Annotated in this window: 62 protein-coding genes and 2 pseudogenes (2 of these 64 running past the window's edge); 12 read left to right on the plus strand and 52 right to left on the minus strand. The window is 44.4% G+C overall.

The window, feature by feature from the left end; genetic code table 11:
* The 5 genes from H8705_RS09400 to H8705_RS09420 form a co-directional block, all read right to left on the minus strand.
* A protein-coding gene (locus H8705_RS09400) for a lysylphosphatidylglycerol synthase transmembrane domain-containing protein (RefSeq protein WP_262395519.1) crosses the window boundary here: on the minus strand, positions 1-291 show its beginning. The gene continues 771 nt to the left of window position 1, outside the view; the window shows 291 of its 1,062 coding nt (coding positions 1-291); its start codon is at positions 289-291; the stop codon falls past the left edge of the window.
* The gene (locus H8705_RS09405; protein ID WP_262395520.1) at positions 288-1,394 is read right to left on the minus strand and encodes a glycosyltransferase family 4 protein; all 1,107 of its coding nucleotides are present in this window, start codon (positions 1,392-1,394) and stop codon (positions 288-290) included. The genes H8705_RS09400 and H8705_RS09405 overlap by 4 nt, the downstream gene beginning before the upstream one ends.
* A 142-nt stretch (positions 1,395-1,536) precedes the next feature.
* Positions 1,537-2,229, minus strand: coding sequence for a response regulator transcription factor (locus tag H8705_RS09410; RefSeq protein ID WP_262395521.1), 693 nt, complete (start codon positions 2,227-2,229; stop codon positions 1,537-1,539).
* Positions 2,201-3,691, minus strand: a complete 1,491-nt coding sequence (locus H8705_RS09415; RefSeq protein ID WP_262395522.1) for a sensor histidine kinase — start codon at positions 3,689-3,691, stop codon at positions 2,201-2,203. The genes H8705_RS09410 and H8705_RS09415 overlap by 29 nt, the downstream gene beginning before the upstream one ends.
* Positions 3,692-3,818: 127 nt before the next feature.
* Positions 3,819-4,235, minus strand: a complete 417-nt coding sequence (locus H8705_RS09420) for a substrate-binding domain-containing protein (RefSeq protein WP_262395523.1) — start codon at positions 4,233-4,235, stop codon at positions 3,819-3,821.
* Positions 4,236-4,245: 10 nt separating this feature from the next.
* Between H8705_RS09420 and H8705_RS09425 the strand changes: the two genes are divergently transcribed.
* A complete protein-coding gene (locus tag H8705_RS09425; RefSeq protein ID WP_262395524.1) occupies positions 4,246-5,229 on the plus strand; it encodes a sugar ABC transporter substrate-binding protein in 984 nt (327 codons plus the stop codon).
* Here H8705_RS09425 and H8705_RS09430 read toward each other — a convergent pair.
* The 5 genes from H8705_RS09430 to H8705_RS09450 all read right to left on the minus strand — a co-directional run bounded on the left by H8705_RS09430 (position 5,153) and on the right by H8705_RS09450 (position 12,242).
* Positions 5,153-8,149, minus strand: a complete 2,997-nt coding sequence (locus H8705_RS09430) for a hypothetical protein (protein ID WP_262395525.1) — start codon at positions 8,147-8,149, stop codon at positions 5,153-5,155. The genes H8705_RS09425 and H8705_RS09430 overlap by 77 nt on opposite strands.
* Before the next feature lie 41 nt (positions 8,150-8,190).
* Positions 8,191-8,580 (minus strand): hypothetical protein, encoded by a 390-nt coding sequence (locus H8705_RS09435; protein ID WP_262395526.1) that lies wholly within the window; start codon positions 8,578-8,580, stop codon positions 8,191-8,193.
* Positions 8,581-8,755: 175 nt separating this feature from the next.
* Positions 8,756-9,385: a response regulator transcription factor gene (locus H8705_RS09440; protein WP_262395527.1), complete on the minus strand. Its 630-nt coding sequence runs from the start codon at positions 9,383-9,385 to the stop codon at positions 8,756-8,758.
* Complete coding sequence (locus tag H8705_RS09445; protein WP_262395528.1) at positions 9,382-10,632, minus strand: PAS domain-containing sensor histidine kinase; 1,251 nt, start codon at positions 10,630-10,632, stop codon at positions 9,382-9,384. Before H8705_RS09445 ends, H8705_RS09440 begins: the two co-directional genes overlap by 4 nt.
* Positions 10,629-12,242 (minus strand): hypothetical protein, encoded by a 1,614-nt coding sequence (locus H8705_RS09450; protein WP_262395529.1) that lies wholly within the window; start codon positions 12,240-12,242, stop codon positions 10,629-10,631. The genes H8705_RS09445 and H8705_RS09450 overlap by 4 nt, the downstream gene beginning before the upstream one ends.
* 348 nt (positions 12,243-12,590) lie before the next feature.
* Between H8705_RS09450 and H8705_RS09455 the strand changes: the two genes are divergently transcribed.
* Together H8705_RS09455 and H8705_RS09460 are read left to right on the plus strand one after the other, a co-directional pair.
* Positions 12,591-12,773 (plus strand): hypothetical protein, encoded by a 183-nt coding sequence (locus tag H8705_RS09455; protein ID WP_262395530.1) that lies wholly within the window; start codon positions 12,591-12,593, stop codon positions 12,771-12,773.
* A 328-nt stretch (positions 12,774-13,101) separates the two neighbouring features.
* A complete protein-coding gene (locus H8705_RS09460) occupies positions 13,102-13,554 on the plus strand; it encodes an RNA polymerase sigma factor (protein ID WP_262395531.1) in 453 nt (150 codons plus the stop codon).
* Between the two features lie 343 nt (positions 13,555-13,897).
* Here the strand turns inward: H8705_RS09460 and H8705_RS09465 are convergent, their stop codons facing one another.
* The 15 genes from H8705_RS09465 to H8705_RS09535 form a co-directional block, all read right to left on the minus strand.
* Complete coding sequence (locus tag H8705_RS09465; protein WP_262395532.1) at positions 13,898-14,077, minus strand: hypothetical protein; 180 nt, start codon at positions 14,075-14,077, stop codon at positions 13,898-13,900.
* Positions 14,052-14,204 carry a hypothetical protein gene (locus tag H8705_RS09470; protein ID WP_262395533.1) on the minus strand — a complete coding sequence of 51 codons (153 nt, stop codon included), beginning with the start codon at positions 14,202-14,204 and terminating at the stop codon, positions 14,052-14,054. The genes H8705_RS09465 and H8705_RS09470 overlap by 26 nt, the downstream gene beginning before the upstream one ends.
* A gap of 132 nt (positions 14,205-14,336) precedes the next feature.
* The gene (locus H8705_RS09475; protein WP_262395596.1) at positions 14,337-15,359 is read right to left on the minus strand and encodes a carbohydrate ABC transporter permease; all 1,023 of its coding nucleotides are present in this window, start codon (positions 15,357-15,359) and stop codon (positions 14,337-14,339) included.
* Positions 15,360-15,424: 65 nt separating this feature from the next.
* A complete protein-coding gene (locus tag H8705_RS09480; protein WP_262395534.1) occupies positions 15,425-16,516 on the minus strand; it encodes a carbohydrate ABC transporter permease in 1,092 nt (363 codons plus the stop codon).
* A gap of 89 nt (positions 16,517-16,605) precedes the next feature.
* Positions 16,606-18,036: an ABC transporter substrate-binding protein gene (locus H8705_RS09485; protein ID WP_262395535.1), complete on the minus strand. Its 1,431-nt coding sequence runs from the start codon at positions 18,034-18,036 to the stop codon at positions 16,606-16,608.
* A gap of 210 nt (positions 18,037-18,246) precedes the next feature.
* Positions 18,247-19,143, minus strand: a complete 897-nt coding sequence (locus tag H8705_RS09490) for an amidohydrolase family protein (protein WP_262395536.1) — start codon at positions 19,141-19,143, stop codon at positions 18,247-18,249.
* 214 nt (positions 19,144-19,357) lie between these two features.
* The gene (locus H8705_RS09495) at positions 19,358-20,152 is read right to left on the minus strand and encodes an SDR family NAD(P)-dependent oxidoreductase (protein ID WP_262395537.1); all 795 of its coding nucleotides are present in this window, start codon (positions 20,150-20,152) and stop codon (positions 19,358-19,360) included.
* A gap of 247 nt (positions 20,153-20,399) precedes the next feature.
* Complete coding sequence (locus H8705_RS09500; protein ID WP_262395538.1) at positions 20,400-21,425, minus strand: PdxA family dehydrogenase; 1,026 nt, start codon at positions 21,423-21,425, stop codon at positions 20,400-20,402.
* 19 nt (positions 21,426-21,444) lie between these two features.
* Positions 21,445-22,482, minus strand: coding sequence for a zinc-dependent alcohol dehydrogenase (locus H8705_RS09505; protein ID WP_262395539.1), 1,038 nt, complete (start codon positions 22,480-22,482; stop codon positions 21,445-21,447).
* 41 nt (positions 22,483-22,523) lie between these two features.
* The gene (locus tag H8705_RS09510; RefSeq protein ID WP_262395540.1) at positions 22,524-23,564 is read right to left on the minus strand and encodes a zinc-dependent alcohol dehydrogenase; all 1,041 of its coding nucleotides are present in this window, start codon (positions 23,562-23,564) and stop codon (positions 22,524-22,526) included.
* A 281-nt stretch (positions 23,565-23,845) separates the two neighbouring features.
* Positions 23,846-25,495: an FAD-binding protein gene (locus H8705_RS09515; RefSeq protein WP_262395541.1), complete on the minus strand. Its 1,650-nt coding sequence runs from the start codon at positions 25,493-25,495 to the stop codon at positions 23,846-23,848.
* Between the two features lie 41 nt (positions 25,496-25,536).
* Positions 25,537-26,361, minus strand: coding sequence for an enoyl-CoA hydratase/isomerase family protein (locus tag H8705_RS09520; RefSeq protein ID WP_262395542.1), 825 nt, complete (start codon positions 26,359-26,361; stop codon positions 25,537-25,539).
* Positions 26,334-27,527: a CaiB/BaiF CoA transferase family protein gene (locus H8705_RS09525; RefSeq protein WP_262395543.1), complete on the minus strand. Its 1,194-nt coding sequence runs from the start codon at positions 27,525-27,527 to the stop codon at positions 26,334-26,336. Before H8705_RS09525 ends, H8705_RS09520 begins: the two co-directional genes overlap by 28 nt.
* A 34-nt stretch (positions 27,528-27,561) precedes the next feature.
* A complete protein-coding gene (locus tag H8705_RS09530; protein WP_262395544.1) occupies positions 27,562-29,028 on the minus strand; it encodes an aldehyde dehydrogenase family protein in 1,467 nt (488 codons plus the stop codon).
* 93 nt (positions 29,029-29,121) lie between these two features.
* Complete coding sequence (locus H8705_RS09535) at positions 29,122-30,123, minus strand: LacI family DNA-binding transcriptional regulator (RefSeq protein WP_262395545.1); 1,002 nt, start codon at positions 30,121-30,123, stop codon at positions 29,122-29,124.
* Between the two features lie 389 nt (positions 30,124-30,512).
* Between H8705_RS09535 and H8705_RS09540 the strand changes: the two genes are divergently transcribed.
* Complete coding sequence (locus tag H8705_RS09540; RefSeq protein WP_262395546.1) at positions 30,513-30,884, plus strand: hypothetical protein; 372 nt, start codon at positions 30,513-30,515, stop codon at positions 30,882-30,884.
* Between the two features lie 81 nt (positions 30,885-30,965).
* Positions 30,966-31,136, plus strand: coding sequence for a hypothetical protein (locus H8705_RS09545; protein WP_262395547.1), 171 nt, complete (start codon positions 30,966-30,968; stop codon positions 31,134-31,136).
* Between the two features lie 4 nt (positions 31,137-31,140).
* Here H8705_RS09545 and H8705_RS09550 read toward each other — a convergent pair whose 3' ends face one another.
* Both H8705_RS09550 and H8705_RS09555 read right to left on the minus strand, forming a co-directional pair.
* Positions 31,141-31,803 carry a Fic family protein gene (locus H8705_RS09550; protein ID WP_262395548.1) on the minus strand — a complete coding sequence of 221 codons (663 nt, stop codon included), beginning with the start codon at positions 31,801-31,803 and terminating at the stop codon, positions 31,141-31,143.
* Positions 31,804-31,854: 51 nt separating this feature from the next.
* On the minus strand, positions 31,855-32,067 hold the full coding sequence (locus H8705_RS09555; protein WP_262395549.1) for a helix-turn-helix domain-containing protein: 213 nt from the start codon (positions 32,065-32,067) through the stop codon (positions 31,855-31,857).
* 183 nt (positions 32,068-32,250) lie between these two features.
* Between H8705_RS09555 and H8705_RS09560 the strand changes: the two genes are divergently transcribed.
* From H8705_RS09560 to H8705_RS09580, 5 genes are all read left to right on the plus strand, one after another.
* Entirely contained in the window at positions 32,251-32,577 is a 327-nt protein-coding gene (locus H8705_RS09560) for a hypothetical protein (protein ID WP_262395550.1), read from the plus strand.
* Between the two features lie 19 nt (positions 32,578-32,596).
* Positions 32,597-32,863 (plus strand): hypothetical protein, encoded by a 267-nt coding sequence (locus H8705_RS09565; protein WP_262395551.1) that lies wholly within the window; start codon positions 32,597-32,599, stop codon positions 32,861-32,863.
* A 14-nt stretch (positions 32,864-32,877) separates the two neighbouring features.
* On the plus strand, positions 32,878-33,069 hold the full coding sequence (locus H8705_RS09570; protein WP_262395552.1) for a hypothetical protein: 192 nt from the start codon (positions 32,878-32,880) through the stop codon (positions 33,067-33,069).
* Positions 33,070-33,148: 79 nt separating this feature from the next.
* Complete coding sequence (locus H8705_RS09575; RefSeq protein WP_262395553.1) at positions 33,149-34,417, plus strand: tyrosine-type recombinase/integrase; 1,269 nt, start codon at positions 33,149-33,151, stop codon at positions 34,415-34,417.
* 21 nt (positions 34,418-34,438) lie between these two features.
* Entirely contained in the window at positions 34,439-34,627 is a 189-nt protein-coding gene (locus tag H8705_RS09580; RefSeq protein WP_262395554.1) for a hypothetical protein, read from the plus strand.
* Between the two features lie 606 nt (positions 34,628-35,233).
* On the opposite strand, the gene H8705_RS09585 is transcribed toward H8705_RS09580, so the two are convergent.
* The 9 genes from H8705_RS09585 to H8705_RS13670 all read right to left on the minus strand — a co-directional run bounded on the left by H8705_RS09585 (position 35,234) and on the right by H8705_RS13670 (position 42,700).
* Positions 35,234-36,445 (minus strand): tyrosine-type recombinase/integrase, encoded by a 1,212-nt coding sequence (locus tag H8705_RS09585; protein WP_002576318.1) that lies wholly within the window; start codon positions 36,443-36,445, stop codon positions 35,234-35,236.
* A 145-nt stretch (positions 36,446-36,590) separates the two neighbouring features.
* Positions 36,591-37,802, minus strand: a complete 1,212-nt coding sequence (locus H8705_RS09590) for a tyrosine-type recombinase/integrase (RefSeq protein WP_002576319.1) — start codon at positions 37,800-37,802, stop codon at positions 36,591-36,593.
* A gap of 84 nt (positions 37,803-37,886) precedes the next feature.
* Positions 37,887-38,117, minus strand: a complete 231-nt coding sequence (locus tag H8705_RS09595; RefSeq protein ID WP_002576320.1) for a hypothetical protein — start codon at positions 38,115-38,117, stop codon at positions 37,887-37,889.
* A gap of 476 nt (positions 38,118-38,593) precedes the next feature.
* Positions 38,594-39,064, minus strand: coding sequence for an RNA polymerase subunit sigma-73 (locus tag H8705_RS09600; protein ID WP_002576321.1), 471 nt, complete (start codon positions 39,062-39,064; stop codon positions 38,594-38,596).
* Between the two features lie 167 nt (positions 39,065-39,231).
* The gene (bcrD, locus tag H8705_RS09605; protein ID WP_002576322.1) at positions 39,232-40,059 is read right to left on the minus strand and encodes a bacitracin resistance undecaprenyl-diphosphatase BcrD; all 828 of its coding nucleotides are present in this window, start codon (positions 40,057-40,059) and stop codon (positions 39,232-39,234) included.
* Positions 40,059-40,808 carry an ABC transporter permease gene (locus H8705_RS09610; RefSeq protein WP_002576323.1) on the minus strand — a complete coding sequence of 250 codons (750 nt, stop codon included), beginning with the start codon at positions 40,806-40,808 and terminating at the stop codon, positions 40,059-40,061. Before H8705_RS09610 ends, bcrD begins: the two co-directional genes overlap by 1 nt.
* Positions 40,801-41,718, minus strand: a complete 918-nt coding sequence (gene bcrA / locus H8705_RS09615; RefSeq protein ID WP_002576324.1) for a bacitracin ABC transporter ATP-binding protein BcrA — start codon at positions 41,716-41,718, stop codon at positions 40,801-40,803. The genes H8705_RS09610 and bcrA overlap by 8 nt, the downstream gene beginning before the upstream one ends.
* 180 nt (positions 41,719-41,898) lie before the next feature.
* Complete coding sequence (gene bcrR / locus H8705_RS09620) at positions 41,899-42,513, minus strand: bacitracin resistance transcriptional activator BcrR (protein ID WP_083578802.1); 615 nt, start codon at positions 42,511-42,513, stop codon at positions 41,899-41,901.
* Positions 42,503-42,700 (minus strand): helix-turn-helix domain-containing protein, encoded by a 198-nt coding sequence (locus H8705_RS13670; protein ID WP_009246557.1) that lies wholly within the window; start codon positions 42,698-42,700, stop codon positions 42,503-42,505. The genes bcrR and H8705_RS13670 overlap by 11 nt, the downstream gene beginning before the upstream one ends.
* A gap of 159 nt (positions 42,701-42,859) precedes the next feature.
* On the opposite strand from H8705_RS13670, the gene H8705_RS09630 reads away from it, so the two are divergent.
* The gene (locus H8705_RS09630) at positions 42,860-43,219 is read left to right on the plus strand and encodes a helix-turn-helix domain-containing protein (RefSeq protein ID WP_425330774.1); all 360 of its coding nucleotides are present in this window, start codon (positions 42,860-42,862) and stop codon (positions 43,217-43,219) included.
* Between the two features lie 80 nt (positions 43,220-43,299).
* Here the strand turns inward: H8705_RS09630 and H8705_RS09635 are convergent, their stop codons facing one another.
* The 9 genes from H8705_RS09635 to H8705_RS09675 all read right to left on the minus strand — a co-directional run bounded on the left by H8705_RS09635 (position 43,300) and on the right by H8705_RS09675 (position 49,137).
* The gene (locus H8705_RS09635) at positions 43,300-43,596 is read right to left on the minus strand and encodes a hypothetical protein (RefSeq protein ID WP_002576327.1); all 297 of its coding nucleotides are present in this window, start codon (positions 43,594-43,596) and stop codon (positions 43,300-43,302) included.
* 284 nt (positions 43,597-43,880) lie between these two features.
* Positions 43,881-45,293: a relaxase/mobilization nuclease domain-containing protein gene (locus H8705_RS09640; RefSeq protein ID WP_062807338.1), complete on the minus strand. Its 1,413-nt coding sequence runs from the start codon at positions 45,291-45,293 to the stop codon at positions 43,881-43,883.
* A 59-nt stretch (positions 45,294-45,352) separates the two neighbouring features.
* Positions 45,353-45,673 carry a hypothetical protein gene (locus tag H8705_RS09645; RefSeq protein WP_054355235.1) on the minus strand — a complete coding sequence of 107 codons (321 nt, stop codon included), beginning with the start codon at positions 45,671-45,673 and terminating at the stop codon, positions 45,353-45,355.
* Positions 45,670-46,524, minus strand: a complete 855-nt coding sequence (locus H8705_RS09650; protein WP_062807339.1) for a nucleotidyl transferase AbiEii/AbiGii toxin family protein — start codon at positions 46,522-46,524, stop codon at positions 45,670-45,672. Before H8705_RS09650 ends, H8705_RS09645 begins: the two co-directional genes overlap by 4 nt.
* Entirely contained in the window at positions 46,521-47,129 is a 609-nt protein-coding gene (locus H8705_RS09655) for a type IV toxin-antitoxin system AbiEi family antitoxin domain-containing protein (RefSeq protein WP_062807469.1), read from the minus strand. The genes H8705_RS09650 and H8705_RS09655 overlap by 4 nt, the downstream gene beginning before the upstream one ends.
* 98 nt (positions 47,130-47,227) lie before the next feature.
* Positions 47,228-47,527, minus strand: a complete 300-nt coding sequence (locus tag H8705_RS09660) for a CD1845 family protein (protein WP_062807340.1) — start codon at positions 47,525-47,527, stop codon at positions 47,228-47,230.
* Entirely contained in the window at positions 47,524-47,826 is a 303-nt protein-coding gene (locus tag H8705_RS09665; RefSeq protein WP_062807341.1) for a hypothetical protein, read from the minus strand. Before H8705_RS09665 ends, H8705_RS09660 begins: the two co-directional genes overlap by 4 nt.
* A gap of 151 nt (positions 47,827-47,977) precedes the next feature.
* Positions 47,978-48,322, minus strand: a complete 345-nt coding sequence (locus tag H8705_RS09670; RefSeq protein WP_441464426.1) for a plasmid mobilization protein — start codon at positions 48,320-48,322, stop codon at positions 47,978-47,980.
* Positions 48,319-49,137 (minus strand): DUF3849 domain-containing protein, encoded by an 819-nt coding sequence (locus H8705_RS09675; protein WP_262395555.1) that lies wholly within the window; start codon positions 49,135-49,137, stop codon positions 48,319-48,321. The genes H8705_RS09670 and H8705_RS09675 overlap by 4 nt, the downstream gene beginning before the upstream one ends.
* A 284-nt stretch (positions 49,138-49,421) precedes the next feature.
* Here H8705_RS09675 and H8705_RS09680 point away from each other — a divergent pair, with 284 nt between their 5' ends.
* Positions 49,422-50,645 (plus strand): IS110 family transposase, encoded by a 1,224-nt coding sequence (locus H8705_RS09680; RefSeq protein ID WP_262395556.1) that lies wholly within the window; start codon positions 49,422-49,424, stop codon positions 50,643-50,645.
* Between the two features lie 117 nt (positions 50,646-50,762).
* On the opposite strand, the pseudogene H8705_RS09685 reads toward H8705_RS09680, so the two are convergent.
* The 7 genes and pseudogenes from H8705_RS09685 to aac(6')-I form a co-directional block, all read right to left on the minus strand.
* A pseudogene (locus H8705_RS09685) lies at positions 50,763-52,520 on the minus strand (helicase-related protein); the annotation flags it as partial.
* Between the two features lies 1 nt (position 52,521).
* Entirely contained in the window at positions 52,522-52,710 is a 189-nt protein-coding gene (locus H8705_RS09690) for a transposon-encoded TnpW family protein (RefSeq protein ID WP_004452856.1), read from the minus strand.
* A gap of 123 nt (positions 52,711-52,833) precedes the next feature.
* Positions 52,834-54,099: a plasmid recombination protein gene (locus tag H8705_RS09695; RefSeq protein ID WP_021391154.1), complete on the minus strand. Its 1,266-nt coding sequence runs from the start codon at positions 54,097-54,099 to the stop codon at positions 52,834-52,836.
* 180 nt (positions 54,100-54,279) lie between these two features.
* Positions 54,280-55,302 (minus strand): AAA family ATPase, encoded by a 1,023-nt coding sequence (locus tag H8705_RS09700; protein ID WP_004452858.1) that lies wholly within the window; start codon positions 55,300-55,302, stop codon positions 54,280-54,282.
* Positions 55,283-55,474, minus strand: a complete 192-nt coding sequence (locus H8705_RS09705; RefSeq protein ID WP_044906491.1) for a hypothetical protein — start codon at positions 55,472-55,474, stop codon at positions 55,283-55,285. Before H8705_RS09705 ends, H8705_RS09700 begins: the two co-directional genes overlap by 20 nt.
* A 436-nt stretch (positions 55,475-55,910) precedes the next feature.
* Positions 55,911-56,801 (minus strand): APH(2'')-Ia/If/Ih family aminoglycoside O-phosphotransferase, encoded by an 891-nt coding sequence (gene aph(2'')-I / locus H8705_RS09710; protein WP_231299036.1) that lies wholly within the window; start codon positions 56,799-56,801, stop codon positions 55,911-55,913.
* Positions 56,802-56,840: 39 nt separating this feature from the next.
* Positions 56,841-57,055 (minus strand): annotated as a pseudogene (aac(6')-I, locus tag H8705_RS09715) (AAC(6')-Ie family aminoglycoside N-acetyltransferase) (its annotated part continues 310 nt past the right edge of the window); the annotation flags it as partial.

A 57,055-nucleotide genomic window follows, 5' to 3' on the forward strand; every position in this document is an offset into this window, starting at 1 on the left:
ACCGCCGCTTGCAAAGGGGGTAACACAGTTAAAAAACTGCCCGATCATGGAAGTTTTAAAAGAAGTGCTGTACCTCTGCCGGGGATAAAACCTTTTTACCGCCACATGCAGACTAAGTCCTTCCAGCAGCCAGTAGACCACCATCAGCCCTACCGCCGCCGCCAGCCATACCGGGTTTGCGGACAAAGCCGCCTGCAGGAGATTTCCCAGTCCATCGGTCTTTGCAGTATACACGATAAGCCCTACAAAAACCGCGGCGATAAAAAGTACGTTCCACTTTCCTATTTTCATGCGGATATCCCCTTTTCCCGAACAGCTTTGCAGTGGGCTGGAAGCGATTTTTCAGAATGCCTTGTCTCCTGAATAAGGCAGGTGTAAAACTCCTCCCACATGGAAAGCACATGAGATGCGTTATAGAACATATGCCCCCGGTGGGCAGCTTCTTTTGCCGCTTTGTAATAGTCCGGATCGTCTTTCATCCGGCGCAGGCAGTTCTCAAATCCCTGGTTGTCGCTGGCTTTCAAATAAAAATCCATCAAAATTTTCGGATACACATCAATGTCCCGGAGCAAAATCGGAGTGTTGCAGCTCATGGCCTCCAAAATCGTCATTGGAAACAGCTCCCCATAGGACGGCAGAAACATAACGTCTCCTATATTATAAATTTCATTCATCTTCTCCCTGGGAACCATCCCTGGAAATACCAGATTCGGCGGAGGGCTTTTCAGCAGCCGAGAAATTTCCTCATATCCATCGGTCATTTTTCCGAAGGAAAATCCGCCGGCCCACAAAAACTGCATCTCCGGCAGCCGGTTGGCTATCTGTGCGAAATCCAGCACTCCTTTTCGGGTTTGGAGCTGACCGGTACAGATGACGGTAAATTTGTCCGGACAAAGTCCCCATTCCTGGCGGAGTTCCTTTTTGCGCTGCTGGGACAGAGGATAAAACTCCTTTTCTGAGACGTAGTTGGGAATATACGAAATTTTTTCTTTTGGAATCCCGTAAGCGGCCAGTTTATCAATAAAAATCGGATTTACCGTCACCAGCCGATCCATACTTTTATAAAATGTGATTAGATACTGGTAGAACACCTTTTTGGCAATAGGGGACAGTTTTAGGCTGTCCTCAATGGTTTCCGGCAAAAAATGAACATACCCTACGGTTTTCCCCCTCATTTTCGCCAAAGGGAGCGTAAGAAAATATCCAAAATTCACCGTATGATAATGGGTAATGTCCCCTCCGCCTTTGTGATTTTCCGTTACAGTAAACTGTTTGGACAGACCTTCTTTCACCAAGCGCACCTGCTCTTTGTAGGCGGAAAGCACCCCATGCCCTTCTACCATATCTGCATGAGACTTCATATTAATGGTATATTTCTTCATACAATCGCTCATAATTTTCCGCTCCTTTTCTCATCTGCCCCAAGTATAGCAGGGACAGGTAAAGTTCCTCTAAAATATAGATAAACAAATCCTAAACAGCAGGTAAAAAAATCAGGTCCTCGTTTATATAAACGAGGACCTGTCCCAGTTGTCTTCAAATTTTAAAACGATATCCCGCGCCCCATACAGTTTCAATATAGCGGGGCGTACTGCTGTCTTCCTCTATTTTATCCCGGATCCGGTTGATATGTACCGTTACTGTAGAGGTATCCCCCAAGCAGTCTACCCCCCAAATCCGATCCAACAAAGTATCTTTAGAAAACACAATGTCCGGGTTGGATGCCAAAAATAAAAGCAGCTCAAATTCTTTGTTTGCAAGGAAAACTTCTTTGTTTCCCACATAAACCCGCCGGGAGGCGGGCAAAATTTTCAAGTCGCCAATACTTACGGCGTCCCGTTCCGTTTTTCCTCCCAGGGCTGTCAGCCTTTCATACCGGGCAAGATGAGCGCCTACTCTTGCCACCAGTTCGCTTGGACTGAACGGTTTTACAATATAATCGTCCGCTCCCAGCCCCAATCCCCGGATTTTATCAATCTCTTCCTTTTTTGCTGTGACCATGAGAATGGGAATTTCCAGCTGGCGGCGAAGATTTCGGCATACCTCAAATCCGTCTATTCCCGGCAGCATCAGATCTAAAAGAATTAAATCGAACTTTCCGGAAAGCCCTTCCTTAAGGCCCTCGTCCCCGGAGAATGCTATCTTAGTTTCATACCCGCTGATCTCCAGGTAATCCCTTTGCAGTTCTGCGATACTTGGATCATCCTCGATAATCAGAATCCGTTTCATTGTCCCCCTCCTTTTCCAGCGGCAGCCAGATCAAAATGGTCAAGCCGGCCTGGCTGCGGGCGCAAATCGTTCCTTTGTGAGCCTGGACAATCCGTTTGGCAATGGCCAGCCCCAGTCCGCTCCCACTGCTGGGATTGGTACGGGATTTATCACACCGATAAAAAATATCAAACAGCCTGTCAACCGCTTCCTGGGCTACTCCTGGCCCGTCGTCCGCCAAAGAAATGGCGGCGCCGAATTTATCTGTCCACAACGTAATCTTTACTGTTGCGGTTTGCTTATTTGTATATTTTGCGCTGTTTTCCAAAAGATTAAGCAGTACCCAGCGCATTTGTTCTCCGTCCAGCTGTACAAATACATTTTCCTGGGCGCGCACATCCAGCTCGATACGCAGGCCTTTTCTCAAAAATTCTTCCTTTACCCCCAGACAAAACCACTCCAAGTATTTGCGCAGCTCCACCTTTGTAAAATGGAAGGGAAACTGCCCTGTATCCAATTTGGAAAGCAAAAATAACCGATCCACCAGCACATCCATATCACAGGTTTTTTGATAGATGGTATCCAGATATTTTTTCTGTCTTTCCGGAGTGTTGGCCACCCCGTCCCGCAGGCCCTCTACATACCCCTTTATAGCGGTCAGAGGGGTGCGCAGATCGTGGGATATGCCGGCAAGAAATTCCCGGCGGGCCTCTTCATATTTCATCTGGTCCTGTATGGATTCTTTCAGCCGCAGACGCATCCTGTCAAAATCATCGCATACCGGTTTAAATTCATCTTTGCCTTTATACTGGATTTCAAATTCCAAATTTCCGTCGCCAATCTCCCTGGCCCCGCTTCCCAACAAAGCCAGCGGTTCCAACAGGCTTTTAGTCACCCGGGAGGACAAAACCCCATTGGTCATAGCAATAACAAGGAGGGTCAGCGCTAAAATTATCCATAGATAATTGCGCAGAAAAATCTCAATCTTCTGACCGATATCCATGCTGTCCTCCCCGGACAGGGTGTTTACCGCAGTCAGTACGGTGGTTTTCCCCTGCTGGGTAAAGCTTATCCTTACCAGGGCGCTGGTATCCGTCATAAATACAGCGGAGCCGTCCGCTTCCAGCAGCTTGTCTGTAATCCCTGACATCGCCTTTTCATCTTCCGGCGTCAGATTGGAACTCACCGGCTTTCCATCCTGTATCACATGCAGCCGGTATCCCACTTCACTTAACAGTTTTTCCAGCTCCTTCCATTCTCTGGCGGAGCTTTTAGATCTGGGCGTCTGATGTTCATGCCGGTAAAGATCTACCGTATTTTTAACGATGGCGATATTCTCCTGGCTGTGTACTGCGCTTTTAATAGACTCCCAATAAAATTGGGCGAACACCGCTAGTACCCCTACGGAAATCAATACCACCAGTATGGCTGGTACAATCAGCATCAGAAGATTGGATACCACCAGTCTTTTTTTAATCGTCATACCGGTCCCCTTCCTCTTCTCTGCATTTAAGATAAACTTATTATACCGCCATCCCCTTACATTTGTCTAAAGAAAATCTTAAGAAACTATAACAAATAGCTGCAAAACAATGTTTTGCAGCTATTTGTTATAAGTGGGGATAAGCATTGCGCGCAGGGCCTTTATAAGCGCCGCAGGAATCCCGAATTACCAGTTTGGCCGGAAGTTCAATATGTTGTTTTCCAACCGTTTCTTGGGAATTTTCAATCTTATCAATTAATATTTTCATTGCCCGGGTCCCCATATCATAGATGGGGAGGTCCACCATGCTTAAATGGGGCTGAAACAGCCACGTCCAACTATAGTCGCAAAATCCCATCAGCCCTACGTCCTGGGGGCATTTGATCCCCAGATCGGAAAATGCCGCTAAAGCGGCCAGAGTAACCACTCCATTGGTTGCCAAAAGACAGTCAGGGTAAGGCCTGCTTTTTAAATACCCGGTCAGCTGCTTTTGTATATTATCAAAATTCCGATTGCTGTCGGTATAAAAAACTAAAAAAATCATTGCGGGACTGTTGACACTCACCCTGCTGGTCACTTTGATCGCAGGCTGTGGCCAGTCCTCCGACCCTGCTGAAGACAACAGCACGGCTGCGCCGGCCGATGAATCCCCGGAACCGTCAGAGGATCCGGATACCGAAAAACTTGTTATAGGCTATGCTGCAAAATCCGCCACCAACACTAGTTTTATGATTACAAATAACGGCTGTGAACAGGCCGCCAAGGACCTTGGGGTCGAATTGATTATGCTAGGGCCCCCGAAGGATCAGGATGTTGCGGGTCAGTTGGCGGTTATTGAAGATCTGGTGAACAGAAATGTGGACGCTTTGGTAATTGCGGCCGCCGATTCCTCCGCCGTAGTTTCCGGCGTACAGAAAGCCAATGCTGCGGGAATCCCCGTAATCGCTATTGATACCGCCATTAACGGCGGTGAAATCGCTTCCTATGTAACCACCGACAACCTGGCTGCCGCCGCCTTGGGCGCGGAATGGATGGCGAAAGCCCTGGACGGCAAAGGCAACGTGGTCATGATCAACGGCGTTTTGGCCCAGAGCGTAGGTTCTGAAAGAAGAGACGGATTTTATAACTATATGGCGGAAAATTTCCCTGATATTAAAATTGTTGCGGAAGTAAACTCCGAGTGGCAGGCGGACAAGGCTATGTCGGGAATGGAGGATGCTTTAAGAGCTAATCCGGATATTGACGGCGTTTTCTGTGCCTGGGACGCAGGTACTATTGCCGTTATCCCGGTGTTGGAACAGGCCGGTATCCTGGACGAAGTTGCCCTGTTGGGATTTGACGCCGCCCCTGACGCCCTCAAACAGATGAAAGAAGGCAAAGTGGATGCGGATATCGCCCAGTATCTGTTCAAAATCGGTTATCAAGGCGTGGAGGCTGCTGTGAAGGCGGCCAAAGGCGAGGCTAGCTGTGGGTATGTGTTGCGGGGATCGTTGCGGTTTCAAGCACCTTCTTGCAGACGGTGCATTCCTTATGCTTAGTGCCGTCGGCGGTTTCGGTAGCTGCCGTGTCAATGATCCACTCGCTGGCGCTGTGAGCCGCAATATCGGCCTTGTCGCCGCACTCGCACTCGTGCCAGTGATTGGTGTCGTCATACTTCCAATCCGTACCGTAGCTATGCTCATGGGGGGCTGTCAACGCCGGGAAGGTGTAGCTGACCTTACCATCCGCATAAGTTGCCACATAGCCGTTGACGGTGTAGAGGCAGTTTGCATCGAAGCTATAGCCCTCCGCTGCCGTCACAGGGATGGAAACGGTGTAGGCACCTGCGCCAAACTTGCCGTCCGTCACCGCAGGAGACCATTCCGGTTTGCCAACGGTGTACAGGGTGTTGTTAGCTCCGGTGGCCGAAGTTGCGGGAGCTTCGCCGTATTTCGGGGCGGTAACCGTCAGCGCAACACTGCTGATCTTGCTGGTAGCGGCTGCATCGGGTGTCTGATACATCGCGAGGACACCATGTCCGAGAAAATCAGTACAAGTCTCAGCGTCTCCACCGTCTGTAACCGTGTAGGAAACATTATACTTCTTTGTAATCTCTGTAATGTCAGTGCTTTCACCAAGCTTCAGCCATACCAAATAGAAATACTTCTGATTCGGCTTTACCTTGTAATCAGGATCAGTTACTTCCGTTGAAATGTCGTTTTCGTATACATTGTACGTAAACGTAACGTTTTCCGGAAGGGTGGTGCCTACAAGTTCGGCTACCGGAAGGCTCTTACCGATCTTGTCATTCAGCGTAGGCAGTTTAACCTTAACCTGCAAACCGGGTCTGACAACAGTATTATCCTTCAGCTTGAAGGTAGCAGTCAGGGTTGTGCCTCCGTCAGCAAGCGTATAATCGCCTACAACTTCAGCATTACTTGAGGCAAAAATTTTATCGCTATAGATTCTATCCCCATCAAACGCAAACCCTGTATCTGCCTTAAAGGTCACAGTGCCTTTGTAGATTTCGCCGCTTTCAAACGTAGTTACATCGGTGTCGTCCATGTTCTTCCAAACAATGTGCTCCACCTTGTAATTTGCGCCGCCAATCTCTACCCATTCTGCCGCTGTGTAGTCGCCGGGATGTTCACCGGCAATCGGGCTGCGCAGATAAGCCAACACAGAGGTGATGCTATCTTTTCCGCCGTCAATCTCATAATTGCACTTGGTGCACTTGTACTTACCAGTAGCATCATTGTATTTCCATGTATGCGGCTCTTTTTCCTGTGCGCCGCAGCTGTACTCCCGGAAATGGACGTTGCCGGTGCTGGCAATTTGCCATTCGCCGCTGAAAGTGTGTTTATGTAGAATGCGCACACTCACAAGGACAGTCATCGTTTTGCCGTCGCTGGTGATGCCGGTAGAACTGCCCCAGTAATCGCCAATCAGCGTCACGTTGGTATTGGTATCAAAAACATAGCCGTCTTCTGCCTTCAACGTTACCAATGCGCGATAGGAGGTGCTTTCTACTGCCCCGGTCGCAGGAATGTCTCTCCATTCCGTAGTGACAGCGCTGACACCGGTGTTGGTGCCGGAGAGCGTGAAGTCACCTGATGTATCCCCAACCTTCAATTCAGGGACGTTCAGTGCCACGCTGTCGATGGCTGTGTCTCCCGGGAAGTTCACAAAAACACGAAGCGTGTTTGTCGAGCCGCCAAAGGTGTCTGCCATCCAGAAGTCACCGCCAGTGACCGTCACATTATTCTCTATATCAGACGAAAAAACAAAACCTTCGTTTGCCTTAAAGACATACATTACCGTATAACTTTGATTTGAGTTATACAGTGTGTCTTTGTCTTTAATCGTATCTGATGTATTGTTCAGGCCCTTATAAACGAAGAAATTATCTAAGACCATCTTGTTATTTGGACTGTAACTGCACGCCAAATCTGAAAGGGTTTTGCGCTCATTCAGAGATTTGACGGTCAGGCTGGCATTATCGATAACCGTAGGGTTGTCAACGCCGGTAGGTGTAACTATGAGCTTTTTCTGTGTCTTACTAACAGAACCGTCAAGAACGGTGTTTGCGCTCATATCATAAAACTGGTATCCCGCGGCCAACAGATTGGAAAGCGGCTTGCCATTTGCCATCTTCATACCACCCTCAAAGGTTCCTCCGGTCAGGTGGATCGCATTGGCAACATTATCATCGTCTACATAAAGCGCACAGGAGTTTTCATTTCCCTGATGATTGGTGATATTATTGACCTGCTTAATTGTACCTCCTGAAATATTCAGCGCTGTGCCTGTAGCTAAGTTGTTGCTAAAATAAATTGCAGAAGTGACTTCATCACTCATGTCATTGTAGCCATAAATGTAGCCGCCTTTAATATTGGTGACGCCGCCACTGATCCCAATCGGTCTTGTCGAAATATTAGAATAAATACACTGAATGCCATTCAGCGTAACGCTGCCATCAATGGTCAGCTCACCGCCCCAGTTGTAGATGATCGAATTAACCGTCAAAGGCGTATCGAAGTCCACCCGGATAGAACCGGTTCCGGTAATTTCAAGGGACGATTTGCTCTCCACATCAATTAGGTTGCTAAATATATAATCATCTTCACTCTCGACACGAGGTATAAACCAAATATCTGTAGCAATTTCCAAATGGTGGTTTGCGCCGTACGGAATGTCTATCGCAGGCTTGGCAGATTCAAAGTCTCTCCCGACTTTCAACAAACGAGCCGGAACGCCTTCGACAGTCACATCGTTATCCATCCCGACTACTTTAATATAATAACTTGCCCGCGTTTGCAGAAGGCGCTTCATCTCATCATAGGTCGAAACGCAGTAGGGGTCACTCTTTGTGCCGCTGCCTGTCGTTGCACCGCTGCCATCTGCTGCAAAGGCCATTGTGGGGAACAGGCCCACCACCATGACGAGGCAGAGCAGGATGCTCAGTATCTGTTTTCTCATCGTTTTTCTTCCTCCTTTTGATTGGAAATTCGTTGTCTGATTTAAACGCTGTCGATTACCGAAGCAAAGTAGTTTTCGGACACCGAGCCGAAGAGAAAAGCGTCTATCAGACCCTCGCGCTTTGCCTGCCGTACCTTTTCGGTCAACTCACCGTCTGTGTCGTCATCCACAAAGAGAATGACCCGGCAGTTTTCAGTGTTCCTTTTTACCTTGTTACGGATTGCCATTCGTTCATTGAACATCCATGGCGAATACGCCTTGACCTCCATTAAAAGCACATCCGGTCGATGCGTTTTGCACCACTCGGCGGTTGCGTCCGGCGACTCGGAGATCACAACCTGGCAATCATCCAATTTTTGCATCAGCATTCGCTCCATGGTGTGCGCATGGATATCGCTCTGAATATCCAGAACGATTTTTTCATCATTCATCACCACCTTCTGAAAGCACAACCCTAATTTTACAGTATCTATTGTACGGATTTTTTGGTGCTTGTCACTGGCACTTGTGCCAGTAACAGAAGGAAAAATTCGATTTTTTCAAAATTTTTTTGCCTTTTAGGCGCAAAAAACCCCTTGACCGTACAGCCAAGGGGTTCAAATTCTCTTATTCGTCTTTTAAGGTGGTTACCATGAGCTTGTTTTCAATGGCGGTTGCAACCAGCGATTCTCTGCTTTCAAAGCCGCCCTTTTCCACCATATCATCCAGGTTCCAGCGAACGCCGTTTTTGGAGATACCCAGCTTGTCAGCGATTTCCTGATAGGTGAAGCCCTTTATATACAGGCGCAGGATGTCTAACTGCCGGGGCGAGAAGGCATCGGACATCGTTCCCTCCATTTCAATGGCCGGAGCGATGTCGGGGAATACCTTTTCCCCTGCCAGGGTACGCTTTACCACGCTCATCAGTTCCTCCGTGCCGTGGTCCTTATACCACAGGCTGTCGGCGGCACCCATTTTGGCTCGTTCCAACACCTGCGGATCAACAAGCGAGGTAGCCACAACGATTTTGATTTGCGGAAAAGCCTTTTTGATGCGCTCTGCGGCGGCAAGACCGGAATGCTTGTGCTGCGTCTGCACATCCATAAGGACGAGCTTTACGGTGGCGTCGCAATGCTTTTCCGCTTCAAAGGCGTCACGGAAAACGCCGACAAGATAAAACTCACCGTCTGCCGCAAGACGATCGACAAAGTGCTTTTGGATGTATAAATCATCCTCTACAAGTATGGTGTTTATCATAGGCTGATCTCCTTTGCGGGAATCGTAATCAGAAGAGCAAATCGTGGATTGTGCGAAATATGCATTTCGCCGCCGGAGCTTTCAATACTGCGGCGAAGCGTTGACAGGCCACTGCCTTCCTTTATCGGCTTTGTGGGTACTTTGCCGTTGTTGGTTATGGTAACATCATAGTGTTCGCCCCGCTGGGCAATGCGGATATACACCTCATTTCCGTCTGCGTGCTTGATGCAGTTGGTCACGCACTCCTTGGCGGCGGCAACAGTCAGCTCCTCGGCTGCGGTATCACGGGGCAGGTAGCCGTCGATTTTTACAGTCACGCCGAGCTGCCGTGCGGTTCTTTTTACCTCGTCCATTGTGCTGACAGAGGTGACACGGTTGCTTGCCAGCATACCGATGGCATTTTGCAGCGCCTCAAGCTTTCGCTCGGTATCCTCGCCGCTGTCTATGATGTCTCGGATAGTCAGGAGGCTTCGTCCGATGGTATCGTGAATATAGACCTTTAGGTCAAGGCTTTCCTTTTCCTTGACATCGTCCTCCATGCGGGCGTACATCTTCCTGAGCTCTCGGTTGACTTCCGCCAGTTCTTCATTTATTTCCTCTTGCTTTTGGTAGCCGTTATACAGCTCGGTCACATTGTGCGCCGTTATCTGCTGCCAGCGGTCATCGCCGTCCACGGTGATATTTTGTGTACGGAACTGCCAGACGGTCTTGTCGGGCAGGATATAGCAATCATCCTTGACGGTTACGGATCTGTCCGGCAAACTCAAGGCATTTTCCATATCCCTTTTGATTTGCAGCTCGTGGCCGCAAAGGGCAAAGGACAGCCGGCGCATACGGTTGTTGCATAGGATGATCCTGCCGTTCGGGTCGGCAAAGCAGATGCCCATAGGCAGCTTATCCGTTGCTTCCTTAATGGAGAACGGCGAGAGCTCGTTCTTTTTGCGGCGGTATTCCCGCGGCAGAGCAATGGCAAAGTGAACTGCCGCAAGAAAAATGGCAGAGGCAAATATGAGCCACGGTGCGCCGAGCAGAAATGCGTCCCCGATATTATCGGGATCTGCCTGGGAAACGGAGAACAGCAGCGGGATCATCACCGCCATCACCGCCAGGCTCAGCAGGCTGCGCACCGGCTTATTGCTGCGGAGAAGCTGATACATAAACAGCCCGATTTCAAGGACGATCTCCACAAGCATGATAAACGGCAGCATGGTCTGCCAGAATTCAGAAAGGGAAGAAAATGCACTCATTTCCTGTCACCTTCTTTCGCTTCAAATATAAGGTGCTGGTATTCCTCGTCATCCTCTTTTTCATAGCGGATACCGTCTCCGCTTACTAAAGCGGAAAGGTCGGCCTTGCAGCACACATTCAGGGACAAGCGTAAGCCGTTTGCCTTTATGAGGCTTACCTGTATGCCTGTTAAATTCAAAATATCGGCTTCAATAACCGATTCATAAAAATCAAATACAGCGGTCGCCGTTTTGCCGGAGAGCATGGAAAGAGACTCGTCCACATAGAGTGAGCTGCGGACACCCAACAGCTTCAGCGTTTGGAGCGACTCATTGAAGGCACGGTGAAGTTCCGTTGCCGCTATTTTAATATCTCGGTCGGTAAGGAGCGTCAGATGCTTGCGGCGCTTAATGTAGCTGCACAGCACGGCAATCTCGGCAAGGAGCGTTTTGGCGCTGTCGGGATCGGTGCTTGAGATTCGGCGGTATTCCTTAGTGAGCTCCGCAATGCGGTCGATCTGCGTCTGCGTAACGGAACGCAGGAGATCATACAGGCGGTTTTGCTCCTCCACCTTGCGGCGCTTGGCTTCACGCTTGTATTCATAACGGAGTATTTTGTTCCTGTCGGCAAGCTCGTCTGCAAGGAGCTCAGAGTCCTCCTTGATGTCACGCAGAGCCGACACATCCTCTGTCCATACGGCATAGCCGCCGTCAATGGGCATGGTGTGAACGGTCAAGCTGCCCATCGTGACCGGACTTTGCTCGGCTTTTTTCATCGTTTCCTTTGAGATAGGCGCAGTGTTTACAGCTGCATACCGAACGGTAAAGTCCTTGTCGGTGATCTCTGCCGATGTGCCGACAGAGGAGGCAAACAAGTCCACATAACGGCTGTTTGAATGTATATATCCGCAGGCAATGCAAAACTCAAAGGTCAGAATATACATCACACTTTGGAATGCGGCAATATCGCCGAACAAGTGGAGCAGCCAATCCACGCCCGCATAGTAAAGTGCGCTGTAAACAATCGCCAGCAGCATAGGAACAATGGGCAGAAAGTGGAGCCTTCCTTTTTCGCGGCATTTGAAAAACATAATAATGAGTGCGGCAAGGGCACACAGTACCTGCCAGCCTACACTAATGAAGTAGCCTACCGAGTAGCCGTTGTTTTTGTCCGTCCACACGGCGGCGTCCTTCGGAAAGGTAAATACGAATTGGTGCAGGTCATTTGTGAGCACGAGCAGAGGCAATACGCCGGAGATAATCCACAGAATCGACATTCCCTTGGGGAATTTGTATTCGTCCGGCTTCCCCAGCGACATGGCAATCAGCAGCGCCAGCATAGGCACAAACAGCATGGGCAGATAGAACAGATACCACAGGTAACGGACGGCGTCCGGCTGCCAGAATATAAAATACTTCGCCGAACGGACTACCATCCAGATGATAAGAAGCACCGCAGTGACCGTCATAAATCTGCATACCTGCTTTTGCACGATCCGCTGGCGGACAGAAAGCCCCCAGGCGGCGAACAGGCCGATATAGATAAAGCTGCGCAGATAGGAAAACAGCATCGGGTAGAAGCTGCCCCTGCCTATAATTCGGAAGCAATATGCCAGTATCACGGCAAGCACAGCGATGCCGCTTCAAATTAGATTATAGTATAAATCCGTCTGTTTCTCAACTGCTTCTTACGAGGCTTTGCATAAAAGCCATACTTTTTGCCCCACAGCAGAGAAAAAGGGGGGCTTTGACCTACGCAAGCCGAGCCGATTTCATCTTATACTCTGCCTTGGTAGAGGTATTTGTCTTTCCTTTCTGCTGTAGTTATTCTTCAGCTGGGTAAGTTCACTTTCTCCTTCCAACATGACAGGTGGCACCTGCCAGCGTATAGGCGCAGCTGCCCCTTGGCGGAAAAAGACTCTTGAAAAAATACCCTGTTGCCGATATAATAAACCTTGTGCGATTTCGGAGGGATGAAAATGGAAAACGAAAAACACTACATAGCCGTTAATGCCGGCGACAGATATCCGCTTTTGAAAACACCGCAGGACTACACGGAATATTTTAACGAAGCACTCTCGTTTGGAGACTTATCCGATGTGCTTCGGTACATAGAAAAGCACGGCCTTGAACGAATCGTCACAGCCGTGATTAAACGATGACCGCCTACAAGCGGTTTTTTTTACGCGTTGGATCTGGCATTCGGCAGTTTTGCCCGTCAGAAACCATCCATTTGATTTACCCGGATAACAGACAGTTTATCAGATGAATCATCAAAAAAAGCATAGCTTCTGCGCGGGGGTATTATAACTCCTGCACTGAACTGGCAGACCATTATAATGATGAATTAGACGTACTTGTTTTGCGGCGCATGCCGCTTTGCAGGTGCGTTTTGTTATATCTGCGCTTTTTGCGTGGCAGCGTAGGCTGCCGCAGTCCTCCAATCAATTTGATTTTTCAAAAATTTCAAATTGATTGGAGGTACATAGCATGGATGCTGACAAGAAAAGAGTATGGGTCAGCGGTCAATACATTGAAGTGACGGGTGCTGTTTACGATGCCTATATGAAAGGTGATCGAAAAATCCGCTATTTTGAAAATGACCTTAAAACGGAACGGGTCCTGATGGATACCGATGGACATATCAAACAGATCATTCCCAGCCGTGAGGATTCTTTGGACAGGCTTATGGATGATAACGCCGAGCAGTTTACGGACCATCACGAAATTGTTGAGGATATGGTGCTGCGAAAAATCTCTGCAGAGAAGCTGTATCAGGCTTTGGCGGAACTTTCTGAAAAGGAGCGGGAGCTGATCGTTGCGCTGTTCTTCGAGGAAAAGACGGAACGTGAACTTGCTGCTGTTCTTGGAATTTCTCAGCCTGCTGTCCACAAGCAGAAAAACAAAATTCTCAAAAAGCTGAAAACTTTTCTTGAAAAATAAGTTTTAGCGGTTATCAGACCTCTCACTCAACGGTAAATAGAGTGAGAGGTCTATTTTTCTCTCCCCTATGTACCTTGATACTATAAAGTAAAATATACTCCCTTCTAAGTCAACAGTTTTATTATTTTAACTGTCTTCCTAGAAGGAATCATATCAGTATTATACCCAATTCAGTATAATTCTGATTACAGGTGGCAATATACATCCAGCGATTATGCCAGTACAGCATCAGGACTGATATTCAGCTACTCAAAGAAGACGTATCCTTTGGACAATGCCTGTATAGAATCATTCCACAAACGCCAGTATTTCCCATAAATCTATTCCTATTAAACTGCTTCCCTCATATCAGATTTGTTACCATTTTCTTACGCAAATCAGAGAGGCAATCCGGCGATAGTCGTTCCAGATAAAAGTTCAGTGTATCATAATGGGGTATTTCTTTCACTTTCTGATTTCCGGAAATCAGATGCAGAGTGCTGATACAGTTCCCTTCGTTAAAGCTCTCTTCCATCTGACGCATAGTTTCTTGGGTCTTCCATTTCTTCAATCCATGTCGTAAAAAATTTTAAAAAATGTTTAGTTATCCTCATAAAATCTACAATGCTGTAATTATTTTTCTTCTTCTCCCGTTTTTCCGCCTTATTCATTGTTTAATATCCTCCTGTACGAAAAATTTCGTTGCTTTATTTTTCGTACAGGAGGATATTACGTATAAAATATGAAGTTTTTAACGCGAAAAGTTTTTATTCTTCATCTCTGGATTTTCTATTAAGAAATTATCAACCTTTAACCGCACCACCAACTAATCCACGAACGAAATATTTTTGTAGGGAGAAGAACACGGTCAAAGGCACAATCATTGAAATAAAGGCAGCTGATGAGAGTAGGTACCAGTCATTTCCACGGGTTCCAACAAGGTTTGCAATGTCCATGGATAAAACTTTGACCTCATCTCTTCCACCCAGGAAGCAAAGTGAAACCAAATAGTCATTCCATACCCATAAGAATTGGTAAATGGCGATAGACGCCAAGGCAGGCACTGACATCGGTAAAACCATCCGCATGAAGATAGTTGATTTTTTCGCTCCATCAATCGATGCTGATTCAAAAATTTCGCGCGGCAGTTGGCTTATATAGTTATACATATAATACGTGGGAAGCGGCAACCCAAAGGCAGTATGAGCAATCCAAATACCTAAGAACGTGCCATTTAACCCCAGAAAAGTAAACCCTTTTAATACTGGAGACATCACCACTTGCACCGGAACGACTAAAAGTAAGATTATGATTAAGAACATAAGCTTTTTACCAGGAAATTTCATCCAGGCAAATCCGTAAGCAGCCAAGGTTGCAATGAGCACAGGGAAAATCGTCGAGGGGACCGCAGATGCTAAAGTGTTTAGAAATGATCTTGTCATATTGCTACCCTTTACTTTTATTGTGGTTCCGTCGGGCTGCTTGATGTTATACTCTTTTCCACCAAATACCGCCTTGTAATTGTCCAGTGTAAAATTGATGTTGGTCGTCCACCTCTTTTCCTGAACATTAATAAGGCGAGCCATGTTATTTTCCCAAATATAGCGCTTTCCATCAACTGTAATTCCTTGAGTTAATTCCTTTGTTGTGAACGTCTGGTCTCCGACGGTAATCGGTTCCCTTAAGTTGGTATCCTTTGGTAGTTGAATTTGCTCAGTGGTTTCCCAATCCTTATGTGGTAAAATATTCCACCATCCTGTTTCTAAAATATCCTTAGCAGGCCTGAAGGAGGTGACAAACAAACCAAACGTCGGAAGGAACCACATCAAGCAGATAATTCCTAACAGAATATCAACAATCAGTTTAGAGCTTTTCCTCATTTTCTTATGTTTTATAATAACGCACCTCCCTGCTGCTTGCGGAAATTCTTCAGATTTATAAATATAACTGGTGTCACGATAATTAGCAATACAATCGCAATTGTATTTCCATAACCTGCGTTCTGTTGCATGAAGATCTGTCTATAGAAATTAGTTGCCACAACATCAGTACCATACTGTCCACCTGTCATCACCTGAATTATATCAAATACTTTAAGACAGAATACTACAATTGTCGTTGTAACTGTTATTATATCCTTTGCAATATAAGGTATTATTATATCAAAAAAGATTCGAATCTCACCAGCTCCATCTACTCTAGCTGCTTCCATGATTTCCGATGGAATATTTTTTACTGCAGCCGACAGTAAAACCATCGAATAGCCTGTCTGCATCCAGACAAAAATGAGCATCAGGAAAAAATTATTCCAAAAAGGCAGCATTGTTGTCCATGCCTGAGGTTCTCCCCCAAATTTTACTACAATTGCATTCAGAAGACCAATTTGTTGGTCACCAGGCTGATAAAAATATACAAATTTCCAAATTACCCCCGCTGCAACATAGGATATGGCAGTAGGCATAAAAATAATCGTTTTTACTAACTTTTCATAACTGCACCGGTCAGCTAGGGTTGCAATTACCAGACCCAGCGCCACACAAGAGGTTGCCGCGAATAAAACCCAAAGCGCACTGTTACGAAGCGCAATGATCAATTGGCTGTCACTAAAAATAGCTAAATAGTTTGAAAAGCCGACGAACTTACTAGAGCTGGCGTTAAAAAAGCTGTAATATAAGGTCTCAATAGCCGGTAACAGCAGCATCATGGTCAGTAACAACACGGCAATTCCTATATATAAAAAAGGCTGAATTAGATTTTTATATTTGTCAGGATACTGCTCTACAACCCAGTTAATTGAACAGAAAATAAACCCGACACTCAATACTACCAATAAAACTCCTATTATAGCATACAAAACTGAATGCACTTTCAAATTGCACAGGAATTTAATTATCGCCCATAGGAGCCCAACGTCCATGACTAAAATTATAGAGCTTAATAAAACCAGATTTGCGCTTGATTTTTTTTGATTGACGGTTTTCAATAGAAACCTCCTCTCACACATATGGAAAGTCATATCATCAAAAAAGAGGGGTAATCAGGGTTACCCCTCTTTCGCTGTCTTTCAAATAGTTAATCCTCTACGTTGTTCCAACCAGACTGCATCTCTTCCAATGCTGCATCAAGGTCAAGCGTATCACTAAAATAATCGACAATACCTTTCCAGAAGGTACCTGCACCAACTGTAGCAGGCATAGCGTCAGAAGCATCATAACGAATAGTATCAGCATTCTTAAGCACTTTGGCTACCCTTTGGAGCACATCGGTCGTATACCATGAGTCTTCAGCACCGTTCATTGGAGCAATTGTACCACCCATCATAATCCATTGCTTGATGGAATCAGCCGTTGTAAAGTATTCCATGACAGCGCGTACTTCAGGACGATCGTTAAACATAGCATACATATCGCCTTTGATAACAACTGGGATACCATATTCTGGGTCGATTGACGGTAGCTGGAAGAAATCATAATCCTCGCCAGCAACGGCATCAGATGGGAAGAATGGAATCATAAAGTTTGCCTGCTTGTGTAGCCATGCTTTTGGTGGGTTGGTGAACAAGGGCTGTACTGCATCTCCATAGTTTGTGGAAACAATAGATTTTGAACCACCGTATACATAATCTTCATTTTTCCATATCTCTGACATTTTTTCAAAGGCTTTTTTGATTTCAGGAGAAGTGAATGAGAGTTCGCCGGCAACCCACTTGTCATAATTTTCTGGTGAGGTTACACGCAGTACCATATCAGCTACCCATCCAGCAGCTGGCCATCCTGTTGCAGCACCACTCTCAATTGCGATAGACCAGGGGGAACCACCGTCCGCTACAATATCCTCACTGAGCTGGATCAGTTCATCCCATGTTTCTGGGATTTTATAGCCCGCCTCATCAAAAGCGCTCTTCGGATACCATACAAGGCTTGCCACAGCAACACGGTTCATAGCCGCAGCCATGATTTCTCCATTAGGACTATCCATGGTTGTCATATCAATGTAACTATCTTTATATTGCCCCTTTAAATAATCTTCAGATAAAAAAGATTTCAAATCAACTAAATTACCAGCCTCTGCGAAATTAGATAATAATCCCAGAGAGGCAAAGTTTGCAATATCGGGAGGATTTCCACCATCGACACGTATGGTAATTGAAGCCTCGAATTCTTTGGTATTTTCATATTGCAAGTCAATACCTGTATTCTCCTTGAATTCCTTTACACTGGCCTCAAACGCTGCCAAGTCACTGTCACCTATAGAACCCATAATGGTAACTTTCTTTCCCTTAAATTCTCCAGCGTAAGCTCGTTCAACATATCCTTTTGTACTATCATCCGGCGTAACTTCGCCTTGCAACTGCGTACCGGCGGAGTTAGTGCCGCCATCCGGCGTAACTTCGCCTTGCAACTGCGTACCGGCGGAGTTAGTGCCGCATCCAGAAAGAAGCATGGAAAAGATTAAGACAGCGATTCCTACTAAATTCCATATTTTTTTAGTTACTTTTTTCATTTGAATATACTCCTTTACTTTTATAATACTTTTATCCGTTTGCGCAACGGCTAAACGAACTTATTGTGCAAGTGACCTCCTTTCCCATAAGACTAGCTAGATTAAACCAATCCATAATTTATCTCTGATCTAGTTTAAAAAATCTAGCTGCATTTTTGTGCAAGTGACCTCCTTTCCCATAAGACTAGCTAGATTAAACCAATCCATAATTTATCTCTGATCTAGTTTAAAAAATCTAGCTGCATTTTCTCCCATAATCTTCCTTAAGTCGTGTTCTCCCAAATCAAGGCTTTCCATAAAGTCAAGATTCATTTCCGGATCATCGTTATCAGCTCCAAACATGAGACGATCCGGACCAATTATCTCAACAATCCTTTTGATTAATTCACCAGGATCAATTTTGGGATAAACTAAAAATTTGCATATATAAGTCAACATTGAGAAATCGAGTATAATATTTTCATTTCTCAGGGCAACGAGTACAGCATCCTGATACCAGTGTCCACCAACATGGCACAAATCTATTTTTAGTTCCGGAAGATCATAAGCCAGTTCGTCTAGCATTATTGGCATAGCCGGAATCAGCCGATCCACCTCACGGAACGGTGAATAACCTGTATGAAATGCTACTGGAATATCCAGTTCTATGCACTTTTTATAAAAATTATAGATTTTTTTATCGTTAACATCGAATTTGTAATGTCCAGGGATCATTTTTGCTGCTTTAAAACAATGTTCTTTTACCAGAAACTCCAGTGTTTCGATTGATTCTGGGCGAGTCGGGTCTAAACATGCTACACCGTAAAATCGGTTCGGATACAATTCCTGCGCGCGAATAATCCATTCCAACGAAGTACTGGTAGTAATTCCGGTATCCACGTTGTGCTCCCCATAATGATACAAATACTCGATATCGGACGGTATCGCAAACATCATCTTAACATTTGTTTTTAATCTATCCATCTGCGCCACCATTTCCTCAATGCTAAGCAGAAGAAGAGACTCTGCTTCTTCCTGCGTTCGAGGAGCAGCATAAAAGCTATTAACCTCTTTTTTAGGAGGATGTGCATGAGCGTCAACTACAAGAATGGTATTCGACTTTTTCATAAGTTACCTCCATCTTAATATAAACTTTCATATTCCAAATGATAACTCTACTTCCTAGGCTTGTTAATTTTTAACATCATAAAAAGATATGTGTCAGAAGGTCGTATTCGTATGCAATTATCATACTTAATCAGAGTTCCTTACCGATACAAATAGCCATAACAAACACGCCTTTCGATTTTTATCGGTACACAGAGTAAATACTTCATATGTTTCAGATACTTAAACCTGTTTTCATGTAATCTCCGAAAGTAGGCATATGCATTGTCAAACCACCATCAATCACAATTTCCGCGCCAGTCATAAATCCGGACTCGTCTGAAGCTAGAAACACTACAGCATTTGCGATATCTTCCGGTTTTCCGTTTCTCGGGAGCAATGCATGAGATTCCAGCAAATCAAATAGTGGTCCTACATTTGCTGTGGAAGCCTCCGTTACAATGACACCGGGCACCACCACATTACACCGGATATTCTGTTTTCCGTGCTGTGTCGCAATATAGCGGGTGAGATTGATTACACCAGCTTTCGCCGCACCATAGGCAGAAGGGGAAAGATCCCCTACTAGACCTGCTCCGGAAGAGGTATTGATGATGGAACCACCTCCGTTTTTAATCATTATAGGAATGACATGCTTACAGCATAGCATCACACTTTTTAACACCAAGTCCATAGCAAAATTCCAGGTATCCAGATCCATATCCACTACACCTTTATCGCTTTTTTTCGTAGCTCCAGCGTTGTTGTAAAGAATATCAATTCTCCCGAATTCTGAAACCGTCTTATTTACCATTTCCATGACAGAATCTTCATTTGTTACATCGGCCTGTATGGAAATTGCCCGACCGCCCTTGTCCTTGATTTCCTTCACCAGCTTGTCAACCCCATCCATCTTGATGTCAACAGCTACAACCGAGGCACCTTCAGACGCCAGCCTCAGTGCACCGGCATATCCGATTCCCTGACCTGCTCCTGTAATAATCGCAACTTTATCATTCAATTTACCCATAAGAGATTCCTCCTTTATTAAATTGATATGGTTTTCCCCTTCGAAAGCAAAAGCGCTTCAGAAACCTTTGCTGGTTCCAAGGCAAATTCAAGTGATCCGATTTCCGGTTTTTCTATCCTCTAAAATACAATCACAGAAATATTCAAGTTCTCCATAAATGCCCTGTATAAACAAATACTTATTTTCCAGTGTATATTTGCAGTTTCTAGGTTCCCATATCATTGCCCGTGTTTCATTCCATTATCCTTTATTTACCTTTTAAAACATCAGTAAAGTCGACAATGCAAAAGCACATGTTGGCTTCATTTGCTATCCCTTTGCCCGCTATATCTGGTGCACAGCCATGTCCCATGGAAGCCATTGGGAAATTGATATGTGGATGCACAAAATACGCAATATTGTCATCCATATGAGCGCTTTTAAGGCAAACCAGAAGTTGATCATGAAACATATAAATTAAGCCGTAGAGATTTTCCCTTTCTGCGGAAATGGTCATAGTATCCGCAGGGTAAGGTCCATAAACATCATACCCTTCCATACAAAGCTTCTGAATTGCCGGGGTGATGACTTTAATCTCATCATCGCCTATATCACCGCCTTGCCCAGCATGCGGATTCAGAGCAGAAATCCCAATTCTGGGATGCTCGATACCGAACTTTTTCATGCTGTCATGCATCTGCACAACAGAGTGACGAATCGCTTCCTCCGTAATCTTATCTGGCACCTCCCTCAGCGGTACATGCCCAACGATACAGTCGTAATATCTCGGACCTGCTCTTTTCACACACCCCATACGCTGGACACCCAACATATCGTCAAAGAGAGGAAATTCAGAAGGATATTGAGGATTGTAAAGGACCATGGATTCCTTTCTGAGAGGACACAACAGTATGCCATCGATTTTCTTTTTCACTGCATAATCAAGGGACACCTCAAAGGCACGAACCATCAAACGACCTGCCTCACTTGTAATCTCTCCAGCGGGAATATCTTCTGAACGGAAACCTGGTAGGTCAATGAAATATATCGTTTTAGAATCCCACTCCGCCTCATCCGGGTCAGATATGAGGCGTATATTTTGAATCTGTTCTGGAGCGAAAAGCTCCATTTCCTTTAAAAATATTGGGTAACTAGCAATCACCACCGGTATACATTCCAGCGAACCACCCAACTTATGAAACATTTTTGCGGTAATTTCCGGACCGATTCCAGCATGGTCACCTAAGAGTACCCCTACTTTTGGATGTTCTTTATTACACTGATAAAAGTTCATGTTTAGTTCTCCTTACTATTTAGTGTTTCATATCCATAACGACCTTAAAGAACGTTTCCCTCTTCTCAACAATCAAATCGAAAGCATCCTGGATCTTTTCTTTTGGGAATACATGGGAAACTAATGGAGTAAAGGCTTCCACATTCTCACTAAGGATCTTAACCGCCTGATGGAACTCATCGTTATTGTAACTATGGCTTCCAATCAAAGTTGCTTCAGCCGTATTAAAATCTGCCAAAATAAAAGGACGAGGGGTTGAAAGGCTGGAAATTGTAGAGACAAACCCGCCGATGCCAATAGAATGTACGGCATCCACAAAAACATTTTCGTGAGGAGCGGTAATCAATACACCAGTAGCTTTCTCCATTCCGAAATTCTCAATCACTGCCTGTTCCAGGTTCTCACGCTCATTATGAACCGCACGTTCCGCACCACTTATGAGAGCCCGCTCCAGTTTGGTATCATCAATATCGACTGCGATAATACGTTTGAAGCCCATTGCCTTGGCTGCTATAACCGCCATGCTACCAATAGCCCCCGTACCTATAATCACCAGACGTTCCCGATAATCCGGCGGAATTTGGTTCAGTCCATGTACTGCAACCGACAGAGGTTCTGCCAGCACAAAAGTTTTCATATCTACACCCTTAGGTGCTTTAACTACCCAATTTGCAGGAGCATTGAAATATTCCACAAAGGTTCCAACCCAACCTTTAATTCCTGCGTTAATTTTCTTTGCACACATCTGTGGTTTGCCCTGCTTGCACCATTCACATTCCAAGCAGGTTACAACAGGAATTGCTGTAACCATATCGCCTATTTCCAGATTTTCTACATTAGGGCCCTTTTTAACAATAGTTCCTGAGACCTCATGACCAAGTATTACAGGAGGTTTGCGGAATGTATGTAAGCCATTATAGGCATGGAGATCGCTGGCACAAATGCCTGCATAGGCAACCTCGATTAAAACCTCGTCGTCTTTGATATCCGGTATAGGAACTTCTCTTATACCGACCTTATGCACTTCTGTAGCCAACAGTGCTTTCATCATATTCATAATTCTTCTCCTTATCAATCCATTTTGTTGCCTTCAAGCTATCAGGACATTTTTATGACGGCTTTTGAGATACCTTCTTTCTTCTGATCTATTATCTCAAAAGCTTCCTGTGCCTTTTCCTTGGGAAACACATGAGACACGATGGAAGCAAAAACTTCCGCATTCTCACCCATCAATCGAAGAGCTAGTTCAAAATCCTCTCGACCAAAGGAAGCGGATCCCGATATTCTTCCCAGCTTTTCCGTTAAATCCGTCACGACAAAAGGACGAGGCGTTGTAATCGTAGAGATTGTAACTACTCTCTTTTCAATTCCAAGGCAATGCACAGCATCAAGCAGTACATTTTCATGATCAGCAGTAACGAGAACAGCGGAAGCTTTATCTTTTCCAAAAGGTTCCATTCCAAAGGTCTCCACTACAGCATCCTCCAGACTCTCACGGAGGACATTAACAGCTCTGTCTGCCCCGCTCTTAAGCGCCAGGTCCAAATTGAATTCAGAAACATCTGACACCATAATTCTTCCGAAACCCATGGCTTTGGCAGCCACAACAGCAAGAGAGCCAATGGCTCCAACCCCAATTATCAATAGGTTTTCCTTCTCGTTTCCCTGAAATTTCCTAAGTGCGTGGATTGCCACTGATAATGGTTCTGCTAGAACGGCAGTCTTCAGGTCTATATTATCAGGTTTTTTATATACCCATCTAGCTGGTATGTTGAAGTATTCCACAAAAGTGCCTACCCATCCGGAAGTTCCTGGAACTCTAAGCTTTGCACAGTGGACAGGCATATCTTTTTTACACCATATACATTCCCCACAAGAAACAACTGGCATAGCCGTGACCTCATCCCCAATGTTTAGACTGTCAACTTTTACGCCTTTCCTAATAATCACGCCAGACAACTCATGTCCTAGTATTACTGGCGGTTTTCGGAAGGGATGTGTACCATGGTAGATGTGCATATCACTACCACAGATGCCGGCATATTCTACTTTTATTAGGACATCATCGTCACCACATTCTGGTGTGGGAATTTCCTGCATGCTAACCTCGCCTATATTGGTTGCTAATAATGCTTTCATTAATAGTTTTTCCTCCTTTAAATGACATAGTAAATAATTCTAACTTCTTAACAACAAAAACAAATTCCTGATTGTTGAATATTTTTATATAATCCATCAATTGTATTATATAAAAATAAAGGTAAATGTCTATTTTTATTTTTATTTCTATTATATAATATTTTGATATCTATATAATTACTCTCTTCCTTTTCATTCAGTTTCAACAAAATAATACATACTTGAAGAACGTTTTTAGCCTTGCGCTTAAAATCTCAAGTCATATAATTATTTGTACTGCATCAAAGAACAAATGCACGATTGTATAAATTATTTTTTTCAGGATAATCAACTCTATGATGACTCCCCCTGCTTTCCTTTCGTTGTAAAGCAGAAATTGCCATTATTTGAGATGTATACATCAAAGAATACAGTTCAAAATTCCGTAGATTTATTACATTGCCCAGAGGTGCATTATTAATTTCCTTTTGCAGCTGGTCCACCATTTGTAAAACAAAATTCAAACTGACTTCTGATCGATTGATGAGAAGATTCTCCTGATTGCATTCTTTCAGCCGCAGAATCATTCCTTCTGTATCGATCACTCTGAGTAACAATTCCTTTTTTCTATCAACAAACTTGGCAACCAACTGGGAATCTAATTTGGTCACAGGATTCTGCAGCGCACTTAGCGCAGCATTTTTACCAGCAATTGCGCCAAACACCTGACATGTTACCATCATGTTGCCACCCAGACGGTTAGCACCATGTGAACCTCCTGCAACCTCTCCAGCTGCAAAAAGTCCAGGAATTTTGGTGGAAGCTGACTTATCGATCACCAAACCACCGCTTGTGGCATGAGCAAACACCGCAACTTCCGCTTTTTGCTTCAGCAGGTCAACACCTTTATGCAGCATATAATCCCTTGCAATAGGCCACATATGATGAATTCCACAGTCATCTTCCAACGACTGTATATAGCTGTCCGTCATATGTGACAGATCTGCCACGATACCCCCGTGTTCAGTTCCTCGACCATTGCATATTTCCTTGTGTGCAGCAATCTCCAAATATTTTGAAGCATCACTTGTTGAGAAAGGAAAATGTCGCCTATGCTCATGCATCACATCATAACTTGATAGTCCCTCAGGCAAGTAGTTAGTCAAAAACTCCATATTTTCCCCATTATAAAGGCGTGGCATTCCTTCCCAAAGATAAGCGTTGAACATGTTTATCACCGGATGAGAAAAACACATCCCAACCTGCATGAATTCCATGTTAATCAACTTGGCTCCCGCTTCATGTCCAATTGTGTAACCATCACCAGTAACATCCAATGGGTTCATATTTCGAAGAAAAGCCTGTGTGGTTCCCCCTGTAGCCAGTACAACACTACCAGATTCAATGATGAAGCTCTTTCCTTCCGCATCCCAGCCAAATGCTCCCGCACAGCGTTCGCAATCCATAAGCAGACCTGCAATCGTCACTCTATCCAGTATCTGAATTTTGTGTCGTTTCTTAATCTGCTGCGTCATAGCCTCTATAATAGGTTTTCCATGTCCACGAATAACATGGGTCCGGGCAGACTCAGAGAAACAACTCTTGAATATATAGAAGTCTCCATCCTCCATTTCGAATGAGACCCCCCACTCTATGAGGCGAGAAATTGTATCCGGCGCCTGTTCCGCTAACAGTTGAGCTAGTGCTGGATCAACCATCCCCTGGCCTGCACTTACAATATCTTCATAATGTCTCTCAATATCACCAGGCACATCTGGATTACCTGCATTGTATCCTGCCATTTCCGCCACGGGGAAACATGTAGCTCCAGCATTTCCTAGCGGCTTTTTGCTCACCATCAGTACACGAGCACCGCAATCAGCAGCTTCTATTGCTGCACGGCAAGCTGCACCTCCTGCACCTATCACCAAAACATCTGTCTGAAATCGCATAATACCTCCATATGTAAACGTTTATATATCATTCAAAAAAATCATCGAAATTTTGGTACCCGCTTGTTCAAAAATGCGTCTACACCTTCTGCACAGTCTTCCGTCTTGAACACCGTTTTACTAAATGCCAGATTTTCATAAAAGCACTCTTTATTCGGCTTTAACCACAACTCACGTACTCCCTGTTTAATAAGTTTGATTGCTTCAAATGGCTTCTGTGCAATCTGTTCAGCAAGTTCCATTGCTGTCTTTTTGACCATACCTGCCGGAGCCAGACGACTAACAAGACCATATTCCAATGCCTGTTGAGCTGTCAAAAGTTCGCCCGTATACATCATTTCAACGGCCTTTGAAGGGCCCACAAGTTTTGCCAGTCGGAACAAGCCTCCGCTACCGGGGAATACACCAAGATTTATTTCCGGAAGTCCGATATGCCCGGTTTCAGACATAATACGAATATCACAGGCCATGCTCATTTCGCAGCCACCGCCCAATACATGTCCCTCCATAGCAGCAATTACCGGCTTGCTTAACTGCTCAATTGCATCAAAACATAAATTTTCATTTTGAAGCTTTTTCCCAATAACATTATCCCAAACTTGTGGAAATTCATTGATATCGCTACCGACACAAAATGCCCTTTCTCCACTTCCAGTAAGAACCACTACACGTACCCGACTATCTTCTTCCAGCTTATGGAGCACATCACTCAGTTCCGCTCTCAAACCAAGTGTCACCAGATTAAGCGGCGGGTTGTTTAACGTAACCACTGCCACTTTCGGATTACTCACATCCACAATTACCAGATTATTTGTATATTCCATAAATAATTCCTCCATTAATTCTTCTTTGAGCCTGGCGACCACACAACGCCCTCCTCTGACAATTCACATAATTCCTCAGTTTGATAGCCAACCTCCCTTAAGACTTCTTCGGTATGTTCTCCAAGTTCTGGAGGTAAGCGGCGAATTCCAACTGTATCGCCATCATATTTGTTGGCGTGTCCCAAAACTTTCACTTCTCCCGCCACTGGATGTTCCATTGTCAAGATTGCGTTGTTGTATTGTACCTGCTCATCCTGCAACACCTGTTCATATTCGTTTACAGGTGAATACCATATTCCTTTTGCTTCTAATATATCGATCCATGCTTGCGTTGTCTTCTTTTTCATCTCCTGACAAACAATTTTATCAAATTCCATCCGGTCATCCATCTGGTCTTTTGCTGTATATCCATCTAATACATTTGGAGTAAAAATCTCCCGCAACTGATCAATCGGCACCAGAGAAAGTGTAATATATCCGTCCAGTGTGGCATATACACCATAAGGACTCTGATGGATACGCGTGGACAATCCGGTGGTTGGACGTTCAATAAACTGCCCTCCATTCATATAATACCCCAGAGCCTCAATCTGCAGATCCAGAGCAGCGCCCAATAGACTTGCTTCAATGCGATGTCCCTGGCCTGTCCTTTCCCGGTCATAAACGGCACTGACGATTCCAAGAGCCGCAAGGATAGCACCATGTTGATCCACTGCTGCAGTTCCGATAGGGGTAGGTGGGGTATTTCCATTTCCGGTGAGGGAAGCAAGACCACTCATGCTCTGAATCAACAGATCCTGACCCGGTTTTTTCAAATTTGGCCCGCTGGATCCGTACCCGGAACAAGAGCAATATATAATCTGCGGATTAACCTCTTTAAGAGCCTCATATCCCAATCCTAATTTGTCCATCACTCCAGGTCGGAAATTTTCAATTACGACATCGTACTCCTGAACAAGTCTTTTTATAATTTCCCGTCCCTTTTCACTCTTCAGGTCAATAGCAATCGCGCGCTGGTTACGGTTGGCAAGAAGGAAAAATACACTGACCCCATTCTTGTATGTATTACATCCACTCCAATGGCGTTCATAAGCCCCCTTTGGCGCTTCAACTTTGACAACGTCAGCTCCCAAATCTGCGAGGGCCTGTGCTGCGCTTGGTCCCTGTAAATAATGTGTAAAGCTTAACACTTTAACTCCTTCTAACATAATAAATCTCCTTTTACACTCTCATAGAAAAATATTAATTATTACTGAAATCCACACTGTTCAAAACATTTTTCATTACATAGCACTTCGGTTGACTGAATTCTTCGAGTGTTATTGCAATACCTTCACGTCCGATACCAGAATTCTTGAACCCTCCAAATGGCATATCCATATGACGATAACTGCCTGCACCGTTCACAACCACCATGCCCGCCTTTATTCTAGCTCCAATGGCAATGCCCTGTGTTGCATCTTTAGCAATAATTCCTGCCTGCAGACCATATTCTGTTTGATTTGCAATCTCAATGGCCTCTTCTATTGAATGATATCTTATGATGGTCATGACAGGTCCAAAAATCTCCATGTTCTTCGCAACATCCATATCACTGGTTACACCATCCAACAACGTCGGGGTTAAAAATACATCATCTTTTATCTCACCACCGCACACACATATAGCTCCCTGCCGAACAGTTTCATCAATCTGCCTTTTAACTTCTGCAGCAGCTTCCGCATTAATCAAAGAGCCTAATTCTGTTCGAGGATCCAAAGGATTACCCTGTCTTACTTTAGCGATACGCGCTTTCACCTTTTCCACAAAGGCATCCGCTATCGTATCAGGTACCAATGTACGCTTGCTAGAACAACAAACCTGACCACCATTGAGGGTTCTGGTACTTACCAGCTGGTCAGCTGCATAGTCCAAATCTGCATCTTCAGTCAAAATCAAAGGGTCATTTCCGCCCATTTCCAAGAAAACCCGATGTAATTGCGGCGCAGAATCTTCATACACTGCCCTGCCAACTTGAGTACTTCCGGTAAAAGTAATTGCAGCTATACGAGGGCTTTTATTTATATACTGCGAAACAAATTTTCCACTTGCATACAAAAGCTGTATCGTTTGGTGTGGCACACCGGCCTGTGTCAGCAAATCAGCCATGATTAAAATAGGCATTGGATCACTGCTTGGCATCTTTGCAATAACAGAGTTTCCCATGAGAAGCGCAGGAACTGTCTTGTGTGCAAATAATTCTACCGGTGCATTAAACGGAACAATACACATACACACACCTAATGGCTCCCGGCGGGTAAAAATAATATCATTTTCCAGCCCTGGCTGATTTTGGGGCATAACCTCGCCATATTCATGATTTGCCTTTTCTACATATCCGCGTGTAAGTGCAACCGTCAGACTCACCTCGCCGTGGCATTCAGAAATCGGTCTGCCCATATTACGGCAAAGAGTCTCTGCAACACGTTCTTCGTTTTTCTCCAGCAGATCGGCAAACTTGTTCATGATCTGCGCCCTACGGTAGAGTGGTGTATTTTCCCAGATAGCAAGCCCTTCTTCTGCATAAGACAACACACGTTCAGCATCTTCGTTCCCTTCCGCCAGCGGCAATGTTCCCATCACTTCCCTAGTGACTGGATTTTTAATATCTACCGTAGATCGTTTCGCCGGATTACTGCCATATGCGTAACCATTTAAATAAAAACTCATTTTGCAACCTCCATTTCTATCGATATTATATAAATCAGAAACTTGCCCAAATCCTATGCTTCTTGCAAACTTTTCGGCAATTCCCAACTTTACTTATTTATCAGGCGCTTCCGCCACTGAGTCACGAGCTATAACTTTGCCCCGCAGTTTTACTGGTCGACTAGGACTCTCTCCATTCATCAGCGCCAACAGATAATCTACTCCCAGCTTGGCAAGTTCTTCTTCTGGTTGCCAAAAAGTCGTCAAAGCAGGTTCAATCATTGCAGATGTAGAAATATCATCGTATCCCGCTACCGATACATCTTGCGGGATCCGTAGGCCCAATTCATTAAGTGCGCTATAGATACCAAAGCAAAGCATATCGTTCCCGGCGAAAAATGCCGTCGGCGGATCCGGCTCTCTCATCCTAGCCGTCACTCTGTCGTGTGCATCATGCATATCGACGATATCATAGAAAATATTTTTCACATTTACATCCAGCCCTGCAGCACGCAAAGCGTCCTTGGCTCCGTCAAAACGTTCAAAATAAATTGGATTGTCAAAACTCGGAAACAACATGGCAATCTTCTTGTGTCCATTCTGTATCAGATGATCCATCATTGCATAGCCGCCATAATAGTTATCTGTAGGTATACACGCCTTCACATCCGGAAAATTTCGATTTAAAAAGACATAAGGAATTCCGTAATCTTCAAGTTTCAAAATATGTTGAATACTTTGGGAGGTAGGCAGTACAATCACTCCATCTACACTTCTGTCCTGTAATAGCCCTACCATCCGTTTTTCTTTTTCAACGCTTTCATTTGTATCGCAGAGCAAAATCATATATTTATTCTGATCCGAGTATTGTTCAATATATTTTGTAATCTTAATATAATAAAGGTTACAAATATCCGGTAGTAATAATCCTATCGTGTTTGTATTGCCGGTTTTAAGGCTGCGCGCTGTATGATTCGGCTTATAATCCAACTCATGAACCGCATTCATAACCTTTTTTCTTGTTTCAGGACGAATGTAATTCTTATCAGCAAGTACTCTGGAAACTGTGCAAATAGATACTCCTGCCAAATTGGCCACATCTTTAATTGTAGACATTGATAATCCCTCATATGCATTTCTATAAACGTTTATATATTTTCTTGTATTCATTATATCTAATAAATACCATAATGTCAACTTTAATATTTCTTGATTTGCTACAAAAACTTATATTTTAAATGAGATATTTTGTCTTTTCCAAATAAAATATCCCGTAAGTTCTCCAAACCAGATACAAAGTTTACTGAGGAAATGACCTATGGCATGTTAACTTCCGGAAGCTGTCTTTTAACATGACAGTACTTTTAATCTTACGAAAAGAGAGAAAAGCTTTCTTGAAAGATCTTGGGCTAAAACCTTTGCTGAAAAGGTGTTTCCTGCCATTGATGAAAAATTTTTTCAGTTCTTTATAGCGACAAGGCTTCTCGCCCCAATATGATTGTTTGATGGGTGCTTGCGATGAACTGTTTAAGCCAAAGGACAAAACAAGTCGTTACACAGACTTTTTCACTGTCAATCCCGATGAACCAGACAAGGTATATTCCCCTGTCTACGCTGATTATATCGCCGTACTGGATACCGTTCCGCAGTTGCAGGACGTGAGCGCAAAGAAAAGCGGCTTGTCTATTTCAGAGAAGCAGAAAATTGATTGGTATTTCCGTGATTTACCCGAAAACGCCAATAAAACACGGGTTGCAGAGTTTGTGCGAGATGTTATGCAGAAACACCCGGAAATTACTCCGCTTCTGAAACTCTCAAAATATAGCGAAGCCGTTGAGATTGTAGAAATTGCAGAAGCGGCAGACAAAAAAGAGTAAGCGACTTTCAGGCAAAGACAAACGCCCTTACCCGACTATGGGCGAGGGCGTATCTTTTTACCATTTTTAAGGAGTTTTAAAATGAACAACGAAAAAATTTTATCCATTTCAAACCCTGTTTTAACGGATTCCCAAATTAACGACCTTGCACGACCATTGATAGGGATTTTAGAAGCGTTCTACCAAGACCCCCAGAATGAGCAGTCATTTCAAGAGTGGTTGAAGCAACAGGAAAAACACACTTCCAAATAGAAGGTTATATGCTTATTCCCTGTATGCAGTTGTCATAAAGGAACTGTTTGAGCGTTTCCGGCTTTCCATTGTTATAAAAATCAAGCAGTAAAGTATTAAACTCTTCCATGTGCTTGTCTGTGATCGTGAGCATACCCGCCCCGGCAGAAAGCAGGATTTTGTTAGCGACTGTCATACTGGTTCGCTTGTTACCGTCCCAAAAGAACTGCCCTCTTGCGCCCCATGCAAAGGCCGTTAAAGCCTTTTCTGTTGCGGTGGTATCTTTACCCAATATGACTTGCAACTCCTGTTCTACGTCCGTTTGGGCGGGTATAGGCGGCGTATAATCTGTACCCGATATACCTACTGAACCGGTGCGCAACTTTCCCCATTCAAGAGCTTCATTGCGTGCAATAAATCCATTTAGCTTACAGATATAGTCAAGCGTTAGCGGCTCTGAAATGGTATCCAGCAGAAAACGCCATGCGTCCCGCATATTCAAAACGGCCATTACGTCATCAAGCTGTACATTGGGAACATTCACGCCGTTTAAGATGGTTTTTGTTTGCGGGAAAGTAACGGCACGGTTTTCCATACGCATACCGCAATAAACATTTTCGTCCCACTTTTTCTTAGCAAGAAAGCGACTTTGCGCCGGGGACAGGTGGTATTTATCAGCGAAATTCAAGGTTTTACCCTCCTTTCCGACTTTGGTTAGCGACTTTGACACAGAAAATTTTCAAATTTTCATTCCGTCCTCAAATGAAAAGTAAAACGGTATATAAGAAGCGTCTAACGCTTTTGCAATCGCTTTTAATTCATCTTCGGTAAAAGTAGAACGCTTTAGTTTTTGATTGAAATTAGAAGCCGTCATACCTATAGCAAGAGCTAATTTAGCTTGGCTTATTCCCTTGTATGCGGCGGCTGTCTTTATTTTCTGTTCCATGCTCATTCTGTTCACCTCTTTTCAATATATGCATATATTATATGGCGTATTCTTAAAAATGTCAAGTTATCAATTGATATACTACAGTATATACGAAAAATAATTAAGAAAAATATTAATAAATCGCTTGGCAACATTAAGCGAATACTGTATAATGTAATTAAGATAAAGAAAGCGAGGTTTTTCATTATGAAAATGAACAACACGACATTGATAGTAAACGCCGCTCTTAATGCTGAAATCTTCACAGAAGAACAGGTACAGCAGTTTTTAGAGCAAACCGGAGAAATCCCGCTGCATACCTTTAAAGGTTGGAAAGAGCGGGGTTATATCGTCCGCAAAGGGCAAAAAGCCGCTTTAAAATGCGACATTTGGAAGTACAGCAACCGAGTTGAAACAGTCCCCGCAAAGACGCAGGACGGACAGGAAACAGAAGCAGAGATAGACACGAGCCATTATTATAAAAAGCTGTCTCACTTCTTCACTGCTGAACAGGTCGAGCCGGTAAAGGCTTGAAAATAAAGGAGGTTGCACAATGAACATCAACGAAATCATGAAAGAGCTTGCACAGTATAAACGGTTGCAGGACGAAACAGCCGCCATCATTGAGGGCTTGACGGACAAAATCAAGCAGTACATGACGGAAAACCAGCTTGAAACGCTCACCGGGGACGAACATAAAGCCACCTATAAAACCGTTATAAGCTCCCGCATTGATACCACAGCATTAAATAAGGCATTGCCGGAAGTGGCTACAGCCTATACCAAAACGACAGAAGCACGCCGTTTTACATTCGCATAAAGGAGGAAAATAAAATGGAACAAGAATATATTACAAACCCAAATATCAACGACGGCGAGCCTGTACCCGTGTATGAGATGGGCAAAGTTGAACCCGGTTCTCCGCTTTGGGAGATGGCGCAGAGTATGCCCACTTTATGGGAAGTCATTCAGCAACAGCAAAAAGAAAATAGCTCCAATCTCACCGCCGCCACAGCCGTTAGATAAAGAGCTATTACATACCCGGAGCGGGTACAACCCTATTATATTATATCCGCTCCCAAATTTCAAGAAAGGAGCCGAAACAATGGCATCATACAGGCCGCGTAAAAACAAGTTCGGGCAAATTATCAGTTATGAAATCAGGGTTAGCCGGGGATATGACCCAGTAACCCGCAAAGCTCTAAAGCCCTACACAATGACATGGAAAGTCCCGGACGGATGGAGCAAAAACAGGATAGAGCGGGAATTAAACAAGGTTGTCGCAGAATTTGAAGCCGCTTGCAAGCGCGCGGAGATTTTAACACGGGAGGAACGGAAAGCCCAAGCCATTGACAGAGTAGAACAGGCAAAGCGGGAACAGGCAGAGCAGGAACGCAAGCCCACATTTACCCGGTATATAGAAATGTATATTAAAGAGAAAGCGGCATTTGCACCCGGCACACTGGAAAATTACCGCACAGCATTACAACGCGCTGCCGCCGTTTTCGGTGATATGAAGATGGCGGACATTACAAATTTAACTGTAAAGCAGTATATCAACGATTTACAAACCAGCGGAAAGAACCAACTCAACGGCAAGCCATTAGCCCACAAAACAATATTAAAACACTATATTGTTTTACACGCACTTTTTGAAAATGCCGTTGAAAATCAGGTGATAGCGGTTAGCCCAATGCAGAACATGAAACGCCCAAAGCCGCGAAAGGACGAAACGCCAAAAGAACCAGTTGTTTATACTGAAAGTGAAGTCCAATATATTTACAGGTGCTTAGATAATGAGCCGCTAAAGTGGAAAGCGTTTATCATGTTTGCTATTGATAGCGGTTGCCGCCGCGGTGAGATTATCGGCTTGAAATGGTCTGAAATTGATTTTAAAACCGGAAAAGTCAACATTTGCCGCAATGCCCAATACACAGCCGGAAAAGGCACTTACATCAGCACCACGAAAAATAGGAAAAACCGGGTGATCTACCTAAATCGTCCCGTTTTGACAGTATTGGCAGAATGGAAACAGCAACAGGCGCTTTTGCATTTCGGGCAAGGCATACCGTTAAACGGTTTCTGCTTCACTCAGGACAACGGCGAAATGATGAACCCACAAGCCCCTACATCCTATTTATCCCGGTTCGGAAAGAAATATAATTTGCCGGGGATTCACCCCCACGCCCTACGCCATACAATGGCTACGCTTTCCATCGCCAACGGAGCCGATATTGTGAGCGTTAGTGAAAAATTAGGACATGCTGAACCGTCAATAACGCTAAACGTTTACAGTCATGCCAACGAGGAAGCCCAACGGCGAGCCAACGAAGCTTTAGCACAAGCTATTTACAAAAACCAGAAACAAGCATAAAATAAAAGGAGATAACCACATATGAACAGCGTTTTACATTTAGAAGATACCGCATTGAGATTGAAAGCCCTTGTAACCGTTATGAGCGCAACAGACAGCGACAATGAACAGGCATTGCAGGAAATGCCAATTGTAGCGGGTATAGCGTCAGAAATGGCAGAGCGGTTATATTGTGCAATCGCAGACGCAAAAGCGCAGGAGGTAAGATAATATGTTATTTTGGATATGCCTGTTGATTTTTCCGTTTATGCTATTAGCAGAGTTATTGAAGCGGAATAAGTAAGACAAGAGCCGCCCGGATTCGTCTGGGTGGTTTTTCTTTGCGCAGTGCATTTATTTTCCGACCAAAAAGAAATTGATATACAAAGCGGTTGTAACTGAATTAAGGTGGCTTTGTAACAGTCGTAGCGGACCCGATTAGTTACGCAGATACTTTGTATATCTTGTCATAGATTGCCGTATCTTATTATATCTTACACAAAATCGCATTTGTAACTAAGTAACTGCTGTAACTGCCGTTTTTATAAGAAGCATGTAAAAAATATTATAACGCTCTATTTTTAGTTGCCTAATGGGTTTTTAATGGGTTTTATTCATATATAGGGAAAAGAAAAAGCCTGTAAACAGGCGAAAAACCGCATGAATACAGGCTTGTTGATTGTATTGTAATTATCTCTTGGAAAACTGAGGAGCGCGGCGGGCTGCTTTGAGTCCGTACTTCAATCGTCTGAGCGATGATTTTCCTTGATATTCCGGGCTTTTTTGAGCCTCGGCCCCTCGGTTGTCCTATTCCTTAACCCAAAAAACAGGCCACTTTTACGAGGGGACAGCTTGATGAAATGCAGAATTTACTACATCGAATAGCTGTTCTGGTTTATTATACTTTACTCTTGCATAGATGTCCATAGTTGTCTTGCTGTTCTCATGTCCGGCAAGGTACTGGACCGTCTTGGGGTCAACACCTGCATACAGAAGATTGGTGATGTAGGTATGCCGCAGCAGGTGCGGTGTCACATCGAAGTCCAGGCTATACACAATGTTGGGATTGTTTTTCTGATGTCCTCCCAGACTCGGCTGAACAGTGTACTTGATGCTCTGTCCGTTCACATACTTATAATAGGTACGCTCCTTGGTAGACCGAACAACGATGTACTGCCAGACACGTTTGAACTGCGAATATGACAAGGGCTGTCCCTCACTATCGGCAATCACATATTCCGATTTGGAGGCAGCCTTGGCTTCCCGCAGACAATTCACAAGGCATTTGGGAATGGGAATATCCCTTCTTGCTGCTTTCGTCTTAAGCGTTGTAGAGATAACCGGTCTGTTATGCTCTGATCGCCATGCGCGCCGCACAGAGATATATGGAGTGGGTGCATCGAGGAACACACAATCCCATTGCAAGGCGAGAGCTTCTTCTCGGCGCAGACCGGCATATAAGCCGATCATGGTAAACAGATACGGCGGAAGTCCTTTGACGGTTTCCAGCAGCACTTCCACCTGCTGGTCTGTCAGCGAATCTTTCTTTTGGGTCGGTTTCCCTCCTTTTGCCGAAATCCCCTCACACGGATTGTATTCCAGCAACTGGCTCCGCTCTGCCGAGTAAAAAATGCACTTGAGGAGCATATTCACCGTATTGTGCAGGCTCTCGGACTTATTGGACAATGGGATCAGCGCCAGACGAATATCATCCGCTGTTACTTCCTCCATATACATATCTCCCAAAGGCTTGATAATGTAGTTCTTCATATTGGAGGCGTAGCCCTTCAGTGTAGCCGGCGACACTTTTGCGGATTGCATCAACAGCCACTTCTCACAATACTCGGCCACAGTAGGATGCTCCCGGTGGAAGATGATCTCCGCTACCTGGCGTCTCGCCTCCTGCTCTTTATCGTACAGTTCCTCGCAGGTAGTCCCATACAAGCTCACCTGCTTGCCGTCTGCGTCCAGAATCCGGGTTCTGTAATACAGGACACCCTTTCGTGTGACGGTTCCATATTGAGGTATGTTTTTTTTCTTCTTTGCCATAATTAATTTCCTTTCTCGCGTGGTGATGTATCTACACCTCCTTTTTATCAGAGATTTCAAATTGAATCAAAGATACGGCCAAGGAAAAACTAAGAGCGAGACATCCTTGTCTCGCTCTTACTTCATTTTCTGAATTGTTCGGAACTTACACAGCGTCCCATAAGTCAAAGGCACAGCCCATTGCTTTGACAAGATCATCCGGCCTGTTGTATTTGACCTTTGCGTAAATGTCCATCGTGATTTTGCTGCTTTCATGGCCCGCCAAATATTGTACCGTTTTGGGGTCCACCGAAGAATGAATCAGATTGGTGATGTAGGTGTGCCGCAGCTGATGCGGTGTCACTTCAAAATCCAGGCTATATACCACATGGCCGTTATTCCTGGCTTTTTCTCCAAGTTTCGGGTAAAGCATATATTTTACATACTTTCCGTCCACAAGTTTTCTGGCCATTCTCGGCTTTGCAGTCCGCGTCACAATATACTGCCACAGCCGCTTAAACTGTGTATAGGATAGCGGATCACCGTCCCGATTGGCAATCACATAATCCGAAGTGGATTTTTTCTTTGCATCTTTCAGACATTCAACCAGACAGACCGGGAGAGGAATGTTTCTTTGTGCCGCTTTGGTCTTTAGCTCGGTAAGAATGACCGGCCTGTTATGTTCTGTGTGCCATGCCCGCCGTACCGTTAAGTACGGAGCCTCTGCATCCAGATACACAGAATCCCATTGCAGCGCCAGGATTTCTTCCCGGCGCAGACCGGCATATAAACCGATCATCACAAATACATAGGGCGGCAAATCCCGGATCGTGTCCAAAAGCCGCTCAACCTGTTCATCCGTCAATGCCTGTCTTTCTTCCTGGGGAACTCCTCCCTTTGCATCCAGGTATATGGTCGGGTCCTCGTCAATCACATGGCTCTCCTTGGCCGCCCGGAAAATGGACTTGCAGAGAATCACCACAGACTTATAAACCGAAGCCGACTTCTTGGAAACAGGTACGAGGGCAAGTTGGATGTCATCCAGGGATACATCAGCCATTCTCTTGTCTCCCAGCCCTCCAATAATGTGCCGCCGCACCTTAGAGGTATAATCTGTCAAGGTGGTGGCCCGAACATGGACGGACTGCATCAGTAGCCACTTCTCACAGTACTCAGCAACCGTAGGCGATCTTCGACGAAACGTAGTACTGTCAATCTGCTCTAACGCCTCCAGTTCCTTGTCATAAAGCTTTTCGGGCGTCTTTGCATAAAGCGCCACTCTGTTTCCATCCGAATCTTCGACTCTGGTTCTATAATATTCAATGCCGTTAAGCACGACCGTACCATATTGAGGAATTGCCCTTTTTCTTTTTGCCAATTCCGTCACCTCCTAAGAATAATGTCCAGCGCTGTACCTTTGTTTTATCAGACATATTAGGTTCCAGCAAGGATACGGAACAGCTCAAGCTCGGACACTTCGCAGCTTGCGGTATGTAGCGCTTTTTTCCACTGGCTTTGCACGATGGGTGCATTTTGCGATATACTCCTGAAGGCCAGCATCTGTAAAGTACACGCAACCATTTTGCACATACTGAACATAGGAAATTAGCCCACTGTTTCGAGCTGCATCCAAAGTGGCAATGCTAATCCCCAGTAATTTGGCAGCCTCTTTCCGCGAAATCAATTTTTCCATAGGTGGTCCCCCTTTCTGTCAAAGATGTGGTTGTTGCTTTCAAAATCACATGAATGCGCTGGCAACCGAAGCTGCCAGCGCATGGTATCTGACTTTGAAAAATTTACTCGCCACATTTGCCACGCACCCCTGGCGATGGGGACATTCCGGTCTCCGCTGGCGCGGCTGTCATAACTCCACAGCGTCGTTTTACTCGTGCGCCGCAGAGTTCCCCCCAAGTCTTTAGGAGGCCGTGAGGAAGTATCTTTAACCCCTATGCAGTCATCGCGCCCTGAAATGCCACTTTCGGGTATCAGGCTGACGTGGATCGCTCGGAACAGTCCTATTCATCACCTCCTGGGGCTGTCCATCTTCGCGGCGTGCCTGATTCGCTCGTACATAGGTTATGTACCGGAAATGCCGTCTATGAAATTGTCAAGCTCCACATTGGGAGAATGTTCTTCCCTCAATGGGTAGGCACTGATACGCTTCATTTGTTAAGTGTTATTCAAAAATTTTTTTATTTTTTTAAATCTTTGTGCAACAGCACTTCTGGAACAATGCCAAAGACGTGCTACATCAATTTGACGATAACCATCCACAAAAAGTAATGTCAATAGCTCCAAATCTTTCTTCGACAGCTTCTTCAATCTCAACAGTAGTTGTTCGTTTTCCACCGAAGCCAACCATCCATATCGCGTTTGATCAATCTTATCAACATCCCATTGATAAGATAACGATGCAAACTTTCGGAACAGCTGTGATTGACCACATACTTCATCATATTGTTCACAAGGTATTGGTTGCGTATGGTTTTGAAAAACCCTTTGACTGCAAAACCATGCCCAGTCATATTCTTTCATGGCAGCAATCTGTTCTTCGCTCATCCCTGCATCACAATACTCAACTTCTAAACGCTTCCATCTACTATCAAACTTCTTTTTCTCATATCCATAATTAAATCCCATTATTAACCTCCTGTAGATTCAATTTGCAAAATTCACCATGCAAACTAAAATCAGGAGGAGATCGACAACGAGAATCTCTGGGTTGTTTTCCATCCCCAGAAACAAAAATGCCAGCTGATCTTAAGGACCAGCTGGCATTTTTATTCGCGCACAAAGAAAACGCATTATTAAGATTTTATAAGTACAACAAGTATACCAAGCACAATTCGATACCAACCAAACACCTTAAAATCATGTTTTTTGATAAAGTTCATTAGGAATTTAATTACTAAGACAGATACCGCAAATGCCACAGCCATACCGAGAACAAGAGCGAGCAGTTCTGCACTTGTAAATTCAAACCCGAATTTTAACAGCTTAAAAGCACTTGCTCCAAGCATAGTAGGTACTGCGAGGAAAAAAGTAAACTCTGCTGCTGCCACTCGTGAAACTCCTATGAGTAAAGCACCTATAATCGTTGCTCCCGACCGTGATGTGCCGGGTATAAGTGATAACACTTGAAATGCCCCTATCAAGATTGCTGTTTTATAGCTGATGTCAGAAAGTGCCATAGTAGTAGGAGTACGCTTTTTATTCCAATTTTCTATGAGAATGAATAACAAACCATAAAAGATTAACATGATTGAAATCACAATGGGGGTTTGGAGGTAAGCATCCAAATAATCATCAAATAGAATCCCCATAATAGCTGACGGTACACAAGCTACCGCAACCTTGAACCACAACGAGAAAGTATCCTTTTTAACAATTGACTGTGCTTTGTTCTTAAATTGAAAGGGAAACATCTTGTTCCAAAACATTACAACCACTGCGAGTATAGCTCCAAGTTGAATAACAACAAAAAACATTTCTTTAAATGCTTCGCTCATATTAAGTGTGATAAATTCGTCCACAAGAATCATATGTCCTGTGCTGCTGATAGGTAGCCACTCAGTAATACCCTCAACAATTCCAAGAAAAATAACTTTTAAAATTTCTATAAAATCAAGTACCATTATTTCAAATCCTCCTTTTTAAAATGATGAAAGGTCATAAGAAAACCAACTGCTGATACAAGAATAATAATAGATACAGACAGCAGTGTAGGATAGCCGGTACTCTGAAGTTTACCCTGCACCAAGAAATAGGTGGCTGTCCACGGATACAACGCTCCCCATTCTTGATTTGAAAGTGCGGCACTTCCCATGACAATCACGGCAGAGCCAATCATCGGGGCGACAAATCCTTTTGTTTTCATAGCAACAAACACAAAAGGAGAAACTGTTAAAAACATCAGGATACTGCCAAACAAAAACTTGGGGAGCCATACTATTGCCACTAGTAAGCTATATCCCTCCAATGTAAAGACAGCGTCATATAGCCCACAAACGATAAATATACCTGCCCATGTTACAAGGGTTAGCATAACAATCCAAAGAAGCAGGGTGCAAAATTTTCCAATTAATAGTTTTGTCCTTGAAATGGGTATGGGCAATATGGTTTTGAGGGTGCTTTCTGTGTACTCTCTGCTAAACAAGTAAGCTGCAATTGCCACATATATCATAATGTTTACCAGCAGCATGATATACAGTACACTGTCGCTGTATATGTCAGACAAGGTAAAGATAATCTCCGGCTTATCAAAATGTGTTTGCAAGGCTTCTATTAACATCAAAAGTGGGGTAGATAATACCCCTGCCACACTAATTAGCACCATTTTTGAACGCTTTAGTTTTAATAATTCACAAGAAATAAGATTAAGCAATACCGCCACCTCCAATCAGTTTAGAAAAGTAGTCCTCTAAGTTTTCCTCACTATCATTTATCCTTGTCACGAGCAGTCCATTTCGTGCAAATTCTCGATTGATTTCTCCAACACTTTGGCTAAAGTCATAAATTCTCACCGTACCGTCCTGCACTGTAAAATCCGTCATGTGGTAGTGGTTTTCTAAAATCTTTCCGGCTATCTCACTGTCAGATAAATCAAATTGAATGTATTTTCGATTCCTTTTGTGAAGCTCGGATATATTCACTTCCTCTACTAAATGCCCCTCGTGCATAACGCCGATAATATCTGCTATCTGTTCAATCTCGCTTAAAACATGGCTTGAGATAAAAATGGTAATGCCATGATTGTGACTAAGTTCAGATAAAAATGAGCGTATTTCAACTATTCCAATGGGGTCAAGTCCGTTAATCGGTTCGTCAAGTATTAAAAGCTCCGGCTCGTGCATAATGGCGGCGGCAATACCAAGCCGTTGCTTCATTCCGAGGGAATAATCGGAAAAGACTTTTCTTTTCTCCTTATGCAGCCCCACAACTTCAAGAGCTTTTTCTACTCCACTTTTAGATACTCCCCCTCGCAGTTTAGCGAGAATTTGCAAATTCTCATACCCTGTTAAATTACTGTAAAATCCCGGTGTTTCGATAATAGAGCCTACTTTGCTATAAAGGGTATGGATATTTTCCTTATAGTTTGTGCCAAACAAGCGTACCGTTCCCTCCGTTGGGAAAGCAAGCTGCAACATCATTTTCATTGCTGTGGTTTTGCCTGCTCCGTTTCTGCCGAGCAAACCATAAATTTTGCCCTTTGGCACATGAAGATTTACCTTATCGACAACGGTGGCTGTTCCGTATCGCTTCGTAAGATTTTCTGTTTCAATGATATAATCCATATTTGATTCTCCTTTCCGTGGGTTGCTGTTCTTGTTTTCGCTGACCACAATCTTATTATCCACGAGTATTGCATAGAAGCCAAGAAATCTACCGTCACAATGCCGACACAATAGATGTCAGCACGAAAAAAGCTCCGACACTTATCGTGTCAGAGCCTATTTTAAAGGGTTTATGGCATTTTACTTTGTTTGGGTTTGCTTTATCCAGACAAATATTTTAGCAACAAATAGCAGAAACATAAGGGCGGTTACATAGGGTTGTCTTGCCGCAACGAAGAAGCAGATAAAAAGCGTACTCAGCACGAGAGAGCATTTTGTGATTATGTTGCTCCATGATTCCTTTTCAAAACAAACACACATCAGTTTCGCTATCCCAAGTGCAATCAAAACAATAAAAACAATCCAATAGATTGCAAGATATATTGGGGTAGTGTCTGTAAATGAAAGTAGATTGACAGAATAAATATATCCGTCAACAAGGTTACCATACAACGGCAAAAGTATAAAAGTAACCGCCATCATATCTAATATTCCATAAATGAAACTGTAAATTTTTTTCAAGTTGGAACGATTTTCAGTTTCGGCAAGTGTAATCAGTTCTTCGCCCGATAGCAGTTCATCTATGGTCACAGAAAAGAATTTAGAAATACACTTGAGCGACTCAATGTTAGGGTAACCCTTGCCGCTTTCCCATTTTGAAATGGCTGTTCTTGATACATATAATTGCTCCGCAAGTTGTTCCTGCGTTAAGTTCTTTCCAGTCCTAAGCTGTTGTAGCTTTTCATTAAATTCCATGATTCTCCTCCTGTTTGTTCCTTGTTTTCATACGTCCATCAACGGGTTTTTCTGCATCTTTTGGTATCATCCATGCACGACCAAATTTTTCAGTTCCGTCAATGCGATTTTCCTCACATAATTTTTGTATCCGTCTTTCCGATATGCCCCATTTTTCAGAAGCGGCTTTCACAGAAATGTAATTCATAATATCAACTTCCTTTCGCAAAGAGTATATAATTATTATATACGGAATGACGAATAATAGCAAGTTTCTCTCCACTAATACGAAATTATACACTACTAAACATAAAATCATACTTCGTTCAAATATCATCACCCGAAATGTACAATGATATAGGATGATATTAAAATGTACCAAGATGAAAGAAAACTTGATTTTAAGCCGTTAGGTATAGCGATAAAAAAAGCTCGGGAAGCAAAAGGGTGGACACAGGAATATCTTGCCCAACTGGTAGACCTTACGCCACGCTCTATTATGTATATAGAGAACAGGGGGCAGCACCCAAGGCTTAACAAATTTTATCTCATTACTACCTTGCTTGACATCTCTGTAGACCAGTTCTTTTTTCCATGCAATGAAGATGGCGACAACAATCGCCGCAAACAAGTTGATGTACTGTTGAATGATATGGAAGAAAAGGAGCTTATCGTGATGGAAGCTACGGCTCAAGGCTTGAAAAAGGCAAGAGAAACTGCGGAATAATTAACGCTGTTTTCGTAAGCCAAGCCAACTGAAAAAAGTGCGACACCTACACAGGCTATCGCACTTTTTAGGTTATTTTTTTATTCTCCACACAAATCATAAAGCTGTTCACATCGGTTTTGAATATCTAAGATTTCTGTTTCGGTTAAACTCCTGCGGTTATGAGTAAGTTGTTGCTCTAAAAAATCACGATAGCCATCAAGTAAGGCATCCCGTAAAAGCTCGGGGGCTTTGCAATGTTCCACACCAAACCATTGCTCATCTTTTTCATCCCAAATCATAACGGTGTATCCTCGCTTAGTGTTCACCACCTCCAAAACACTATCTTTATTTAGGTAATCGTTGAATACTTCTAAAACCTTTTCAAAGGTCATCATTTTATCAGCCCTTTCATATTTTAGGTGCTTATATGTAAGTAGTTTATATACTTATTACGACTATGATAATAAAAGTAAATCATCGTGTAAAGGATACGGATATTGTTTGCGAACAAAAGTGGCAAGCAATGCCGGTGTTAATACACACCGACCCGCAGAGTGCAAAATCCCTCCATGATTTTTCTCTCCGCTTGCTTGTTGAGGGCAGCGCCCCCAAGCCCCTTTGAACACAGAATTTCATTCTGTGGCTGCGCGTTCTGCGAACGCTTTTGACCAGGACCAGCTTACCGCTGGCCGTGGTCTTTTTCTTTTTCAACATCCTGTTCTACCTCCATTTTCAGCACTCGATCCACATTGGCCTTTGCCGTCAAAAGCTCCCGCATTTCCTCACGGGAACGCCGGTACTCGGCATAGGTCTTTTTCTTTTCTTCCAGCAATTTTGCGTACTCCGTCTGCAACTCTTTAACCTTAGGCAGCTTCTTGACTCCCATTTCATCAAAGGCATTCTTGGCAGCCTGGTGGAGCAGAATTTCTTCCTCATGTTCTTCCCGGAATTTCTTAGAGTAGCCGGCCTTGCGGTATGCCACATAGACCTCACGGGTCTTGGCATAATTTACGATGTGAGTACGCAAAACAGCAATCTCTGCCATGCGCTTTTCAGCCGCTTTGATCTGCGCCGAAAGCTCATTGTGATGTGCCGTGGCAGCCGCAGCCTTTTCTTCTAAAATCGCATACTCCAGCAGGTTATGCTCTGACAAGTAATTCATGGTCTGTGCCATTTGTTTCAGATTGAAAACCTTGGCCCAACGAGCATAGCCAGCACCTTTTCCTGCCTGCAATTTTGCCTGAATGTCCACCAGCAGATTGACCTTCGGCGGCTCTGCCTGTGTGACTGTTTTCTTTCGTGGGGTATGCGCTTTCTTCCCGGAGAGAACTGCCCGCAATTCTTCCACTCCATACCCTTCGCCCAGACTGTCCACGCGGGCTGCTTTCTCCCAGCCGGGGAGCTTCAGGCGATACGATTTCCCGCGCTTTGATACTTCACAGCCGGACTCTTGCAGCAACTTCAGCAGTTCCTCAAAATTAGCAGGGCTTTGTGATAATGCGTTGTCAATCGCCACACGAAGCAGCTCTCGGTGAGAGGGCTTTGCCTGATCGCCCAGCCATTTGTTATAGCTCTTTCCGTGAGGGTTCGGATTCTCTACAATGGACAGTCCATTCTCAATACAGATGGTGTCACTTAGCCGCCGAACCGCCTTGGTGCTGCCCCAAAAGTTTCGGAATTTCCGGTCATATTCCAAGCTGACTGATGACCAGATAATGTGATTATGAATGTGCGACTTGTCTATGTGGGTGCAGACCACAAAGGCATGATTGCCTTTGGTAAAACGCTTGGCAAATTCTACACCCAGCCTGTTTGCTTCTTCCGGGGTGATTTCGCCGGGGCGGAAAGACTGGCGCACATGATAGGCAATCACATCATCCGCACCGCGCACTCGCCCGGTAGCGGCAATGTACTGCCGCTTTGCCAGAAGAAACTCTGCATCCGCAGTCCGGCTGTCACAAGCATAGCCGGTAATGAGCCTGCCGTTATCTGTTTTCTTTGGATTGGCCACATAGTCGATGATGTCACTGATCGCCCGACTTTCTATGCGGCCCTTGCCGACATGAAGCGGCATGATGCGGGTTGTTGCCATAGGTCAGACCTCCTTTCCGAAAAGAAAACGGCCTGCCGTAGCAGACCGCTTTCACTATTCTATAAAACTTTTTCATCGAAATAATTGAACTCATCATCTTCTAAATGTCTTGGTGGAAATCTCATTTCATATTGCTCTTGCGCCAATGCACGGACATCAGGCCGCCTATCCTTTAGTCGATTTTTCAGCCAGGACAACTGCTCTTTCGATAGCCTCCATGGAAGATTCAAAAGACGATTCAGTGTCATCAGTTCAGCCTGCTTTTCTGCTGGTAGCGAAGCACAGGATTTACAAATGTGGGCTGCATGACCTTTGCCTGAAAATTTTTCGTTGGCTTTGTATTCGCCACAAATTTTACAATAATGTCCATGCTTTTTCATAAGCTGATACCTTTCTCGCAAAGTGCATATAACCTGCGAATTGCTTTCATAATCACATCCCATTCCAAATCAGAAGCATAAGAAAACTTTTTACGGTATGCCTCCCAAAGTTTTTGCATAACCGAATCATTTTCTACTTCGTTAAAAACTTCTTCAGCCTGGTTAAGATACTTCTCAGATCCCCGTTTATGGGCAGTTGCCAGAAGTGCATCATGTAAAATATTTGGGTTCAGTGTGGTTCCATGTAGCTGTTCTAAAATGTAAATATCGTAGAAATCTCTCATGCGGGTATTAGTTGTGGTTCTGGTAATAATGGTTTCCAATTTTTCTGCCAGCACAGTTTCTAAATTATAAGCCCAAATATCAATGAAGCGATCTTCCAACATAAGTTTGAATGAATACCGGACCTCTCTTGGTGTAATCGCATCTCCCGTAGAAATATCAATTTTCAAAGGGGTCACTACGCCATCGAATGTTGTACTCATGCTGACACGAATCCCTGGATACTCTGCTTCATCCATAATCTCCGAAATACTTTTCAGCTGAAATTTAACACCATCATCAATCGGAACAGTTACGATTGATGAAATTAGATTCTCAATATCCTCCACATTGACATTGGCTCCTTTTATGGTTGCATCCAAATCCATCGTAGAACGGGCATCCAATCCAACCATAGCCGCTACCAACATACCACCCTTCAAGATAAACTTATCACGATACTCAGAAAGAGAAATACGCTCCAAAAAACGCTCCATCATGTAGTTCCTCATTAAAATCTGAGCATCTGCGGATTTTTCTCTGGAAAGGTTTCGTATTAAATCTTTAAGCTGCCTTGCTGTTTTTATCATAAAAGTACCTCCAAATACTGTCGTAAAATTTTTTCCACCTTGAACATCCCAGCATATTGCATTAAAGCTCGCAGGTTCTTATCTTTTCTACGAGCATACGCTTTCAATGCCCCCTGAAAGGTTTGAATTTCAATTCTACTGCGGCTTCTGAGCAAATCACAGATCGTTCGCTCCATATCATAAACCGGTACGGTATGCCCAAAAGGTGTCTGACCGCTGGACAACCCAACATCAAATAACTCTGGCTTCATGGTGTAAACAGATAGCCCTTCTGCTTTTAAGCGAGTCGGACTATAACCACGCCGTACTGTAACAGAATATTTGGAGGGTTCTCTGTCAGTCAAATCATGAAAAAACAAGGCCGATTCATGGGAAAACACTGCCTGATTACACCGCAGATGCAAAAGGAACATAGCATCTACCCAGGCATCTTCGGAGACATAAATACCATGGGCAACCTGTTGAAGATTTTTCTCTTTAACATATTCATAAAAAATGGGCTTTACAATTCCGCTGGCAATTACCTGCGCAGTTTGTAGCATCCCATCATGCTCGGTCAGAAGTCTGTCTAATTGCTCAAACCGTTCTGATCTGGTCACGATCATCACTTCCTTTCGTGCTACTATTATACACGAATATAGCACGAAAGTAAATAAGGTAATTATAGATCCACCGTGTATCATTTTTTATAGTTTTGCGTATTTTATCCATAAACCAACTCCTGAATTGCAAATTTCAAACTCTGCACCTTGCCCAGCAGCCAGATCGCAGCCAGCGGCAGCCCCATCGGGCTAATCAAAAATGCCATAACCAGCAAAATCACACCGTTCTGCGGGGAATAGGTAATCAGCACAGCCACGCCAAGCAGAGCAATCACCATGCTGAACAGACCAAGCACCAGACCGGATATGTAGATCAGCCCCGTGCAGAGCCAGACAAAAAGTGTCAGCACCAAAATAACCGGCGCAGTTACGATCATCAACAGGCATTTCAAAATCTTCATTCCAGTTCCTCCTTCCAACGCTCCAGATGCCGTTTACACAGGGCATCTGCTTCTCTCTCATCATCTTCCGTCACTTCCCGTTTACCTTTGGTCAGTTCAATCTCCAGATAAGTCCGGTAATCATCAGCTAAGAGGTCGAACAGTTCCTTGGGAGTATGGCACACCTCGCCGGTGCAATAGCGAAAGTCTTGGTCAAATTCAACCCTTACACATCCATGACGGCTGATATAAACTTCGGTGGTCTCGTCTGCGGCCAGATAGTCCGCAAAAATCTCCAACACTTTTTCAAAGGTCAGCATCTGTTTTCACTCCTTTGCTACGCTTCTTGCTCTACTCATATTATCCGGTACGGACAGGCAAAAGACAAGGATACCGGCAAAAAGAAAAAGCGGAGGGAGATGCGGCGAAGAAACGCCGTTCCTCCCTCCGCAAATGGAGTATCTTTCCCTGTTATGAAAGTTTAGAAAGCTGGGTAAGGATTTCCTTCACCCCCTCCCACAGTTGTTCCTGCCGCTGGGATATATCCTCCAAATCAGCATCATAAACCCGCCCGGTCTCATGCACTTTACGGGTCAGCTGATTCAAGTTGTTGCTGCTTCGGCGCATCAGGGAGACCAGCTCCTTCAGTTCCGGCAGATCCAGCTGCACCACATACCCATCCAGTGCCATTTTCCGCAGATAGGCACTCAAATTTTCTGTCCCGTATTGCTGCATCTTTTGATGGATCAGCTCCAGTTCCTCTGCGGATACCCAAAACAGCACCGGAACATCCCGCTTACGCTTTGCCATAGTTATCGCTCCGGTTCCCGTTTCTTCGGGGCGGCAGGCTTGTGGGCAGGCAGTTCCTGCTTGAGCTTATCCCGTACAGAGGGACGGGACGGTTGTATCTTTTCTCCCTGAGTACGGCTGAGCTGCTGTTCTTCTCGCACCAAATCAATAAAACCATCCAGTACAGCAGGGTGGCTGTTCAGGACATAACCACAACGGACAGTTTCGGGATTATCGTTGGGAATGGTCTTAGCCCATTCCTTATTGCGTCGGGAGTAACGCCCATCCCAGTCCTGAAGCTGGACGGTGTTGGCAAGGACCAGCGCCACACGCTCCATGCCATAGTTCTCGATCACACCCTTTGCCGCATCGTGACTGAGATACATTCCGTCGAAGTGTTCCCGCACCGCCGCTTCAATGGACTCCTTGCATTGGAGATTTACATTGTTGGAAGTTCGGTACTGCTCCAGCTCCCCATGTTCTCTCGCATAGGCGGCAGAGTAGGGATAGACCGGTGTTGTTCGCAGTTCCTCTTTAGCTCTGCACACATCATCGGCTCGACTTTCAATACTGTCCCGGATCACATCCATGTGGCCGGTCTCCAGCTTTTCAAAATAGCGGTACACATCCGCCAGCGGCGAGGGAGATTCCAAAAGTGCCTGAGCCTGGGCGTCGGTCAGCTCCAGTTCCTCCATCGCCATCACGATGTCCTCACGGACAGTATACTCATAGGTGTGGTGCAGGATTTCTTCCGGGGGCTGGCTTTTCAGCCAGTCCCTGAATTTGTCCTGCTCAGCAGCCATCTTTTCATAAAGAGCCGTATTCAGATCGTTGGTATTCATGTTATCGCACCTCCTACAATATAGTTACGGTTAAAGGCGCGGCAGCCAGCCGCGTCTTTTTCCATCTCAAAGCCGAAGCTGTTAGAATGGGAGAGTAAATGGCCTGGCAGTTTGCACCTTGGGCTAACACGCCCGCTGAGGAGTCCGTCAGCCGCCTCTCTCGTTCGCAGCATTCGATTTACGCAGGTTGTACCACCGTTTTCGGTGCGTTCGTGTCACCCAGGAGATTGAACAGGCAATGAGTAAAGGGCGGAAAGCCATATCCAATCAGAAGGAGGAGCAAAATGAACGCGGTAGGGATCGACATTTCCAAAGGAAAAAGCATGGTGGCTGCCCTGCGGCCAATGGGTGAAGTGGCATTTCTGCCACAGGAATTTCTCCATACCGAAGTGGGTCTGGAGCAGATGGCTTGCGCCATCATCGCATTAGGGGAAGATACCCGTGTTATCATGGAAGCTACAGGCCGTTACCATGAAGCGGTAGCGGCAGCACTGCATGAGTACGGGATCTATGTCTGTATCCTGAATCCGCTGCTCATCAAACAGAGCGGCGGCGGCTCCATCCGCAAGGTCAAGACTGACAAGGCTGACGCCATGAAAATTGCCAAGTATGGCCTTGACAACTGGACGGATCTGCAGGAATATACTCCCATGGACACTGTAAGACAACAATTGAAGCTGTGTAGCCGCCAGTACAACCTCTACATGAAAACGGTGGTCTCTCTGCAAAACAATCTCATTTCGCTGACCGACAAGACCTTTCCGGGAGTAAACGAGCTGTTCTCCAGTCCGGATCGCGCCGACGGCCACCAGAAATGGGTGGATTTTGCCATAACCTTCTGGCACTGCGATTGTATCTGCCGTGTCAGCGAAAAGGCGTTTACAGAGCGTTACCAGAAGTGGTGCAAACGTAAGGGATACCATTTCAGTGCAGAGAAGGCGCTGGACATATACGCTGCCAGCTGTGGCCATTTTACGACGCTGCCAAAAAATGAGAACACAAAGTTGCTCATCGTCACAGCCGCGCAACAACTTCTGCAGGGCAAGATGACACTGGCCACGCTGCGGGCAGAGATGACGCGGCTTGCGTCCCAGCTCCCGGAATATGAAACCGTGCGCGCCATGTACGGCGTTGGAGAAACAACTGCCGCGCAGCTTATGGCTGAAATTGGCGATGTGCGCCGTTTTCCGCGCCGCAGTGCCATTGTAGGCTTTGCAGGCGTTGATCCCGGTCTGGATGAATCCGGCAAACACAGCGCAAAGAGTGTTCCCACCACAAAGCGTGGCTCACCGCACCTGCGCAAAACGCTCTACCAAATCGTCTATACATATCTGAAAAAGTCCCCGGCGGATGAGCCGGTGTACCAGTTCCTCGACAAGAAACGCGCGGAGGGTAAGCCCTACTTCGTCTACATGACCGCCGCTCAGAACAAATTTCTGCGCATCTACTACGCCCGCGTAAAGGAATGCCTGGAGGCCTTTGATACAGAAGCTGCCACGCGAGCATAAGCTTTACCAACCGAATTTCCTCCTGGTCGGCGAGGTGTTTTCTCTCCGGCCTGGTTTGTTATGCCCTTTTTCAGTCTCGCAAAATTTGCGGGATTTTTTCTTTTGGGGGCTTGACTTTTATTTGCAGGACTCCTCATGCTGTTTTGGTTTCTTATCTGTACTGCGGGGCGGCACCGGGCGTTTCAGATGGTCCAATACCGAAGGCCGTGTGCTTTTGGCAACGACAGCTTCATCGTGTGCCGGTCCCTTTCCGTCGATGTTGAGCAGGGTATCCAGCTCCACCAGGCGGGCGTTTTTGCTTCTCAGTTCTTCTTCATAAAGGAATGGCTTTCCGACTTCCTCCTTTGCGGCAGCCTGCTGCTGATAGAGATTATCCAGCTGTGCCTTTGCCGCCTCCAGACGCTGGGGCATCTGGGCGAGGGCATTGTCGATACGGGTAAGATTTCCGCGAGGGTCTGTACCAAGGGTTGCCCTGTGGGTCATCTGTCCTTTCAGCAGGAGCGTATATTCCTGTTTCCAAGCGGAAAATTCCACGGACATGGCATAGCCCCGGTAGCTGCCGATCTGCACCGGATCGGAGGTTTTGACCTCCTTGCAGGCATCCAAAAGGGCTGCACCGGCGTTCTCCTTATCGGTCAGCAGGTCGCCACGGATCTCCATACCGGCAAAGCCGTCCTCCGGGTGTGGGTGAGCTGCCAAAACCTCAAGGTCAGATTCAAAGCCCTTGATAAAGCCCTTGTGCTTTTCAATCTCCTCCGGGAAGTATTTGAGCAGCTGGTCCTCCAGACGATATTGCTTGCTCTGGTGGTCGGCTTTCATCAGCTTCAGGCGGGATACCTCCACATCCAAATCCATACGCTCTTTGATACGGGGGTCTCCGGCACACAAAGCCTTAATCTCTGCAAAACTGAGGGCGGTTTCATCCACATCATCGCAGGAGCGCACCGGCGATTTAGAAGTCATGATCTGGCTGATGAATTTCTGCTTGTTCTCCACTGTCTGCCAGAGGTATGCGTCAAAGGTTCCCTCGGTCACATAGCGGTACACATGAACAAGGGGGTTCTGGTTGCCCTGACGCTCGATACGCCCCTTTCTCTGGGCAAGGTCTCCGGGTCTCCACGGACAATCCAGATCATGAAGTGCCACCAGACGGTCCTGCACATTGGTGCCTGCGCCCATCTTGGCGGTGCTGCCCAAAAGGACACGAACCTGACCGGTACGGACTTTAGAGAACAGCTCCTTTTTCCGCACTTCGGTATTGGCTTCATGGATAAAAGCGATCTGGTCGGCAGGCATCCCCTGAGCAATGAGTTTCTGACGAATATCGTCATATACCGTAAAGGTCGGTTCCTGTTCCGGCAGAGGCACAGCGCCTTCCAATGCGTGAAGCAGTGGATTATCCAGCGTTTTCGCCGCCTTGCTTGCAGGAGCTTTGGCCTGTGGTGTAGAAATGTCGCAGAACACCAGCTGGGTCAGCTTGTCAGCTTTGCCGTCCCGCCAGATCTGCATGATGTTGTCCACACACTGATTGACCTTTGTGCCAGGTTCGTCCGGCAGCATCTGGTTGACGATCCTCTGGTCAAGCCCCAACTTACGGCCATCCGAGGTAATCTTGAGCATGTTATCCTGGGACGGGTCAACAGTTCCGCTGTGTACCAGCGATGCGCGCTCCGAAAGGGTCTTGACCATTTCCTGCTGATGTTCGGTGGGCTGCGCCACGATGTTGTGGTACTCCACTTCCGGGGTAGGGAGATTTAACTGGTCGGCAGTCTTAATGTCCGCCACTTCTTTGAACAGGTTCATCAGCTCCGGCAGATTAAAGAACTTGCTGAATCTCGTTCTTGCCCGGTATCCGGTGCCTTCGGGAACGAGTTTGTCAAGATGATTTTTGTAAGTTTTCTAAATTCAAATATTTATCCGCTGAAAAATCTCCCAACATCTCGTGTCTGCATATTTCTTGAAACACCGTATTCAAAGGCTTCTTCGCACTTTCCGATTGCTTCACATTTACAATAAAAGTGGTTTTACCTATTCGTGTTGTATAAGATAAAGTGTTTTCTTTCATATCGTCCGTTTCTCCTTTTCATAAATTGACTGTGGGGCATTCCGTTTAGAACACCCCACAAATACAGCCTGTTTCATCTGAACATATCAAGAAGTCATTAAGTTGCAAGTACAATGGAAATGGTTATCTTTCCATACCACGCTTGTTTCTTCGTGCCTTGATACGCTCCTGTCTTTCTTTTTCCCTTGCTTCTTTTTCGGCTCGTTCCTGTGCTTCCTTAAAAGAAAAAAGTTGCTTCACTTTTTCGGTAAAAAGTTTAGCAACTTCGGGGAAATGCTCCAACGCTTCAAGAAAAGGTCTGCACTTTTCTTTCAGTTCGTTGTATTTGGTTTTCATTCTTTCCAGTGCATTTGCACTGTCAAAATATTTCTGTCGGTAATAATTTGCACTCTGCTCCAATTTATTGATTTCCGCACGACTGGTAATGCCCTCTTTGGCAAGGGAAGTCAGCTCAGAATAATCCTCTTTGGAGATTGCCATTTTACCTGTGATTGTTTTCTGCCCCATACTGTCAATCTCGTTTAAGGTTTTGGAAATATGACGGGCAGGCTCATACTTAACCTGTTCCTTTTGAATACGCTTCTGCAACTTCTCCAATCGCTCTTTATCCTGTTTGATTTGATATTGCAGGGAAGTCAAATGCTCTGCCGTACTTCCGTATTCGCCACGCTGAAAGCCTTTGAACCCTTGTTCCGTCATATAGTGAAACAACTCATCTTGCAGTATGCTGTACGAAGCTCGGAACATCGGTTTCCCGTTCTTTCTTAGCAATGGATTTCCTTTTTCATCGGTCAGCGGAATATCCGATTTCCATTTCTTTGAATGGCTTATCTGATTAACAACCGCCTTGACCGTTCCTCGCAGTTCGGGGTCTTTGCAACGCTTACTCCATAAGATTTCTTTCTCCACCACAGGCAGAACCATAGCGTGAAGATGATAGTGGTAAACCTCTTTTCCAAGTTCTTCGGTTGCCGCTACATTGATTTCATCAGCGTGCATTACTGCCGATATAACATTGTCAGCACCGAATTTTTCTTCGATGAAATGATAGGCTTCTTCATAAAACTGCTTTGCGTATTCATAACCACCGTTACGCTCGAAGTACATCGTGTTCACATCAATCACAATCTCATTAAAGAGTGTTGCGTCTTTCCTTAACCCACGAAGCGACACCTGCCCGTCTGTTTCCATCTGCTTTAACTGTTCCATATAGGTCGGGGCAGTCGGTTTTTTGAAATGCACATTAAAGGGTATTCGTTCCACAATTACATTCATATTTTCATAGGTTTCATTCTTGCGTTCGTTGTGCCTTTCCGCCTTGCTCACATCAGAAGCGGTGTACTGTTTTACCCTTGCACAACTCATATCTGCCTTGTTGGTTTTTGCCATTTTACTCTCCTTTCCAGACAGGGGCGAAGCCATTACACAACATTCTTTGAATGTGTGTAACCCACTATGACACTTTCAGACTTCGTCTGCAAAGATGTCGTGGGCAAGGGAGTTCCCCCTTGACCTCCTTATGATACCTCAATCATAAAAACAGACTGTCCACTCATCAGACAGCCTGCATTATTCTCTCGGTATATCGCCCATCGGCAAAGACCAGTACCACAGAAAGCCTTTCTTTTTGGAGATAACTCCTGCTTTCTTCTTTGCCTTTTTGATGGTCGATTTCTTGAACCCTGCGGCTTCAAGTCTTTCTTCGCAATCCGAAGAAAGCATTTCTCCGTCTTTCAGCATTTCCAAAAGAAATTCTTTTGCCTTGATTTCCTTATCGTTCGGTCTGCCCATTTTAGGGGCAAGGGATTGGAACGCTTCTTCTGCTGTCATTTCCATTTCAGAGATAAAGTCCACTCCTTTTTCTGCAACCTCAAAGAGAATTGCAGAGCCTGTCGGGGCAAGGTTGGATTTCACTTGCACCATATATCTTTCCGCTGGTGCTTCTTTGTTCGGTGTGCGTGTGATTGCAAGAATACTTCTTGCAGCACCCGCAATATCAATAGAACCATTGGTACGATAAAGTGGATTGGTATCTCTCATCTTGTTCATATGAGCGATAATCACGATTGCACAGCCAGTATTCTTCGCAACCGCAATCAGATGATTAAACTCTGCTCGTGTTTCGTTGGCATTGTTCATTGAACAGTTCTCTCCGATATAGGAACTCATCGGGTCAAGAATTAAAAGTTTTGCGTGATACCTTTCGATTGCTTCAGCAATACGGTTATCCCCAAAGGATAAAGACTTTTCATCTTCCTTGATGAAGATAAGATTTTCTCCATTCCCACCGGCTGAATTAAATCGGGGTACTACCGTATCGTCTGCGTCATCTTCCGTTGTCTGATAGATGATAGTCATAGGCTCGGTTTCTTCCGTTTCAGTAAAGGGCAGAGGTTCGCCCTTAGAGAGTAGGGCGGCAATGGAAAGCATTAACTTGCTTTTTCCATCGCCCGGATCGCCCTGCAACAGCGTAACCTTGCCGAACGGAATATACGGATACCACAGCCATTTCACTTCTTTCGGTTCGATTTCACTTGCCTTGATAACTTCAAGAGGTACATTTACATTCATTTCATTTTCCGTCTGCTTCATTGTTCTTCGTTCTCCTTTTCGATAAATACTTCGGGCAAAGCACTACGATACAGCGGAAACTCTGCTTGCAGTCATTACTGCACTTTCTGCAAAGTTCGTTGTAGGTAATGCGATTTCTTTCATTCAGAAACAACGCCCACTCTTGTTTCCGTTTCTTGCTCATTCTCGGCATATCAATCCTCCTTTCCGCCTGAAAACAAAAAAACCACAGGGAAGATACTTACTGCCTTGTTTCTGTCATTTTTCGGGGCGAAAATCGGGCAAAATTGCCTTTCTAAGCCTTTCAAAAAATCACACAAGGTATTCGTACTAACCTGTGGTTATGTATGAAATTGTGGGGTTTTGGGTAACAGAAAACACCGTATTTCTACGATGTTTTCTGTCACATATATTCTATTTAAGATACTGACAAACTGGGATTGTCTAAAATAGTAAAGCCGTACCGCTTACTATTTTTTCTTTTACTGCTGAAACAGTATCTTTGATTGAATGCGTCATTAACTTGTTTCATTAAATCATATATATCCATTTGTACCACCATTTATAAAACTTTCTTTATTTTATCAACTTGTTCTTCTACTTCTTCCGGATAGTTTTTAACCATATCATCACTTCCTTAATTTTTCATCTTTGCGAGTTCTTATATAAATCTCTTTTCTACCTTTTTCTATAAAATCAGGTCTATTATTTTTAATACCATATACAATAGTTTCTATTGGATAATATTGTTCTACAACATCTTGATATTCCTTTGCTTTTGAAATATCAATATTTCCGTATAATCTTAATATATCTTCTCCAAAAGACACGCCAATTTCTTCTTCACTATCTTCTAGCAAATATATGAAATCACAGTATTCATCTATAATTCCAGAATCTCCAAAATCTATTACACCACATAATCTATTTTCATCATCAAGTAATAAATGATTACAACTAAAATCATTATGGCATAAGCATTTTTTACCATCAAATATAGTTGTACTATGTAATCTTTGCATAAAGTCTTCTACATATTGTTTTTCAATATCAGTAAGACTATCATATATTGTGTCTTTGAGTAATTGATATTCTTCCAAAACATTTTGTTTATTGTCTATCGTATACAAACTTATTTCACTATAATCTAAATCGTGCATTTGTCTTAAAAACATAGCAATATCTTGCTTTAATAATTCTTGCTTTTCTTTTGATAAAGCAAAATATATTTCTGGTGTTAAAAAAGTTCCTTTTATTTCTTTATAACCTAATATAGAAATATCATCACTAAAATATGAATATTTTACATTTGGTATTTTTATATTAGTATTTAATCTTTGATTTAAGAAATCATAAATTGCTTTTTCTTTTTCATATCCTTTTTTCTTATTAGCACTAAATTTTGTTTTAAATATGTATTCTCCATTTACTAAATATGCTACACTATCATATCCACTACCAATTACCTTAATACTTTCAACTTTAAAATCTTCAAAGTAATGTTCTATTAAGTATTTCATTGCTTTAACATTTGTAACATTATCATCATACCTATATTCCATTAAATAGCAATCTTCTTTTTTACCCTCGTGCAACTCGTGTTCTGGCAAATCTTCAATTATTCTAAATCCAGATTTCTGATATGACCTAATTGCTCTTGGATTATTCTTATGAGGGTCTAAAATAACTGCATTAGCATTTCTTTCTTTTTTTAAAAACTCAAAAATCATTTTTGTATATTTTGAGCCAATGCCTTTACTCCAATATTCAGGTT

The organism is Youxingia wuxianensis (assembly GCF_014385085.1).
GTDB classification, from domain to species: domain Bacteria; phylum Bacillota; class Clostridia; order Oscillospirales; family Ruminococcaceae; genus Youxingia; species Youxingia wuxianensis.

What these genes read in the sequence shown, in the direction of transcription:
- H8705_RS09645 (WP_054355235.1), bottom strand. Translation starts at nt 45,673, where the DNA reads ATGAAAAAGCATGGACATTATTGTAAAATTTGTGGCGAATACAAAGCC.
- H8705_RS09565 (WP_262395551.1), top strand. Translation starts at nt 32,597, where the DNA reads ATGAACATCAACGAAATCATGAAAGAGCTTGCACAGTATAAACGGTTG.
- H8705_RS09705 (WP_044906491.1), bottom strand. Translation starts at nt 55,474, where the DNA reads ATGCCGAGAATGAGCAAGAAACGGAAACAAGAGTGGGCGTTGTTTCTG.
- H8705_RS09430 (WP_262395525.1), bottom strand. Translation starts at nt 8,149, where the DNA reads ATGAGAAAACAGATACTGAGCATCCTGCTCTGCCTCGTCATGGTGGTG.
- H8705_RS09505 (WP_262395539.1), bottom strand. Translation starts at nt 22,482, where the DNA reads ATGAATATGATGAAAGCACTGTTGGCTACAGAAGTGCATAAGGTCGGT.
- H8705_RS09490 (WP_262395536.1), bottom strand. Translation starts at nt 19,143, where the DNA reads ATGAAAAAGTCGAATACCATTCTTGTAGTTGACGCTCATGCACATCCT.
- H8705_RS09580 (WP_262395554.1), top strand. Translation starts at nt 34,439, where the DNA reads ATGAACAGCGTTTTACATTTAGAAGATACCGCATTGAGATTGAAAGCC.
- H8705_RS09475 (WP_262395596.1), bottom strand. Translation starts at nt 15,359, where the DNA reads ATGTGGTTCCTTCCGACGTTTGGTTTGTTTGTCACCTCCTTCAGGCCT.
- H8705_RS09635 (WP_002576327.1), bottom strand. Translation starts at nt 43,596, where the DNA reads ATGATGACCTTTGAAAAGGTTTTAGAAGTATTCAACGATTACCTAAAT.
- H8705_RS09690 (WP_004452856.1), bottom strand. Translation starts at nt 52,710, where the DNA reads ATGAAAGAAAACACTTTATCTTATACAACACGAATAGGTAAAACCACT.
- H8705_RS09435 (WP_262395526.1), bottom strand. Translation starts at nt 8,580, where the DNA reads ATGAATGATGAAAAAATCGTTCTGGATATTCAGAGCGATATCCATGCG.
- bcrR (WP_083578802.1), bottom strand. Translation starts at nt 42,513, where the DNA reads ATGGAATTTAATGAAAAGCTACAACAGCTTAGGACTGGAAAGAACTTA.
- H8705_RS09495 (WP_262395537.1), bottom strand. Translation starts at nt 20,152, where the DNA reads ATGGGTAAATTGAATGATAAAGTTGCGATTATTACAGGAGCAGGTCAG.
- H8705_RS09585 (WP_002576318.1), bottom strand. Translation starts at nt 36,445, where the DNA reads ATGGCAAAGAAGAAAAAAAACATACCTCAATATGGAACCGTCACACGA.
- H8705_RS09665 (WP_062807341.1), bottom strand. Translation starts at nt 47,826, where the DNA reads ATGCTGACCTTTGAAAAAGTGTTGGAGATTTTTGCGGACTATCTGGCC.
- H8705_RS09440 (WP_262395527.1), bottom strand. Translation starts at nt 9,385, where the DNA reads ATGATAAACACCATACTTGTAGAGGATGATTTATACATCCAAAAGCAC.
- H8705_RS09470 (WP_262395533.1), bottom strand. Translation starts at nt 14,204, where the DNA reads ATGAATAAGGCGGAAAAACGGGAGAAGAAGAAAAATAATTACAGCATT.
- H8705_RS09545 (WP_262395547.1), top strand. Translation starts at nt 30,966, where the DNA reads ATGAACAACGAAAAAATTTTATCCATTTCAAACCCTGTTTTAACGGAT.
- H8705_RS09500 (WP_262395538.1), bottom strand. Translation starts at nt 21,425, where the DNA reads ATGAACTTTTATCAGTGTAATAAAGAACATCCAAAAGTAGGGGTACTC.
- H8705_RS09535 (WP_262395545.1), bottom strand. Translation starts at nt 30,123, where the DNA reads ATGTCTACAATTAAAGATGTGGCCAATTTGGCAGGAGTATCTATTTGC.
- H8705_RS09530 (WP_262395544.1), bottom strand. Translation starts at nt 29,028, where the DNA reads ATGAGTTTTTATTTAAATGGTTACGCATATGGCAGTAATCCGGCGAAA.
- H8705_RS09560 (WP_262395550.1), top strand. Translation starts at nt 32,251, where the DNA reads ATGAAAATGAACAACACGACATTGATAGTAAACGCCGCTCTTAATGCT.
- H8705_RS09575 (WP_262395553.1), top strand. Translation starts at nt 33,149, where the DNA reads ATGGCATCATACAGGCCGCGTAAAAACAAGTTCGGGCAAATTATCAGT.
- H8705_RS09455 (WP_262395530.1), top strand. Translation starts at nt 12,591, where the DNA reads ATGGAAAACGAAAAACACTACATAGCCGTTAATGCCGGCGACAGATAT.
- H8705_RS09525 (WP_262395543.1), bottom strand. Translation starts at nt 27,527, where the DNA reads ATGTTAGAAGGAGTTAAAGTGTTAAGCTTTACACATTATTTACAGGGA.
- H8705_RS09555 (WP_262395549.1), bottom strand. Translation starts at nt 32,067, where the DNA reads ATGAGCATGGAACAGAAAATAAAGACAGCCGCCGCATACAAGGGAATA.
- H8705_RS09695 (WP_021391154.1), bottom strand. Translation starts at nt 54,099, where the DNA reads ATGGCAAAAACCAACAAGGCAGATATGAGTTGTGCAAGGGTAAAACAG.
- H8705_RS09700 (WP_004452858.1), bottom strand. Translation starts at nt 55,302, where the DNA reads ATGAAGCAGACGGAAAATGAAATGAATGTAAATGTACCTCTTGAAGTT.
- bcrD (WP_002576322.1), bottom strand. Translation starts at nt 40,059, where the DNA reads ATGGTACTTGATTTTATAGAAATTTTAAAAGTTATTTTTCTTGGAATT.
- H8705_RS09405 (WP_262395520.1), bottom strand. Translation starts at nt 1,394, where the DNA reads ATGAGCGATTGTATGAAGAAATATACCATTAATATGAAGTCTCATGCA.
- H8705_RS09515 (WP_262395541.1), bottom strand. Translation starts at nt 25,495, where the DNA reads ATGCGATTTCAGACAGATGTTTTGGTGATAGGTGCAGGAGGTGCAGCT.
- bcrA (WP_002576324.1), bottom strand. Translation starts at nt 41,718, where the DNA reads ATGGATTATATCATTGAAACAGAAAATCTTACGAAGCGATACGGAACA.
- H8705_RS09445 (WP_262395528.1), bottom strand. Translation starts at nt 10,632, where the DNA reads ATGAGTGCATTTTCTTCCCTTTCTGAATTCTGGCAGACCATGCTGCCG.
- H8705_RS09485 (WP_262395535.1), bottom strand. Translation starts at nt 18,036, where the DNA reads ATGAAAAAAGTAACTAAAAAAATATGGAATTTAGTAGGAATCGCTGTC.
- H8705_RS09660 (WP_062807340.1), bottom strand. Translation starts at nt 47,527, where the DNA reads ATGAAGATTTTGAAATGCCTGTTGATGATCGTAACTGCGCCGGTTATT.
- H8705_RS09420 (WP_262395523.1), bottom strand. Translation starts at nt 4,235, where the DNA reads ATGATTTTTTTAGTTTTTTATACCGACAGCAATCGGAATTTTGATAAT.
- H8705_RS09655 (WP_062807469.1), bottom strand. Translation starts at nt 47,129, where the DNA reads ATGATCGTGACCAGATCAGAACGGTTTGAGCAATTAGACAGACTTCTG.
- H8705_RS09570 (WP_262395552.1), top strand. Translation starts at nt 32,878, where the DNA reads ATGGAACAAGAATATATTACAAACCCAAATATCAACGACGGCGAGCCT.
- H8705_RS09675 (WP_262395555.1), bottom strand. Translation starts at nt 49,137, where the DNA reads ATGAATACCAACGATCTGAATACGGCTCTTTATGAAAAGATGGCTGCT.
- H8705_RS09415 (WP_262395522.1), bottom strand. Translation starts at nt 3,691, where the DNA reads ATGACGATTAAAAAAAGACTGGTGGTATCCAATCTTCTGATGCTGATT.
- H8705_RS09600 (WP_002576321.1), bottom strand. Translation starts at nt 39,064, where the DNA reads ATGGGATTTAATTATGGATATGAGAAAAAGAAGTTTGATAGTAGATGG.
- H8705_RS09465 (WP_262395532.1), bottom strand. Translation starts at nt 14,077, where the DNA reads ATGCGTCAGATGGAAGAGAGCTTTAACGAAGGGAACTGTATCAGCACT.
- H8705_RS09510 (WP_262395540.1), bottom strand. Translation starts at nt 23,564, where the DNA reads ATGAAAGCATTATTAGCAACCAATATAGGCGAGGTTAGCATGCAGGAA.
- H8705_RS09650 (WP_062807339.1), bottom strand. Translation starts at nt 46,524, where the DNA reads ATGATAAAAACAGCAAGGCAGCTTAAAGATTTAATACGAAACCTTTCC.
- H8705_RS13670 (WP_009246557.1), bottom strand. Translation starts at nt 42,700, where the DNA reads ATGAATTACATTTCTGTGAAAGCCGCTTCTGAAAAATGGGGCATATCG.
- H8705_RS09540 (WP_262395546.1), top strand. Translation starts at nt 30,513, where the DNA reads ATGGGTGCTTGCGATGAACTGTTTAAGCCAAAGGACAAAACAAGTCGT.
- H8705_RS09640 (WP_062807338.1), bottom strand. Translation starts at nt 45,293, where the DNA reads ATGGCAACAACCCGCATCATGCCGCTTCATGTCGGCAAGGGCCGCATA.
- H8705_RS09460 (WP_262395531.1), top strand. Translation starts at nt 13,102, where the DNA reads ATGGATGCTGACAAGAAAAGAGTATGGGTCAGCGGTCAATACATTGAA.
- H8705_RS09410 (WP_262395521.1), bottom strand. Translation starts at nt 2,229, where the DNA reads ATGAAACGGATTCTGATTATCGAGGATGATCCAAGTATCGCAGAACTG.
- H8705_RS09595 (WP_002576320.1), bottom strand. Translation starts at nt 38,117, where the DNA reads ATGGAAAAATTGATTTCGCGGAAAGAGGCTGCCAAATTACTGGGGATT.
- H8705_RS09680 (WP_262395556.1), top strand. Translation starts at nt 49,422, where the DNA reads ATGAACGCGGTAGGGATCGACATTTCCAAAGGAAAAAGCATGGTGGCT.